A 57035-nucleotide genomic window follows, 5' to 3' on the forward strand; every position below is an offset into this window, starting at 1 on the left:
AGGTTATGTCCCAATTACGTGTTGCATGGGGCGCCCCAGCGCCTCATGCAAACATGTTTTGATATTTACGCCTTTTCCGTAACGCTCCAGCATCCGGCGCCAACCCAAGTAGTTCTTCAGGTAGTGCGTCGCCACGCCATGGAACCGCTCCATCCACTCTTTCAACCGATGGTGATATCCGTTCACATGCTGGATGTGATACGCACCGACTACCCGTTCGCCTTGACGATTGCGCACCACCTGATGGGTTATACCCTGTTCCTTGCTGAAACAGGCATACACACCCGCCCCATCGCTACACAGCACCGCATCCGGTGACACCAACGGCTTCAACACTGCGATGACCGTATCGGCATTTATTTTCTCCAACTGGAAATCCGCATGGTGGCCTGCACGGTCTTGTACCACCATCACCGGGATGTAATCTGGCCCGGTTCCACGAGTTCGACCTTTACCACCGCGATGACGTGGTGGACGCGGCAGTCCCCGCTGCCCCTTGAACGATTCAAGGAAGAAGGTCTCATCCACCTCAACAATGCCCTCTTCCCGGGTGGCCTGATGGGTTGCCATCGCGCGCAAGAATCGGTGACGCCAGAGGAACGCGGTGTTTTTGCTGACCCCACAGCGCCGCGCGGCCTGGCGGACAGTCAGTCCTTCGATGAGAGCTTGCGCGTAGTCTTCCCAGCACTGTGCTTTACGCAATCTGGCCAAGGGCGTCTTGGTCAGAACGGTGCTGGTGCGCAGACACAGTTTGCAACGGTAGCGGCGCAGTCCCCGACTCCATCCCCAAGGCGCCAGCTGGGTAACATCGGCCTGACAATGGGGGCAGCCACTGCATGCCGGTAACTGAGTATTGAGCGAGGTAATGGTGTGGGGTGCAGTAAGCTCCTGCTGAGCAACACGGCGCTGGCGCAGGGTTAACTGGGGAAAAAGGGACAACAGGTGTTGAAAGGCTGGGGTATCCATGATGGTAGACCTCAAGGTGATGGCCTACTTCAAGATTAGCCTTTCAACACGTAATTGGGACAGAGCCATAAAAACCCCGCCGAAGCGGGGTTTTTGATTAGTTGCGGTTGCCGCCAAGCAGGCTCAGCAAGCTCAGGAAGATGTTGTAGATGGAGACATACAGGGTGACGGTGGCGGAGATGTAGTTGGTCTCGCCGCCGCGCACGATCTGCTGGGTAGTCAGCAGGATGGCCCCGGAGGAGAAGAGCATGAACATGGCGGACAGAGCCAGGCTCAGGGCGCTCATCTGCAGGAAGATGTTGGCAATCATGGCTACCAGCAGTACCCAGAAACCGACGAACAGCATGCCGCCGATGAAAGAGAGGTCACGCTTGGTAGTCAGGGCATAGGCCGACAGACCGAAGAAGGTGAGCGCGGTGCCGCCAAGGGCGGTCATTACGATCTCGCCACCACCATTATTCATGTACATGTTGATGATGGGGCCCAGGCTATAGCCCAGCAGACCGGTCAGGGCGAAGGTGAATACCAAGCCCATGCTGTTGTTGCGGTTCTTCTCGGTCAGGAACATCAGACCGTATACGCCGATGAGGAAGATGGCCCAGTGCAGCGGCGGCATGTTCATTACGGTCGCGATGCCCGCCACCACGGCAGAGAAGCCGAGGGTGAGGGAGAGCAGCATATAGGTATTACGCAGCACCTTGTTGGTATCGCGTGCGGCACTCTGGGTGCCGGTGTAGATAGAACGGGTATCCATCTTGGGTGTCCTCTTGGTGTCCTGTTGAGGCGGCGAGCGGCCGTCTCGTCATCACTTAAAGCCTAAGCATTCTATGAAGAACAAATAGGGATGACGAGGAACAATTTCAAGCCACCTGCCATTTTGCTCCCGCACACTATCCCACAGGAAATATGTATTGCATATGAACAAGGGCTTAGCGTAGTATGCACGCCGTTCGGAGGGGTGGCAGAGCGGCTGAATGCACCGGTCTTGAAAACCGGCGATGGGCGACCATCCGTGGGTTCAAATCCCACCTCCTCCGCCATATTCAAAGAGAAAGCCCAAGCGGTCACCCGCTTGGGCTTTTTTTGTATCTGCGGTATCTGGTATTTCAACTGACACGTCACATGGACGATAAAAATGGCTCGGGTTGTCCCTGAGCCATTTTCACCTTGAATGATGGCTTAGATCCGCCCCTGATAGCGCAGGGGGAAGCGGCCCTGACTGTCGGGCTGGCCGAGGAAGGGGAGCCCCTGTTGCATCTGCGGTGGCAGTGCCGGGCCCGGCTTCAGGGTGCCCTGGAACAGGTATTGGCCATTGGGTTGCAGCTCGAGGCGACCGCTGGTCTGCACCGCATCGGAGCCCTGCTTGAGTTCGGCCACCAGTTTGGAGTCGAGGCAGGTGAGTTTCACCTCGGGGTCGGCCAGATCCAGCTTGCCGGCCGGGGTATCGGCGCTGGCGTTGTACCAGTCGAGGTTGCCGTAGAGGTTGTCACACCAGGGGTTGCCCTGGACAAATTGCTCCACTTTGAGCTGCAGCTGGCCGCTGACGGTGATCGGGATCGGCAGGCGCATCGGCACCCGGCTTAGCAACCAGGGGGCGGGGGCGTTAAGGGTCAGGTCACGGCCGAAGGCGGCGCCATTCCAGCCGACAACGCCCTGACCATTGAGTCCGTTGCGATCGCCAAAGCGAATGGCCACTTCGGGTGCGAAGCGCAGCAGCGACCAGCCGTTGAGATCCCAGCGCAGCTGGTTCACCGATTCGCTGGCATATTGCAGTCGGGCAATCTGGCCACTCCAGAGGGTGCCGCTCACCCCTTCCAGTTTCAGCAGGTTGGCAACGTTGGCAGGCAGCGGCAGATGGCGAGCCACCAGTGCCGCGGGCAGGGTGGCCAGCAGGAAGAGCAGATAGGCGGCCAGAAACAGGCTGGCAATCAGGATGCGTTTTTTCATTGTGGACGACTCAACTGCAAACGTCTGACCTTGACCAGACCCGGGGCCAGATCCTCGCGGGCGATCTCGATGATTTGAACCTGAATGCCGTGCTGCTCCACCAGAGTGGAGAGCCAGAGCAGCAAGTCATCGAACTGGACCGTGTCGATCCACACTTGCAGCTCCTGTGCCTGGGGTTGCAGCCGGGCAATCTTGATCTTGTGGTTGAAGGCGGTGCGGTTGACCACCCCTTCCAGGGTGCCGCTGGTATCGATCTGGCGACCCGAGCCCCCCTGCATGGCCAGCACCTCTTCACCCTTCTCCTTGAGCCAGGCGAGCGTCTGCTGCTGGTTTTGCACCTGCCGCTCCCGCTCCGCGATGCGGTTGGCGATGGGCTGCCAGACGCTCCAGTAGAAGAGACCGACCAGCAACAGGGCGCCACCCGTGACCACCAGCCGCTGTTCCCGTGCGGTGATGCCGTGCCACCAGCTCTGCAATTTTTCCATCATGATGATTTACCCTTGAGCACCAGTGTGCCCTCTACCTTGCCCTCGGTGCTGCGCACCTCGCCTTGCTGTACCTCGAATTGTTTGCCGGCCAGCTCGCGGAACCGCTCGATCTCGGCAAAACCGGGGGCGGTCACCTGCAGCCGCAGCTCGCGGCGACTGGCATCAAAGCGCATCACCTGCGGCTTGAGGCCGGGGACTTCGGCAAAGGTGGGGGCCAGCTCGGTGAGCATCAGCAGCACGCCGTTTTGCGGGGCTTGTCCCATCTGTTGCAGATGCTGGTTCATCTGGCTGCGCACGTTCACGATGCGGCTCTCACCCGGGAAGATGCGGGTATAGACGGCGCGGATCTCCGCTTTCAGCGCCTTGTCCTGCTCGGTGAGCTGATAGAGCTGCACCCCGCGCTGGCCGAGGGCCGCCAGCAGCAACAAGCCTGCGGTGATGGCCACCTTGCGCCACTGCAACCAGTAGCGGGCATATTCGGTCTGGGGTCGATAGGGGCCGGTCAGCAGGTTGGCCCGGCAGGTGAGTGCCCCTTTGGCCAGCAGCAGCATGGGCAGCTCGGGCTCCGCCGCCTGCCAGTTGGCGGCGGCAATGGCGGGCACCGGGGTGTGGCTGTGGATGGTGACCGGCTCCGCTTCGGTTGCCAGCAAGATGGCCAGCAGCGGCTCGTCGGCGACGATCCCCTGACAGGGGCCCTGGCGTACCAGCCACTCATTGCCGAGTTGCAGGGCAGACCAGCCATCAGCGGCCTGTGGCAGCGCCAGTACATCGGGCAGTAGTTGCAGGCTCTTGAGGCCAGCGGCATCGAGCCAGCCGAGCCACTCGGCCATCTTCTGCCGATCCACCGCCATCAGGTCGACCTGTTGCCCTTCGTGGGCCAGCACCACCAGATGGAGCTCGTCCACGTCGGAGGCGATCTGCTCCTCCAGCAGGTAGGGGAGGGCCGCTGCCGACTGGCGGTTGTAGCGACCCGGCAGGGTGACGCGCCGGAAGATCAGATCGCTGCCCGGCACTAGGGTGACCACGGGGCGGCCACCGGCCCGCTCCTGCAGCTCGCTCAGGGCATCGGCCGAAGGTAGGGTGCCGGAGGCGATGATCTCCTGCTCCTGACCGGACCAGACCAGCCAGGCCACGGGTTGTTGTTTATTGGTCCCCAGTCGGATGACCAGACTTTCGCTCACGCATCTCTCTCCTGCGATACCGGTTTGCAAAGGGCGTTGTGCGCCCTGGCAACCGGTGCGCAGCCCGCAGGCTGCATCCAACATCTCTCGTACCCGCGGGCGATGGCCTGCAGGTGCGCTGTTTATTCGGCGCCGCTACTGAGGCGGCGCAGCATCACCAGTTTATTGTCCTTGCCCCGCTGGAACAGGGTTTCGAGCCAGGCCCGGTTGTCGCCGACCTCGGCCACGACTCGGGCTTCGAAGAAGTCGCTCTTGACCACCAGCGCCTCTTTCAGTCCTTTCACCGAGTCGACCGGAGCGAGCATGTCTGTCATCAGCTTGCTCTCTTTCCACCCCTTCTGTGGCCGCTCGTTCAGCACTCGCTTGGCGTCATCCAGCCCGATAGTACCCAGATAGAGGGCAACCAGCAGCTCGGGGTGCTGGGGGGCAAGGGTATTGATATTGATCTTCAACTTGTCGCTGGGCAGGGTGCAGACATAGGGGGCCAGTCTGGCATAGACCCTGGCTGTTACGCCGCGCACCGCCCGCAGCTCATCTTTGCCCAGCATCCACTGGTTGGCGGTCAGATAGGGTGGCTTGAGCCCCTCGTAATAGGCGTCCTCTGCGCCAAGGCTGGAGACCAGCACCGTATCCTTGTCGGTCCAGTCACGGATGGCATCGGTGAGCTGGGCTGCCTCGTAATCATCCATCGCCAGCTGTTTGAGCAGTTCGCGAAACACTTGCACCGGATAGGGCTGCTGCGCCAGCTCCTCGCCGCTCCCCGCCTTGGAGGCCACGCTCAGGCTGTTGAGGTTGAAGCAGGATTGCAGGTCGGTCACCTCGCCCTTGAGCTGGCCATCGTCCACCGGAAATACAGTGTTCTTGCGGGCCCAGTTCTGGCTGAGGTTGACCACCTCGGGGTTGTCCTTGAAATCCTGCGTCAGCACCTTGCTCACCAGCGCTTCCGCCGAGAGGGCATACCACCACGCCTGTTTGCCTGTGGTGATGTTGGCGGTGCGGCGCAGCTCAAGCTGCAGGCGGCCGCTCATATTGCTGGCGATGATCACCATTACCGAGAGGATCAGCAGCACCACCAGCAGCGCCATGCCGCGCTGGCGATCGGGTGCGGCGAGATTAGCCCGCATTGGCGCCCCCTCCGTTCTGGCTGTCACCATTACCGCCATTGGTATTGCCGTTGCCGCCGTTGTTCCCGTTATTGCTGTTGTTGCCGCCCCCCTGGTCGGGATTGCTGCTCTGGCTGCTCTCTTCGGCGCGCTGGCCACCGGCACCAATCAGGAACTGGCGGCGAATGGTGCCGTAATCTTCCAGATCCAGCTCCACTGCCAGCCCGTGGGGCAGCACGCTTCGCTGGGTCCACTCCTCTTTCCAGTTGCCCTTGTCGAAGAAGTAGAGGCGAAACGCCGTGACTCCCGCCAGCACCGGCTGGATGCGCGGTTCGGTGCCGATCACCGGATCCGGATAGAGGTAGCTCAGGCGCTCCAGCTTCTGATCCTTGAGGCGCCAGCCGACCCGTTGCAGATGGGAGCGGGGCAGCATGCCGTCCGGGTTGAGCCAGCCGCTGCGCATAAAGGCCATGCCCCAGTCATCGCTCTGCTGGCCGAAGCGGGAAGCCGCCAGCAGCACCTTGTTGTTCTCCCCCTCGATGCGGCCGCTGCGCGGCACCATCTGGGTGATGTCTCGCTCCAGCAAGGTGAAAGCGAGTTGCAGTTCGTTGAGGCGAGCCTCCTTGCGTTTTGCCACCTCGTCGCTGGTGAGTACCCCTTGCAGCACCTGATAGGCGCCCATGCTGAGGCTGGCGAAGATGGCGATCGCCACCAGCATTTCGAGCAGGGTGAAACCGGCATGGCGGACGGGGCGAGGCGTGCGGGCAACGTGCTGGGTCATCGGCTGATATAGGTCCGCATCATGGCGACCGGGTTCTCGGCCTTGGCCTCGGTGCGCACTTCCATATCGAGCGCCCGGAAGTTGTTGTCGGCAGTGGCGACGCCGCGATAGCGCCAGTACCAGGTGCTGCCCGCCATCTGCTCATCCCCTTCCACCCAGCTGTCGCCGGGCCACTTGTTCTCGAGCTTCTGTTGCACCAGCTGGTTCTCTACCACCCAGGTGGCGAGTGTCTTCTGCTCCAGATAGTTGAGGGCAGAGAGGTGTTCGCTGGCGGTTTTCATTACAGCGAGACCCGCGATGGCAAAGACGGCCAGTGCGACCATGACTTCAAGTAGTGTCATGCCGCGGGCGTTCATTCGCTCACCTCTTCATCTTCATCGCCGGTGAGCAGGGTGAGGCGGCCGAACTCGTCCCCCTTGACGATGCGGGTGTAGCGGGCATCGTCATCCTGCTGGGTGAAGGTGAGCACGAACGGGCTCAGCTCGCCGCCCGGGAAAATAAGCAGCTGTGGCGTGCGCTCCTTCTCGTCGCGCTTCTGTTCGATTTTCTCGTCGGAGTCCGGCTGCCAGCCAAAGCCTTCCAGCTCCAGCGCCAGCGTCATGTTCTCGGCCAGTTGTACCGGCCCCAGCTGCTTGTCGCCAGTCAGGGCCAGCCACTTGCGATCCTTGGCCTGACGCTGCATAAACTGCCAGCCGTTATCCTCGATGCGAATACCCACCAGCCGACCATCCATCACCGCATACTCCTGCGCCAGCTGCAGGGTCGCCATCAGGCGGCGCGCCTGCTTGTCCAGCTCCCTATCCCCTCTGGCGCCTCCCATGCTGAGGGTGACGGCGGTGGCCACCAGTCCCATCAGCATGGCGACCAGCAACACTTCCAGCAGGGTAAAGCCGGATTGGCGATGAAAGGAGAGAGAGCGCTTCATGCAGTCAGCTCACAAGGAGTGCGGTGGCGACATATCACTTATTGGAAATCCTTCAGGTTCCAGTTGCCGATGTCGTCATCGGTACCGGCTTCGCCATCCAGACCCATGGAGAAGATGTCGATCTTGCCGAACTGGCCCGGGCTCAGCAGCTGGTACGGGTTGCCCCAGGGATCTTGCGGCAGGCGTTTAATGTAGCCGCCATCGCGGTAGCTGCGCGGCGCCGGATCGATGGAAGGCTTGGTCACCAGCGCGTCCAGCCCCTGTTCTGTGGTCGGGTAGCGGTTGTTGTCCAGCTTGTACATGTCGAGTGCGTTTTCCAGCGCCACGATATCGGAGACCGCTTTCTGCTGGTCAGCTTTCTCCTTGTTGCCCATCAGGTTGGGCACCACCAGACTGGCCAGAATGCCGAGGATCACGATGACCACCATGACTTCCAGCAGGGTAAAACCGGATTGACGACGTTTGTTCATGAGTTGCTCCGTAACGAATGAGATGGGATAGCCCATCAGAGAGTGATCACTGGGTGGGTTCGACGGGCCGCCAGCGGCGTCACCGAACACCGGAAACTTACATATTCACCATATTGTTGAGCTCGAGGATCGGCTGCAGGATCGACATCACGATAAACAGCACCACCCCGGCCATGGAGACCACCAGCATGGGTTCGAACACCCCGAGGGCGATATTGACCTGGGATTCAAACTCCCGATCCTGGTTGTCTGCCGCCCGCTCCAGCATGCTGTCGAGTTCGCCGCTCTGCTCGCCGGAGGCGATCATGTGCAGCATCATGGGCGGGAAAATCTTGGTCTCGGTCAGCGACTTGCGCAGACTGGTCCCCTCGCGCACCCGTTCGGCAGCCTCGAGAATGCGCATTCTGGCAAAGTCGTTGGAGAGCACTTCGCCGGAGATTTTCATCCCCTCCAGCAGCGGCACCGCACTGGCGTTTAGGATGCTTAAAGTGCGGGCGAAGCGGGCGGTGTTGAGACCACGACTGACCCGGCCAATCACCGGCAGGCCGAGCAGCACCTGATGCCAGCGTCTTCGGCGCTTTTCATCGGTGAGCCACCAGCGCCAGACAAAGCTGCCAAGGAAGATCAGCAGCAGGAACCAGAGGCCGTAGGCCTGCATCAGTTCGCTGGTACCGATGAGAAAGCGGGTGGTGCCCGGCAGTTGCTGACCCATGTGTTCAAACTGGGCCACCACCTTGGGCACCACGGCGGTGAGTAGGATCGAGATAACCCCGATGGCGACACAGGTGAGCACGATGGGGTAGATCATCGCCTGCAGCAGCTTGGTGCGCATATGCTGGCGCTGCTCGGTGTAGTCAGCGAGGCGGTTGAGCACCTTCTCCAGATGGCCCGATTTTTCACCGGCCGCCACCATGGAGCGAAACAGCTGGTCGAACACATGGGGAAAGGCCCCCAGCGAGTCGGCCAGCGAATAGCCTTCCACCACCTTGCTGCGCACGGTCGCCACCAGAGAGCGCAAGTGGGCTTTTTCGCACTGCTCGGCCACCGCCTTGAGCGCCTCTTCGATGGTGAGACCGGCCCCAACCAGGGTCGCCAGTTGGCGAGTGATCAGGGCCAGCTCGGCAGTGCTGGCACCACGCCGAAACAGGGCGAAGCGGGTCGCTTCCCGTTTCGCCTTCTCGGTGGTCTCGTTCACCTCGAGGGGAGTGAGCCCCTGTTCGCGCAGCAGCTGGCGCACCTGACGGGCCGAGTCGCCCTCCATTACGCCGCTCTTGCTGCGTCCCTTGTTGTCGAGGGCCTTGTATTCGAATGCCGCCATCTCAATCTTCCCGGGTCACGCGCAGTACCTCTTCGAGGCTGGTCTGCCCCTTGAGGACCTTGTCGATGCCGTCACGGCGGATGCTGGGGGTGTGGCCGCGGATCAGCCGCTCGATGGCGAGCTCGCCGCTGGCACTGTGAATGGCTTCACGCACCGCTTCATCGATCACCACCAGCTCGTGGATGCCGGTCCGGCCACGGTAGCCGGTGTGGTTGCACAGCTCGCACCCGACCGGACGCCACACCTGCTGATCGGGGGCCAGCTCGATGCCCATGGCGAGGCGCTCCTGCTCGGTGATGGGGCGCGGGGCACGGCAATCGGGGCAGAGGGTGCGCACCAGCCGCTGGGCCAGCACCGCCAGCAGGGACGATGAGAGCAGGAAGGGTTCGATCCCCATGTCCCGCATCCGGGTGATAGCGCCGATGGCTGTGTTGGTGTGCAGGGTCGACATCACCAGGTGACCGGTCAGCGACGCCTGCACCGCAATCTGGGCGGTCTCGAGGTCACGAATTTCCCCCACCATCACCACATCCGGATCCTGACGCAAGATGGCGCGCAGGCCGCGGGCGAAGGTCATGTCCACCTTGGTGTTGACCTGGGTCTGGCCCACCCCTTCGAGGTCATATTCGATGGGGTCTTCCACCGTCAGGATGTTGCGATCTCGCGAGTTGATTTCAGACAGCGCCGCATAGAGGGTGGTGGATTTACCGGAACCGGTCGGGCCGGTAACCAGAATAATGCCGTGGGGCTTGCGAATAAGCTCGCTGATGATGGTGCGGTTGGCCGCGGTCATCCCCAGCTGCTTGAGCTCGAGGCGCACGTTGTTCTTGTCGAGCAGACGCAATACCACCCGCTCGCCGTAGCTGGACGGCATGGTGGAGACCCGCACGTCGACGGCGCGACCGCCGATACGCAACGAGATTCGGCCATCCTGTGGTACCCGCTTCTCGGCGATATCCATGCGCGACATCACCTTGATCCGCGAGACTAGTAGTGATGCCAGCTTGCGATGGGGGCGCAGGATCTCCCGCAGCACCCCGTCGATGCGAAAACGAATGACCAGTGCCCGCTCGAAGGTCTCGATATGGATATCGGAAGCTTCCTCCTTGATCGCCTCGCTCAACATGGCGTTGATGAGGCGAATGATGGGGGCATCGTCATCGGCGTCCAGCAGATCTTCGCTTTGCGGCAGCTCTTCGGCCAGGGCGAAGAAGTCCATCTCGTTGCCGAGATCTTCCATCAGCTGGCGCGCCTCGGAGGAGTCGCGCTGATAGTGGGCCATCAGCAGCTCTTCGAAGGCCTCGTTGTCGAGCTGCTCCACCCCGAAGCTGCACCCCGCGACCCGCCGCACCTCCAGCAGGGCCTGCGGGGTGACGCCGGGGCGGCACTGCAGCACGGGGGCGCCGTCCCGCTCAATCAGGATCACCCCGAAGTTGCGGGCAAAGACAAAGGGGAGCTCGGGCAGTGGCGCATGCCCGACGCTTCCATCCAGATGGTAGGCACTCATCAGGGCTTACTCTGCACAAACGGGGTGGTGGTCTCGACAGTGCTTTGCTGTCTGCTCCGCATCTCGTTGATCTGCTTCTGGATCTCTTTTTGCAGCTCGGGCGACACCATCACATCCTGGCCATAGGCAGGCAATACCTGACGGGCGGGGGAGGTGAGATACCCCTCCTGCGAGGCGGCATTGAGCTGCTCGGCGCGGAACAGGGAGTACTTGTTGCTGGAGACACCGGTATAGACATCCGCATCACGCAAGATGGTCGGCCGGATAAAGACCATCAGGTTGCGCTTGGAGGTAGTGTTGGAGGTGGAGCGGAACAGATAGCCCAGCACCGGGATATCGCCCAGCAAGGGCACCTTGGAGACCTGCTCCTTGGTCTGTTCGTCCATCAAACCGCCGAGCACCACAGTTTCGCCGCTTTTGACCAGCACCGCGTTCTTGACGGTACGGGTATCGAAAGTGGGGCCAAGGTTGGCAGTACCGGTCGCCTGGGTCTGGGCGACGCTGGAGACCTCCTGCTCGATATTGAGCAGCACAGAATCCCCTTCGTTGATCTGCGGGGTCACCACCAGCTTGGTTCCCACCGTCTTGCGCTCGATGGTGTTGAACACCTGATCGCTGGTGGTGGAGCTTTGCGAACCGCTCTGGACCGGGACCTCCTGACCGACGTTGAAGGAGGCCTCCTTGTTATCCATGGTGACGATACTCGGGGTGGAGAGAATATCGTTCTTGGTATTGGAGGCCAGCGCCGTGGCCAGCATGGCCCAGTCGCCGTGATAGAAACCGGCGGCCATGCCGTTGAACTCTTTCAGCAGACCTGCAGCGGTGTCGGTCTTGCCATTCTGGTAATCCTTGCCCGCCGCAATGGCGCTGCCGAGGGGCAGACCGGAGTTGGTGAACTGGGTACCACCGCCGTTGGCATTGCCCCACTGGACGCCAAGGCTGAGGCCGTCGCCATCCTGCATCTCAACGATGATCGCCTCCACCAGCACCTGGGCGCGGCGGATATCGAGCTTGGCCACCACCTGCTCCAGTTCGGACATCACGTCCGGCTGGGCGGTGATGACCAGCGCATTGGTGGTCTCGTCGGCTGAGATGGCCAGCTTGCCACCGCCGATGCTGGCGCCACCTGTGGTTGCGCCGCCGCCCTTCTTGTCGGCCTCGATGCTGGAGCTGACGCCCTTGAGCACCTCGACCATGTCTTTGGCCTTGCCATATTTGAGGTAGAAGACCCGGGTGTTGCCCTGGCTCTGCAGGTCGCGGTCGAGCTGGCGCACCATCTGGATGATGCGGGCGCGCGCTTTCGGTTCACCACTCACCACCACAGAGTTGGTGCGCTCGTCGGCCACCACCTTGGGGGAGAGCAGCAGGGAGGCGGTGCCGCCCTGGGGGTTGCCATCCTTGTTGAGGTTGGTCACCAGCCGTACCATTTCCCCCGCCGAGGCAAACTTGAGCTTGATGATGTCCACATCCTGATCGCCTGCGCGGTCGACCCGGTTCACCACTTCCACCAAGCGGTTGACCACGGCGGCGCGGCCGGTGATCAGCAGCACGTTGGAGGGCTCGTAGTGCACCACGTTGCCACCACCGGCGTTGTCGTTGAGTTGGCGCAGCAGTGGCGCCAGTTCACGGACCGAGACGTTGCGCACCGGCACTACTCTAGTCACCATCTCGTCGCCGGAGCCCGGGTTGCTGCCATCCACCACAGGAATGGCGGAGGTCTTGGCATCCCGCGAGCGCAGCACCTTGAGCACTCCGTTGTCCATCGGCACCACGGCAAAGCCGTAGACGTCGAGCACGCTCAGGAAGAACTGGTAGTACTGTTCCTCATTGAGCAGGTCGTAGCTGCGCACGTTGATCTTGCCGCGCACCGATGGCTCTATGATGATGGTTTTATTGAGGTTCTTGCCCACCGTATTGATGAACTCTTCAATGTCGGCGTTCTTGAAACTGGCAGAGTATTCGGTGGCCCAGGCTGAGCCCGCCATCATCAGTGCCGCTGCGATAGTGGCCAGACGCCAGCTTTTCCCTTTAGTGGTCATTATTGGTACGACTCCAAATCATTATTCTGACAAGCGCACATAAATGTCGAACTGTTCGCCCTGTCGCTCGACGGTCACTGTCATTTCCGTTGCGCCAGCCATCTGCTGCATCGCCTGCATGGCTTGCATGTTGTCCCGTAAATCCAGCCCGTTGATGCTGATGGCCAGGTCATTGGCCTGCAGCCCGCTCTGGTTGAAAAACTCAGGATTGCTGCCCGGGTTGAGGCGATAGCCGGTCATGCGGCCATCCACCTGAACCGGTGAAATATTGAGGTAATCGGTGATCTTGCCCGGATCGGCCATCAGCTCGCTGCGCAGGGAGCCAAGGGGGGCGGCATTGGTCTGCGGCAGCGGCTTGCCATACTCCTCGCCATCCAGCATCAGGGTCTCGTCGCGGCCATCCCGCTCGATGATCACCCGATCCGGATAGACCTGCCGGATCCGCGCCTGGGTGCCGTCAATCATGTCACCGACCCCGTAGGAGTTCTGGATACCGGACATGGCGATGATGGCGATGGATTTGGCCGGATCAGAGCTGGCCAACACCCCGTTGAGCTGGGCATTGAGCTGGGTACGCGGCGCATTGGCGGCCACGGCGGCTTTGGCTTGTGCCTTGGGAATCGCCTTGCCAAACAGTGCCAGTCGGCTCACCTCGCCCAGTTCAAGGCGCGGGTTGCTCTGGCCGCTGACCGCCACGGCGGAGGGTTGCCACGGTTGGCTGGTTTGCGGGCTTGCCAGGGTGAGCAGACGCCAGGTGAGGGCGGCGCTCTGCTGGGCCAGCATGATCAACAGCGCCAGAAAGGCCACCTGGGGGACTCTGGTCATGGGAAGCCGCCGGCACTGGGCCAGCAGCATGGTCAAGATGTCATCCCTGAATCGTAGCGTCATATTAATCAACAAATTCCAGGCTCTGGGGCGGCTGCGTATTGTGTACGGCGGAGTGCTGTGACACAACGGGTCCGGGCGCGCCAAACCATAAAAATGGATATTTCATCACACCGTAAACCTTTGAATGCTCACAAAAGTGGCACTCAGGTGAGGTGCATCCTGCTTGCCAGCGAACATCAGGGTACGGTGCGTACTCATCCTCGCCAATCCTGCAGCGCCTTGAGGGTCACGCTCTGTCCGGCGACCTGCAGCACTATGTATTGCTGGTCGATGGTCGCGAGCACGACTCCCGGGGCGATTTCGCTCCCCTCCCGGTATTCCCGGCCATTGAGCACCACGGCCCGCTTGGCGGGGTTGGAGGAGAATACATGAGAGCCATAGCTAAATTGCGGTACCTGCTGGCGCACCGACTGGGGTGCCGAGCCCAGCGCCATCAACTGGGCCGGTTGCACGTTGTTCTGGCCGGTGGCGTGTGGCGTCTCCTGCAATGGGGTTTCATTGAGGGCTATCATCAGTTGCTCGGCCAGACTCAGCGCGGGGGTATTTCCCTGACTGGTCCCCTCGTTTTTGGCCACTGCTCTGGGTTGGACCACCGGCTCCGGCAGGGGCGGGGGCAGCGGACGGGTCACCATTGCCTTGGGTTCAACCCGCACGAAGGGCGGGGTGATCACCTCTTTCACCTCCACCTTCTCCTCGATGGGGCGCAGGTGGAGCAGATGCCAGCCATAGTTGGCGCCCGCCCCCAGCAACAGGGCCAGGGGAGCCAGCAGCCAGCCGATGCGGCGTGGGCTGCGCTCCTCTTCCCGGGGCATGGGCAAGCCCATGGCCGGAATATGGGCGGAGAGTTGCGGTTGCTGCGCACGGCGCAGCGCCTTGAGCAGGGTAGACATCAGGAGGCCTCCTCCAGTCTGGGCATGGGTTCACCGGAGAGGGCGTTGAGGCGCAGCAGGGTATTGCTGCCGGCGATGCCGTCAGGGTTGAGCCCCTGATCCCGCTGGAACTGCTGCAGCTTGTTCTTGAGCTCGCCATCGAAGCGGCGCACCTTGCGCTCGGGCTGTTGCAGCGCGCGGCTGAGGGCATTGTCGAGCCACTGGATCTGGGTCTGACCGGCATTGCTGGCGATCAGGCTCACACCCCCTTTCGGCATACGCCAGAGCAGGGTGTAGCTGCCGCCCCAGTTGTCGCTGAGCCACAGGCGATCCACCTGCCAGCTTTGGTCACCGATCATCAGGCTGGCCTTGTTCGGTCCCAGATTGACCAGGGTCGCGTAGTAGAGGCCGCCAGTCTGGTCAGTGAGCGTGATCATGGCGGGATACTGCAGGGCGCGCAGCTCGTCAAGGCTTGCCTCTCCCTCCTGACAGCGCAGACCGGCACGGGGGGCGTTGTCACAGGTTGCCTCGAACGGTTCCGGTTCATAACCCCAGACCCGATAGAGATTCTGCATGGCGCTCTCGGGGTCGATGGCCTGATTGATCGCCTCGGTCAGCTGCTCCTGCTGCTCGGCGGTCTCGTCGATGGTGACCGGCACCTCGACCTTGACTACCGGACGGGTGGGGAACACGCCGAAAAATTGCCAACCCCACCAGCCTGCGGTCACCAGCAGGGCGCCTGCCAGCATCACCATCAGACCGGAGGCCCAGCTTCCTTCGTCCCGAACGCCATTGACCTCGAAGGCGGCCTGGCTGATATCGCTGTGGACAATCTTGTAGCTGCCACGGGCGAAGGCGGCGATCAGGGCGCGGTCGCAGATGAGATTGATGAAACGGGGGATGCCGCCACTCAGGCGATGGAGCGCCTTGATGGCGCGCGGGGTAAAAATGGGTTGCACACACCCCGCCACTTGCAGCCGGAAGCGGACGTAGGCATCCACATCGCTGTGGGAGAGCGGCAGCAGGTGATAGCGGGCGGTAATGCGCTGGGCCAGCTGGCGCAGCAGGGGTTGACGCAGTATCTCTTGCAGCTCGGGCTGACCGATCAGCACCACCTGCAGCAGTTTCCGTTCGTCGGTTTCGAGGTTGGTGAGCAGACGCAGCTGCTCCAGTACACCGGGCAGCAGGTGCTGCGCCTCATCCACCAGTACCACGCTGCGCTTGCCTGCCGCCAGGTTGGCCAGCAGGTGATCGCGAATAAGGTCGAACAGCCGCTTGATCCCGGCATCTTCGGGATAGGGGAGTTGAAACTCGTCACAGATGGCGGCCAGCAGATCCCGTTCGGTCAGGGAGGGGTTGAGGATATAGGCGATCTCGGTCTCGGCGGGCAGCTGTTGCAGCAGGCAGCGGGAGACGGTGGTCTTGCCGGTGCCCACTTCGCCGGTCAGCAGCACAAAGCCGCCGCCATCCTGCAATCCATAGTTGAGATGAGCAAGGGCTTCGCCGTGGCGCTCGCTCATATAGAGGTACTTGGGATTGGGCGAGATGGAAAACGGGTGTTCCGAAAGGCCGAAGAACTGTGTGTACATGAGGGTATTCTTTTGTAGCCGACGACAGATGAAAAATGTCTCCGGATGATAGCAAACCTCGCTTTCATTGGAAGCCATCATTGGCGCCGGAGGGCAAATTGCGGTCTTTTCCTGCCATCTTGTGATCCCGGTTGCGTCATTGGCACGAACCCGGATCACAAAATGACAAAAAACAGCTGTAAATAAAGGGAAATATCAATATGGGCGCGGCTTGGCAAATACCGCCAGCATGGCGCTGAATCGGCGATGGCCAGACCTGTTTGTGTACAATTTATGACGCCAGTTGCCCTGTCAGCCATCAGGGCAAGCTGGTCGGGATGTACTTGCTCAGTGGTGATCTTGAAACTGTGCGGCAATCTCCCTGAACTGCGCCTCACAGGCGAGAAACGCCGCGACAATGCCGGGATCAAAATGGCTGCCGCTCCCCTTCACGATGATCTCCTTCGCTTCCTCATGGCTGAAGGCGGGTTTGTAGACCCGTTTCGAGATGAGGGCATCGTAGACATCTGCCACCGCCATCAGCCGCCCCGAGAGAGGAATATTCTCACCCGCCAGCCCAGCCGGATAGCCGCTGCCATCCCACTTTTCGTGGTGGGTGAGGGAGATCTCCCGGGCCAGCCGCAAGAAGGAGTTGGAGCCCAGCTGCGCCTCGGCACTCGCCAGCGCATCGGCGCCGATCTGCGGGTGGCGCTTCATGATGGCGAACTCCTCGTCGGTCAGCTTGCCCGGTTTGAGCAGGATGGCATCGGGAATGCCCACCTTGCCCACATCGTGCAGCGGGGCCGACTTGAACAGCAGGTCGATGGTGGCGTCATCGAGCGGATAGCGATCCCAATCGCTGCGACTGAGGTATTGCGCCAGCGCCTTCACATAGTGCTGGGTGCGGATGATATGGGCGCCGGTCTCGTTGTCACGGGTCTCTGCCAGCGAGGCGAGGCCGAGGATGGCCACGTCGCGGGTCAGGTTGAGCTCGTCACTGCGGGATTTCAGCTCGCCGATCATCTGATTGGTGCTGGCGGCGATAAGGCCAAACTCGTCATCCCGGGTGACCGGCACCCGGGCGTCGAAGTCACCACACTGTACTCTGGCCATTGTGCTGGTCTGCTGGCGCAGGGATAGGCCGAGATTGCGACCATAACCGTGAATAATGAGGGCGAGATAACAAAAGGTCACCGTCATTACGAAGGCGATCTCCCACAGGATGTAGTGCTGGGCATCGACCCTCGGCAGGCTGCGCTCCACCGTCACCAGCCACTCCAGATCCTTGTTGAACAGCAAGAAGAAGACACCTCCCAGCAGGGTGAGGGTCGCCAGAGTAAAGAGGGTGAACTTGCGTGGCAGCGGCATGGCCAGCGGGTGGCTTAGTGCCAGGCTCTGCTCGGCTTGCCGTGCTCTGGCCCGATGCAAGTCTCGCTCCAGAGTCAGGTCGGCCGCTACCAGAAAGCCGAGGGTGGTCATCCCCAGCAGCACCTTGAGGTGACTCTCCAGCGGGAAGTTGTGGGCCAGGGCGTTGTAGCTCGAGAGCAGCAGTGCCCCCAGCAGGTAGAAACCCACCTCCAGTCCAAACCCATCCAGCCCGTTGCGCGGCAGGGGCCGCCTTGAGAGCAGCCAATTGCGTACGGCGAACATGATGGCGAACGTCACCAGGGTCGGCCCCAGCAACTGGGGCAGGGTGAGACTCTCGAGAAACGGGCAAACCTGCCAGCCATAGAGACAAAATAGTGACAGGGTTACCCCGTAGTGCAGGGCGCAGCGCCCCGTGATCCTCTGCATATTCCCACCCATGTTGCTGGTTATTGTTATGTCGGCGGGAGGCCCGCCATTACAGGCGCCGCAGCAGCAGGCTACCGATGGAGTAACCTGCGCCAAAGGAGCACAGTACGCCGCGAGCCCCCGCAGGAAGGTCGCGATTGTACAGATGAAACGCGATGATGGAACCCGCCGAGCTGGTATTACCATAGCTATCAAGAATGACCGGCGCCTCCTGCTGGCTGGCATCGTGGCCCAGCAGCTTGCGACCGATGAACTGGTTCATGGTGAGGTTGGCCTGATGGAGCCAGAGCCGGTTCAGGCTCTCGGCGGGCCAGCCCTGCTCATCGAGCTGGTTGGCAATCTGATCGCACACCAGCGGCAATACCTCCTTGAACACCTTGCGTCCCTGCTGGCGAAACAGCTTGTCGTCGCCGTAGCGGGTGCGCGGGCTCAGCCGGTTCAGAAAGCCGAAGTTGTTGCGGATGTTGTTGGAGTATTGGGTCACCAGCTTGCTGGCTACCAGTTGCCACGGATTGGCCACCTTGCAATCGGCCTCCCGCTCCAGCAGCACCGCGGTGCAGGCATCGCCGAAGATAAAGTGACTATCACGATCGCGAAAATTGAGATGCCCCGAGCAGATCTCCGGATTAACCACCAGCGCCACTCGGGCGGTGCCTGCCGCCAGCATGTCAGCGGCTGTCTTGATGCCGAAGGTGGCAGACGAGCAGGCCACATTCATATCAAAGGCCATGCCGCTCGCCCCCAGATAGTGTTGCAGCTCGATGGCCAGCGCCGGGTAGGGGCGCGGCATGTTGGAGGCGGCGACGATCACCAGATCGATCTCGCCGGGCTCGCGACCGGCGGCGATCAGCGCCTGCTCGGCGGCGGCCACCGCCATCTCCACCATGATGGAGGGCATCTCATCGGGCCGCTCCGCCAGCAGCGGCTGCATGATGTCGGGGTTGAGCACCCCCTCGCGGCTCACCAGATAACGGCTCTTGATGCCGGAGGCCTTCTCGATGAACTCGCAACTGGAATGCTGCTTGGCGGGGAGCTGGCCAGCGTCGATGGCGGAGGCGTTCTCCTCGTTGTAGAGATCCACATACTGGTTGAAGGCGGCCACCAGCTCTTCATTGCTGACGGCAAAAGGTGGGGTATAGAGGCCTGAGCCACTGATCACGATAGAGGTCATCTTTGCTCCTCGCCGGGTGCGTTCCCGGCTTGTCGGTTTATAGGGTAGAGAGGGTTACAGCTGGTCGATCGCCGCAGCGAGACCCGCCAGGGTCAGCGGATGCATCCGTCCGCCAACCACGTCATTCATCAGTTTGATGGAGGGATGCCAGAGCCACTCCCGCCGCGGGGTGGGATTGATCCACACCAGTTTGGGGAAGTGCTGCTGCAATCGGGTGAGCCATACCTGACCCGACTCCTCGTTCCACTGCTCGACACTGCCGCCCGGCCAAGTGATCTCGTAGGGGCCCATGGTGGCATCCCCCACCAGGATCACCCGGTAGTCGCTGCCATAGGTGCGCAGCAGCCGCAGGGTATCGAACCTCTCCTCAAAGCGGCGGGCGTTATCCTTCCAGACGAAGTCGTAGAGACAGTTGTGAAAATAGAAGTACTCCAGATGCTTGAACTCGTGGCGCAGGGCGGAGAAGAGGCGCTGCACCTCGGCCACGTGGGCATCCATGGAGCCCCCCACATCGAAGAAAACCAACAGCTTGACCCCGTTGTGGCGCTCGGGCCGCAGCTTCACATCGAGCCAGCCCTGGCGGGCAGAACTTTTTATGGTGTCGTCGAGATCCAGCTCGTCGGGATTGCCTCTGCGCACCCAACGCCTGAGTTTGCGCAGCGCCAGCTGGATGGCGCGCTGGCCAAGCGGTGAGTCGTCGCTGAAGTTGCGATAGTGACGGGCCTCCCACACCTTGGCCGCCTTGCCGTGCCGCCCCTCTCCACCCATGCGGATCCCTTCTGGGTGAAAACCGCCATGGCCAAACGGGCTGCTGCCACCAGTCCCCACCCATTTGCTGCCGCCGGCGTGGCGCTCTTTCTGTTCGCGTAATCGCTGGTTAAGGGTTTCAATCAGCTTGTCGAGTCCGCCGAGGGATTTGAGCAGCGCCTTCTCCTCTGGGCTCAACAGTCGCTCGAACTCCTTGCGCAGCCACTCCTCGGGCAGGCTCTCCGGCAGCAGGGGGATGGCGTCCAGCCCCTCATAGTATTCGGCGAAGGCGCGATCGAAGCGATCGTAGTGGGCCTCGTCTTTTACCAGCAGGCAGCGGGAGAGCTGGTAGAACTCGTCCATATCGACAGCGACCAGCCGGGCTGCCAGTGCGGCGTGCAAGTCCAGCAACTCGCGCAGGCTGCACGGGAGTTTGTGGCGGCGCAGGTGGGTAAAAAAGTCGATCAGCATGGGTCAGCTGCCGCGCCGGGCCAAAAAGGCGAGCTTCTCGAATAGATGCAGATCCTGCTCGGTCTTGAGCAGGGCGCCATATAGCGCGGGCACCAGCTTGCCGGGCTCGCGGACACGCATCGCCTCGGGGGCGATATCGTCGGCCAGCAGCAGGCGGATCCAGTCCAGCAGCTCTGAGGTGGAGGATTTCTTGCGCAGTCCCTCTACCTCGCGCAGTTCGAAGAAGAGATCCATTGCCTCGCCAAGCAGGCTCTCTTTGAGGTCGGGGTAGTGGAGTTTGACGATGGCCTGCATCTCGGCCTTGTCGGGGAAGCGGATGTAGTGGAAGAAACAGCGGCGCAGGAAGGCATCCGGCAGCTCTTTTTCGTTGTTGGAGGTGATGATGACCACCGGCCGCTGGCGCGCCTTGACTCGCTCACCGGTCTCGTAGACATCGAACTCCATCCGGTCCAGCTCCAGCAGCAGATCGTTGGGGAATTCGATGTCGGCCTTGTCGATCTCGTCGATCAGCAGCACAGGTCGCTGCTCGGCGCTGAAGGCCTGCCACAACTTGCCTTTACGAATGTAGTGACTGATATCGGCCACTCTGGGGTCGCCGAGCTGGGAGTCCCGCAGCCGGGCCACCGCATCATATTCGTAGAGTCCCTGCTGGGCCTTGGTGGTGGACTTGATATGCCAAGCAATGAGGTCGGTGCCGAGATGGTCGGCGACCGCTTCCGCCAGCACCGTCTTGCCGGTGCCCGGCTCCCCCTTGATCAGCAGCGGTTTCTCGAGGGTGATGGCGGCATTGACCGCCATCTTCAATGCATCGGAGGCGAGATACTGGCTGCTTCCTGAAAATCCCATAACGTCGGTTCCTTTGACGATTGGCGCCCGGAGTCAGGGGCCAGAGAGAATAAGCTCTATATGTTGTAATACCATATGGTTATAACGAATAGTCACTTCTCATTCAGAAACCACAGGGTAATCTTGTTTCATCGTCGTAACAAACACAGGGATAGCGCCATGAGCAAAATTTTTGAGGACAACAGCCAGACTATCGGTCACACCCCGCTGGTTCGTCTCAACCGTGTTACCAAAGGTCGCGTGCTGGCCAAGATCGAGAGCCGCAACCCCAGCTTCAGCGTCAAGTGCCGTATCGGTGCCAACCTGATCTGGGATGCCGAGAAGCGCGGCATCCTGACCAAGGGTAAGGAGATCATCGAGCCCACCAGCGGCAACACGGGTATAGCTCTGGCCTTTGTCGCGGCGGCTCGCGGCTATCCCATCACCCTGACCATGCCGGCCACTATGAGCCTGGAGCGCCGCAAGCTGCTCAAGGCGCTCGGTGCCAATCTCGTGCTGACCGAAGGGCCCCTCGGCATGAAGGGGGCCATTGCCAAGGCCAACGAAATCCTCGAGTCCGAGCCGGGCAAGTATGTGTTGCTGCAACAGTTTGAAAACCCGGCCAACCCGGAGATCCACGAAAAGACCACAGGCCCCGAGATTTGGGATGCCACTGACGGTGAGGTGGATGTGTTCGTGGCTGGGGTCGGTACCGGTGGCACCATTACCGGTGTCTCCCGCTATCTGAAGAAGACCCAGTGCAAGGCGGTGGTCTCTGTTGCGGTCGAACCGGCCGAGTCGCCGGTCATCAGTCAGAAGTTGGCCGGTGAAGAGATCAAACCGGGCCCCCACAAGATCCAGGGGATCGGCGCCGGCTTTATCCCGGGCAACCTGGACCTCTCCCTCATCGATCGGGTGGAGAAGGTGACCAGCGATGAAGCCATCGAGATGGCTCGCCGTCTGATGGAGGAGGAGGGGATCCTGGCCGGTATCAGCTCCGGTGCTGCGGTGGTGGCTGCCAGCCGTCTGGCCGAGCTGCCGGAATTTGCGGGCAAAACCATAGTGGTCATCCTGCCGAGCGCGGCGGAACGTTACCTCTCCAGCGCCCTGTTTGCCGGGGTGTTCAGCGAGCAGGAACTGCAGCAGTAACTGATCGGAATCTTTCAAAACAGCGGCGCTCCCAGGAGCGCCGCTTCTTTATGGGCTAGACTCAACCCCTGTTAGTGTCACTTGATCCTTATTTTTTGGGGTAAAATAACAAGTTCCGGAGTGAGAAAAAAAGCAGACATTCCGCTCTAAATCTCATATCCTGTGCGGCGTCACGCGGTGTTTGCTGGCTCGGTATCACAAAGTAACAAAGTGTTATTTTTCGTTATAAAATAATTTCAGGCCAGTCCTGATGCGGCTTGTAGCCCAATAACTGAAAATTGCCAACCAGCGCGCCGATTACTGCACAGAAACTTGACCTGGATTAAACCATTGCGGGTCTGCTTTCGTTACTTTACAACATATCCATACTGACACGGTGGGTCAGGTTGCTTCAAAAACGACCAATCCACCAAAAATATCAATAATATGGGGTGAAACCATGTACGAGAAGTCTGTTGTTATTACTGCTGAAAACGGCCTGCACACCCGTCCGGCAGCTCAGTTCGTGAAAGAAGCCAAAGAATTCCAAAGCGAGATCACTGTGGTCTCCGGTGGCAAGTCCGCCAGCGCCAAGAGCCTGTTCAAGCTGCAGACCCTGGGCCTGACCAAGGGTACCAACGTAACTATCCAGGCTGATGGCCCGGATGCTCAGCAAGCTGTTGAGAAGCTGGTTGCCCTGATGGACGAGCTGGAGTAATCCAGCTTTAGATTCCTCCCCCACAGTCGTTTTAATAGGAAGGATTATGATATCTGGCATTCTTGCGTCCCCCGGTATCGCATTCGGTAAGGCGCTTCTTCTTAAAGAAGATGAAATCGTTATCAATCAGGGCAAAATCTCTGCTGACCAGATTGATGCCGAGATCAACCGTTTCCTCGAAGCTCGTACCAAGTCAGCTACCCAGCTGGAAGCCATCAAAGAGATGGCCGGTCGCACCTTCGGTGAGGAAAAAGAGGCCATCTTCGAAGGCCACATCATGCTGCTCGAAGATGAGGAGCTGGAAGGGGATATCAAATCCTTCATCAAAGAGAACAAGGCTTCCGCTGACAAAGCCATCTATGAGGTGATCGAACAGTACGCCAAGATGATGGCCGAGCTGGATGACCCTTATCTGCGCGAACGCGCTACCGACTTCCGTGACATCGGTACCCGTCTGGTCAAGAACGTACTGGGCATCGCCGTTGTCAACCTGAGCACCATCGACGAAGAGGTGATCCTGGTCGCCAAAGACCTGACCCCGTCTGAAACCGCTCAGATCAACCTGAAATATGTGCTGGGTTTCGTCACCGACATCGGTGGCCGTACCTCTCACACCTCCATCATGGCCCGCTCCCTGGAGCTGCCGGCCGTAGTAGGCACCAACGACATCACCGAGCGCGTCAAGAACGGTGACATGCTGGTGCTGGATGCGATCAACAACCAGATCATCATCAATCCGACCGCTGAACAACTGACCGAAGCCAAGAAGTTCCAGGCTCAGTTCCAGGCCGAGAAAGATGAGCTGGCCAAGCTGAAAGATCTGCCTGCCATCACGCTGGATGGTCACCAGGTCGAAGTGTGCGCCAACATCGGTACCGTCAAGGATACCGAAGGTGCCATCCGCAATGGCGCCGAAGGCGTGGGTCTGTACCGTACCGAGTTCCTGTTCATGGACCGTGACGCGCTGCCGACCGAAGACGAGCAGTTCAAAGCCTACAAAGAAGTGGCCGAAGCGATGCCGGATCAGCCGATCATCGTGCGTACCATGGACATTGGCGGCGACAAAGAGCTGCCCTACATGAATTTCCCGAAAGAGATGAACCCCTTCCTGGGCTGGCGTGCAGTGCGTATTTTCTTCGACCGCGAAGACATCATGCACGCTCAGCTGCGGGCCATTCTGCGCGCCTCTGCCTTCGGCAAACTGCGCATCATGTTCCCGATGATCATCTCTGTCGAAGAGTTCCGTAGCCTGAAAGCCACCGTAGAGACGCTGAAAGCCGAACTGCGTGCCGAAGGCAAAGCCTTTGATGAATCCATCGAAGTGGGTATCATGATCGAGACCCCGGCCGCTGCCGTGATGGCTCATCATCTGGCCAAGGAAGTGGATTTCTTCAGTATCGGTACCAACGACCTGACCCAGTACACTCTGGCTGTCGATCGTGGTAACGAGATGATCTCCGCCATGTACAACCCGCTGTCACCCTCCGTCCTGACCCTGATCAAGATGGTTATCGATGCGTCCCACGCCGAAGGCAAGTGGACCGGTATGTGTGGTGAACTGGCTGGTGACGAGCGCGCTACCCTGCTGCTGCTGGGTATGGGTCTGGATGAGTTCTCCATGAGCGCCATCTCTGTACCGCGTATCAAGAAGCTTATCCGCAACACCAACTTCGAAGATGTGAAGGCAATGGCTGATCAAGCACTGAGCTTTGCCACCGCCGCTGAAATCGAAGCATGCGTAGATAACTTTATTAAGCAGAAAGCAGTCTGCTAAGATCGGCTGCAAACAGCGACAAATCATCTCTAGGAGCTTTATATGGGTCTGTTTGATAAACTGAAGAAACTGGTTTCCGACGATAGCTCTGACACCGGCGGCATCGAAATCTTTGCTCCGCTGTCTGGCGAAATCGTGCCGATCGAAGATGTGCCTGACGTTGTCTTCGCCGAGAAGATCGTTGGTGACGGTATCGCCATCAAGCCGGCTGGCAACAAGATGGTTGCGCCGTGCGATGGTACCATCGGCAAGATTTTCGAGACCAACCACGCGTTCTCTCTGGAATCCGACTCCGGTATCGAGCTGTTCGTTCACTTCGGTATCGACACCGTTGAACTGAAAGGCGAAGGCTTCAAACGTATCGCTCAGGAAGGCCAGCAGGTCAAGCGCGGCGACACCATCATCGAGTTCGATCTGGCCGTTCTGGAAGCGAAAGCCAAGTCTACCCTGACTCCGGTTGTCATCTCCAACATGGACGAGATCAAAGAGCTGATCAAAATGACTGGTGCCGTGACTGTGGGCGAGACCCCGGTTATCCGTATCAAGAAGTAATGCCCGGCTGGCTCACGCCAGTTGCGCAGTAAAAAACCGAAGCCTTGTGCTTCGGTTTTTTTATGGCCGCGAGTCGGCTTCCCTTTCTGGTGATCACTCTATTCCGTCGAGATGACAACCCGGTTACGGCCCTGATCCTTGGCCTGATAAAGGGCCCGGTCGGCCATCATCAGCAGATAGTCGATGCTCTCCTGTCCCTTCATGCTGGCACACCCCAGACTGATGGTGAGGGATAGCTGCTTCCCCTGCCATGGCAAGCGGGTGGTACTGACATGCTGGCGCAGCTGTTCGGCGCGCCGTGCCGCCTGTTCAATATCGCAGCCAGGCAGGATCAGCAGGAACTCCTCTCCGCCCCAACGGGCCAGACTCTCCCCCGGCAACAGCTGGCCAGCCATGGCGTGGGCGACGGCGCAGAGCGCGGCATCGCCCGCAGGGTGGCCGTAGCGGTCATTGACTTGCTTGAAATGGTCGATATCTCCCAACACCACCGAGAGGGGCTCACCCTGCAACCAAAGGGCCTGCAACTGTTGCTGGGCGCCACGCCGGTTGGTCAGTTCGGTGAGCGGATCGGTGCAGGAGAGGCGGCTCACCTCTTCCACCATACACTGCAGATCGTGGATATCGCGAAAGGTGACGATATGGCCATCCGGGATGGCATCGGCTCCCAGCTGGGCAGTGACGATAAACCAGCGCGACTGACCGCTCTTGCAGCGGATCAGCGCAGGCATTTCGGCGACCTCCAGCCCTTGCGACAAGCTCTGTTCCACCTGGGAGTGCCAGGAGTCGATGATGGTGCGGCGATACCCTTCATCCGGGTAGGCGACCTGAAACCAGGAAGCCATGTCCGGAAGATCGTCAAGGTTGTAGCCCAGTTGCTCAATGAAGGCTTTATTCAGGAAGCGGTGGCGCCGCTGCGGGATCATGTCGGGTGAGCAGCCATCGTGACGGGCAATGGATTCGGACACCAGAATAGGCAGCGGGATCACATCGAAGGAGCGAAACAGGATCTGTTGCAGTTCTCGGTCATTCATAGGAAAAGCGGCTCCACGATGCATCTTTTACATGCTTTACCATAGGTCAGACCTGTTTGGTGGTAAACCGATTTATAGCGGTTCCGCCGCCGGTTTTTCAGCCAATGGCAAAGGCGAGAAAATGGCAGAGTTGTGTGCCGTGACCGTATCAGGTGAAAGCAGGGCAGGCTGAGGAGAAGCGGCGGGGCAAAAGGGTCAAAAAAACCCACATGGTCAGGCACATGTGGGTCGGGAAAAACCAGACAGGGTAAAACAGACACTCCCTGTGTCGGTCATCTTCAGCTCAGGTGGAGGTGGTCCATCTGCTGGAGCTTTTCGGGCCAGGGCCCCTGCTGGTGGTCACCAAATCTTCACACGCTCGGAAGGTGGCAGATAGAGCTTGTATCCCGGCTTGATGGCAAAGGCGCGATAGAAGGCCGGCATATTAGCGACGACGCCGTTGACCCGGTACTCCAGCGGCGAGTGGGGATCTGTCTTGAGCAGAACGGCAGCGAGCTCGGGCCGGTACTTTCCTTTCCACACCTGCGCCCAGCCGATAAAGAAACGCTGCTCGCCGGTGAAGCCATCGAGCACCGCTGGCAGGCGGTTGCCCAGGGCGAGCTGGTACGCCTTGTGGGCGATGGTCAGGCCACCGAGATCGCCGATGTTCTCGCCAAGGGTCAGCTGGCCATTGACATGCTCCCCCTTGATGGGCTCGAAACGGTCGTACTGTTTTGCCAGTTTTTGCGCTCTGGCGGTGAACTCCTTGAGATCGGCCGGAGCCCACCAGTTGTGCAAGGCACCGTTGCCATCGAATTTGGCCCCCTGATCATCGAAACCATGGCTCAACTCGTGACCGATGACCGCGCCGATAGCGCCATAGTTGACCGCATCATCCGCCTTCAGATCGAAGTAGGGCGGTTGCAGTATGGCTGCCGGGAAGACGATCTCGTTGTTGTTCGGGTTGTAGTAGGCGTTCACTGTCTGCGGATTGTCGAACCACTCCTCCCGATCCACCGGTTGATGGAGGCGGGCAAGGTGCTTGTTGTAACGTACCGTGGCCGCGCGCTGGGCATTGCCGACCAGATCATCGGGACGGATCTCGATTGCGCTGTAATCCTGCCACTGGTCGGGATAGCCGATCTTGACCCGTACCTTCTCCAGTTTCGCCAGCGCCTGCTGTTTGGTCGGGGCAGACATCCAGTCGAGCCCACCGATCTCCTGGCGATAGGCGGCGATCAGATTGCGTACCATGGTCGCCATCTGTGCCTTGGCTTCGGCCGGGAAGTAGCGCTCCACGTAGAGTTTGCCCACCGCCTGACCCAGATAGTCGTCCAGCACCTCCATGGCCTGCTTCCAGGGCTCCCTCTGCCGTGGGATGCCGCTCAGGGTCGTACCGTAGAAAGCGAAGTGCAGGGCATTGCTCTGGCTGTCGAGATAGGGCGCATAAGTGCGTAGCAGATGGAACAGGCAGTAGGATTGCCACTGCGCGATGCTGGTCTCCTGCATCACGGCGGTCAGCTTCTCCAGATAGTCCGGCTCACTAACGATGATCTCCGTTTCCCCGGCGATACCGGCCTCTGCCAGGTAGCGTTGCCAATCCAGGGTGGGCAGCAACTGACTGAGGCGGGCGATGGGCAGTTTGTTGTAGGTGAGGTTGTCATCCCGCCGCTTGACTCTGTCCCACTGCAGGCTGGCGAGGCGGGTCTCCAGCGCCAGAATGCGATGGGCCTGCTCGCTCGCCCCCTCGACGCCGGCATGGTTGAGCAGGGTGGTAATGAACTGCTCGTAGCTGGCCCGCAGTGTCTTGCTGGCGGCATCTGCATTCAGGTAGTAGTCCCGATCCGGCAGACCGAGGCCGGATTGCTGCAGGTAGATCCCGTAGCTGTCAGGCTGCTTCTTGTCGGCCATGATCCCGATACCAAAGGGAGCGCCGCCGCCCAGCTTGCTGACCCGGGCAAAGTAGGTGGCTAGCGAGGCGCCATCATGGATGGCCATGATCTCGTCGCGCAGTGGTTGAATGGGGGTCAGCCCTTTGGCATCCCGCCCGGCCTGATCCAGATAGCTGGCGTAGAGATCGGCGATCTGCTGGCGAGGGGTTCCGGACTGTTGCGGGCGCTTGAGCAGCGCCTCCAGCAACACCTTGCGATCCTCCAGCGACTTGTCCGCCAACAGATTGCCGATGGTCTGCCCCGGCATGTCATCCGGTATCCGGGTCTGGGCCAGCCAGTTGCCGTTGACGTGGCGAAACAGATCGTCCGCCGCGCGCACACTGTTATCCATGCTGGCCAGATCCACCCCGGAGTGGCCGCTGGTGGCACCGGCGTATGGAGCGAGGCCAAGCAGGGCCAGCGTAATGAGGCTGGCGATCATGCTGCGTTGCTGTTTCATCGTGAGTGTCCTGTATGGGGAGCCTGTGGTGATTGGCTGTAACCGCTGGCCAATCAGCTGCGAACGACCGAGAGGAAACGACCGTCGTGATTGAAGGTGCAGGTAAAATCGACTGCATCATCATCGGTCTCGTACTGGCCATAGACCTTGTATCTGTGGCCACTCTCTTCTGCCGACTCGGTGGTGATATCGCGCGGGGAGACATGGAATTTGCTGGCCGCTTCCCCCGAGCAGTAACGGGGCATCTTGCTGGTGGCCATATGCTGGTCATCGCTATCGTCATGCTGGCCATCATGCTCGTGTTTGTTATCGCTGTGCTTTTTCCCGGCGTAATAGCCAGCAGCGCCGATGGCCCCCAGCGCAGCTGCACCTATCAGGACTTTCTTGGTGTCCATATTCTGGCAGCCGCTTAATGCCAGACAGGCGGCCAACCCCATTACCATCAAGGAGTGTTTCATCTCTCGGATCCTTTCAATTATCAAATGAGCAAGTCGGTGTCAGCCGGACGGTGGTCACAGGGCCCGGCGCGGGAATGGCGCCACTTTGCAATGGTCAGGATGAAGAGGACACTCAAATAAAATTAAAAAAAGTTATAAAAATCCGGGAGCCGGAGCGAGCGCGGTATGGGGTAAGCAGTGAGGGGAGAAGGGCGCAGGTTTCATCCATGCGGTAAGTAGTGGTGTGGGGCAAGTGTCTGTTTTTAGACTTTTATTTCTCTTTATATTTTATCAAGTGCGATGGCCGCACTGTTGCGTGGCTTTCACTGATGCTGGCAATGGATAACTGTCTCTATCGCCATAGACAGGGCATAAAAAAGCCGCTCACCTAGGTGAGCGGCTGTTGCCATCAGATTCATGTAGTTCGCTATCAGGCTGGCTGTTTGCCATCTTCTGCGGGCGGCGGCAGGGCGGCGGAGTTGGACTCCACCTTCTGCTCTTCGCCCTGCATGTTCTTGATGTAGACATCCATCTGGTTGAAGGCGATCTCGATGCCGTTCTCGCGGAACAGCTGGTCGATCTTGCGGTTCAACTCGTCCACCGCCGGGTTGCGATCCCCCAGTTCGCTCACGAAGAAGCGCAGCTCGTGATCAAGCGTGCTGGCGCCAAAGGTGAGGAAGTAGACGATGGGGGCCGGATCTTTCAGCACGCGGCTGTTTTCGTCGGCCGCCTGTTTGAGCAGGGTGCGGGTCAGCTCGAGATCCGAGCCGTACGCCACGCCCACCCGTACGATCACCCGGGTGACGGTGTCACTCAGCGACCAGTTGATGAGCCGTTCTGTCATCAGCTGCTGGTTGGGGATGATCACCTCTTTGCGGTCGAAGTCGGTCAGGGTGGTGGCGCGAATGCGGATCCGCGAGACGGTACCGGAGAAGGAGCCGATGGTGACGGTGTCACCGATCCGCACCGGACGTTCGAACAGGATGATGATGCCGGAGACGAAGTTGGAGAGGATCTCCTTCATGCCGAAACCGATACCGACTGACAGACCACCCGCTACCCACTGCAGCTTGTCCCACTGCACGCCCATCATCGAGAGAGCGGTGAGGGAGCCAAAGCCGATCAGTACGTAGTTAAGCATGGTGGTGATGGCGTAGGCGGTCCCCTGAGCCAGGTTGAGCTTGGAGAGCACCAGCACCTCCAGCAAGCCCGGCAGGTTGCGCGCCAGTGACCAGGCACCGCCGAGCAGCAGGAAGCCGATCAGCACGTCACTCAGGCTGATGGGGAACAGCACGGCGTTGGCGCCGGTGCCTTCACTGCGGTGCCACAGCACCATGCTGTCGAGGTAGGAGAAGACCGCGACCAGATCGGACCAGAGCCAGTAGAAGGCGACGCCGAAGATCAGCATCAGCACGGTACGGGTCAGACGCAGGGACTGCTGGCTGACATCCTCCAGATCCATGGGCTGCTCTTCGATGGACTCGCCACCTTCCGCATCTTCCGAAGATTTGTGCTCACGCTTGGCCACCGCACGGCGGTAGGCCAGACGACGGGCTGCCAGCTCCAGACCACGCAGGGCTGTGCGGTAGACCAGGCTCCAGATGATGATGAGGTAGAAGGATTCGATCAGGCGACCGGTTAGCTTCAGCGCGGTGTAGTAGTAACCGAGCACCGCCAGCACGATCAGCGCCACCGGTGCCAGCGCCAGGGCGATGGCGATCAGCGACTTCTGCATGCTCGCCTCGCCCTTGATGCGGGCGCGGGAGATGGGGAACACCAGATAGGCGGCCAGCCCCAGCAGGGTCAGGGTCATGGCCTGGCCGATCACGTCGTTGCCCAGGGTGGAGGGTTCAACCACCGCCTTGGTTGCGAGCATGATGAGCGGCAGCAGTGGCAACCAGATGTAGCGCATGCTGTTGCGCTTGGCCTGCAGCTCCGCTTTCGGGATCCGGAAGTGGGTCTCGGCGATGCCGCCCGGGCGCATCACCGCCAGATAGACGCTGAACACCAGATAACCGAGGGCGAGGTTCAGGGTGATCTGGAACATCAGCTTGGGACTGAGCAGACCGCAGTAGGTGAGCAGCAGACCGCCAGCCAGAATGAACATGCTGCCCGGCAGGCGTTGCAGCACGGTATAGAGCAGGGCGCGCGGGGTGTGCCACTGGCTGTCCTGACGGAAACGGCCAAGGTCCTTGGTGATCTTCTTCTCGCGCTCAACCAGCGCCGGACGTTTCCAGACCAGCAGGCCGCCGATCAGCAGCAGCGGGAAGGCGAGCAGGGAGATCCCCAGCAGCTCTTCGCGCCAGCGTTTCCAGTCCGGTTTCAATACCCAGTCGGAGGCTTGTTTGTAGGCCTGGGCGGGCCAGCTGATAAACCACTTGCTGTCGATGGGCTTGTTGCTGCTTACCCAGAAGATGTGTTGCTGCAGGGTAAATTCAATAGAGGCATAGACCCGAGCCAGCTGCTGCTGGGTCAGCTGCAGGCTGATGGCGTTGGTGAGCTGGCTGTCGAGTTGGCGGTTGAGCTGATCGAGCAGATTGATGCGGGTGTCGAGCAGCTTGGCAAGGCTCTCCTTGTCCTCCTCGCTCACCGGATCCTTGCTGCCGGCGATCAGATTGTCCAGATAGAGGTTCTTCTGGAACAGCTGGTCACGCTGCTGGCTCAGTTCAAACTGGGCCAGATGGAGATCGGCGATCTGCTCTTCAAGGTTTTTGACGGCGATGGTGGGGGCCGCCTCCAGCTGCTGATAGAGCTGATAGAGGATGCGTGATAGCAGCAGATTGCCCTTGAGCATCTGCACCTGTTCATTGAGGTTGCGCTCGGTCTGGATGCCGCGCTCCAGCCAGCTCTTGGCTTGCAGGTTTTTCTGGACCAGCGAGTTGAGGCTGGTGGTGGCACCGATCAGCTGCTGGCTGAGCTGGTGGTTGAGCTCCTGCTCTTTTTGCACCAGCGGGCTGTCTTCGGTCGCCACCAGTTCACCGGTCTGCTCGGCGGTTTTTTCGGTGTCGCCGAGGCGCTTGGCGCTGCTTTGATCCTGCAACAGCTGCAGTTTCTGCTCTTCGCTGGCGAGACGGGCACTCTGGTAGTCGCGCTGCTTGATCGCCAGATCCTGCATGCTGGTACGGTTATCCAGCTCCTTTTGCAGGTGGGCCAGTTGCAGGTCGAGCAGGGCCAGCTCGGCACCGAGCTTCATCTTCTCGGCGCTGGAGACGCTTTCACCGGCGTTGAGGCGGGTACGGATCTCCTGACTGCGCTGGTAGGCACGGCTCATGCTGGCCTGGGCCCGCTCCGGCAGGGTCTGCAAGCTGGTGAGCTGGCTGCCGATGGCGCCGAGGGCCTCCTGGGCCGCCTGCATGTTGGCCAGCACTTCCGGCTGACGGCTGTCGAGCTCTGCCAGACTCATGCTGGCGTATTCGCTCTTGATCTGCTCGGCACTCTTGCCCTTGGTCAGGGCATCGAGTTTGGCGCTGATCTCTCTGAGTTCGGTGGGCAGGTTGCGGATCCGCTGGGCCTGGGTCTTGGCCTTCGCCTCTTCCTTGTCGATGCTGTCGAGCAGGCCGAGGGTTTCGGTCAGCAACTTCTGATCCGCTTGCTGACTGACGGTCAGGGTTTCTGATTTACCCAGACCATCCAGCGCTCGCTGAACTGCGTTGCGAGAGGGGACATCTTGCGCCATGGCTTGCGGCACGCAGAGGCTGGCGAGGAGACAGAGCAGCGGCAACAGGGTGGCCGAGGCTCTTTTAAAACGTATTGAGGGCATATAACTTCCGGGTTATTACGCGATATTCGGGAGATTTCCCGCATAGATTAAATTCGCGTGGATTCTAACACCGGGCTTGTCAGGTAAGCAGGGGGGAGGGACAAAAAAAACGGCGCCCGCAGGCGCCGTTTTCAACTCGTTCAGCTCTGATTAAAGAACGTGAACAGAAGCGGTGTTGGTTGTGCCGCTCGGTACCAGAGCACCGGAGACCATCACAACCACGTCACCTTTCAGACCCATGCCGATTTCCAGCGCGGCTTCTTTACCGATGCGATAGAAATCGTCGGTAGAGGCGATGCTGTCAACCACGTGAGCAACCACACCCTTGGTCAGAACCAGCTGGGCAGCAGTTTTCTTGTTGGTGGTGATAGCCAGGATCCAGGCTTTCGGGAAGTACTTGCGAATGGCCTTGGCAGACTTGCCGCCTTCGGTAGCGACCACGATCAGCGGGGCGTCCAGCTTCTCGGAGGTCTCTACGGCGCCTTTACATACGGCTTCGGTGATGCGCAGCTTGTTGCTGTCGTTGGCAGCAGACAGGTTGGACGGCATCACGGCATCAGTACGCTCGCAGATGGTGGCCATGATGGTCACGGCTTCCAGCGGGTACTTACCCTTGGCGGATTCACCGGACAGCATGACTGCGTCGGTACCGTCCAGGATGGCGTTGGCCACGTCACCAGCTTCGGCGCGGGTCGGACGCGGGTTCTTGATCATGGAGTCCAGCATCTGGGTGGCGGTGATAACCACTTTGCGGGCCTTGTTGCACTTGGCGATGATCATCTTCTGGGCGAAGATTACCTCTTCAACCGGGATCTCGACACCCATGTCGCCACGAGCAACCATGATGCCGTCGGACACAGCCAGGATCTCGTCGAAGTTGTCCAGACCTTCCTGGTTTTCGATCTTGGAGATGATCTGGATGTTCTCGCCACCGTGGGCTTTCAGGTGCTCACGGATTTCCAGTACGTCTTCTTTCTTGCGGATGAAGGAAGCAGCAACGAAATCAACGCTCTGCTCGCAACCGAAGATCAGGTCGCGCTTGTCTTTCTCGGCCAGGGCCGGCAGCTTGATGGAGACGCCCGGCAGGTTGACGCCCTTGTTCTCGCCCAGATCGCCGTTGTTCAGTACTTTACAAACAACTTCGCGCTCGGTGATTTCGATGACGTCCAGACCGATCAGGCCGTCGTCAACCAGGATGCGGTTGCCGACGCGCAGGTCGTTGGCGAAACCAGCATAGGTCACGGCCACTTTGTCTTTGTTGCCAACCACGGTCTGGTCGGTGGTGAAGGTGAAGGTCTGGCCAGCAACCAGTGCTACGTCATTGCCACCTTCCAGCTTCATGGTACGGATTTCCGGACCCTTGGTATCCAGCAGGATAGCTGCGCGCTTGCCGGTCTCGGCCATCACTTCGCGCAGGTTGCGGATACGGGTGCCGTGCTCTTCGTAATCACCGTGAGAGAAGTTCAGGCGCATGACGTTCATGCCGGCGTCCAGCATTTTTGCCAGCATTTCTTTGGATTCGGTCTTGGGACCGATGGTGCAGACGATTTTGGTCTTTTTCATGTCAGTCTTCATGGTTAAGGAGTTTCCGCCGAGCAATATACACCAGTTTTTGGATTCTTTTTATGATCCAGAAACAACGTTTTGACCAGATAACGTTTTCTTTTCAGGGATAACGTTTTCCTGTTGGTCACTTTTTAGAGCATGCATCCACTGGTCTGAGCTGATTGACGACAAATGTTGCCATCTGTGTCTTATTGGCGGAGAGAAGGTTCAGATGTTGTAAAATGACCACCTGCTCACTGTCACCGTCTTGTCACCAGCTTGCGCAAAGATGTTAGCCCATTGGCGCGCTTGTGAAGGGGAAACAGATGGAAAACAGCCCATGGGGTGGCCCGGTACTGCTTTTGCTGGCGGGGGCACTGCTGCTGGCCCATGCCATGCCTGACGCCAGCTGGCCGGGCAATCACCACTGGCGCTCAGCCTTTACCGGCAACCACTCTGCCGAAGGAGCGGCACCGGTCTCGGCAGAGGTGGCCGCAGAGCGATTGCTGTTGCAGGAGTGGCAGGCTCAGGGGGCGGCGACCCGCGTGGCCCTTTCCGGCGAGAGGCATTGAACGGTCATCAGGTTGCGGGGGTAACCGCAAAACGGGTTAACCAGCCGGGTTGCCCTCTTTTGACAATTGTTGAGCTGGGTGTCTGATTATCAATAATGGGTTGATAGTGATTATCCATTTAGCCTGATTGTTAACCTTTTTAGGCGGACTGATAATGAATTCAGCGGCGTTGCCTTGTGGCAAAAATCGCCATCCAAACCCTTGCTGGAGTCACTGTTATGTCCCTCGCCCCTGTCTGGTTTATCTCTCACGGCGCACCGGATCTGGTGTTGCGTGATCAACCTGCCACCCGTTTTCTGAGCACCCTGCGGCTGGGGGATCTCAAGGGATTGGTGGTCATCTCCGCTCACTGGTTCAGTCGCGAGCTGCAGATCAACGTCGAGCCCAAACCGGCGCTGATGTACGACTTCTATGGTTTCCCCGAGCCGCTCTACCGGATGCGCTGGCCAGCCAGCAGCCCCGAATGGTTACAGCAGGCGGTGGGTGATCAGCTGACGCAGGCGGGGCTGGCAGCCACCCCGGTGCGGCGCGAGCTGGATCACGGAGTCTGGTCACCGCTCTCCCTGATCGACCCGGACAGCGAGATCCCGCTGGTGCAGATCTCCATCCCTGCCAGCTTCACCCCGAACCAGCTCTGGCAACTGGGAGAGGCACTTGCCGAATTGCGCCGTCAGGGGATTGGTATCCTCGCCTCCGGCGCCATCACCCATAACCTGCGGGCGTTGGGGCCCGAGGGGTCGCCGGTGCCGCGCTGGGCGAGCCAGTTTGTCGACTGGCTGGAAGGGGCGATGGCGGCAGGGGAGCGAGAGGCGCTGCTCGACTACCGTCGACTGGCCCCCGGAGCGGTGGAGTCCCATCCCCATGACGATCACCTGCGCCCGCTTTTTGTGGCGCTGGGGGCCGCACAAGGCAAGGCACCGACCCTGCTGCACGAGAGCTGGGATGGCGGCAGCCTCTACATGGGGGCTTACCGCTTCGATTAACGAGCGCCGTGCAAGCAAGAGCCCGCCAATTGGCGGGCTCTTGTCGTTGTGGGGATTGGCTACGGTCAGGGGACGATAACCCGGCTTTCGCCGCCACCGAGGGCTTCAACCCTGACTTGTACGCCAATCCGCTCCACCAGGGTCTGGACGTGGGAGATAACCCCGATCTGGCGGCCGGCGGCCTGCAGGGAGTCAAGGCTGGCGAGCGCCAGATCCAGACTGTCCGGATCCAGGGTGCCGAACCCTTCGTCGATAAAGAGCGATTCGACCTGGGTCTGCCGTGACGAGAGGCTGGAGAGGGCCAGTGCCAGCGCCAGCGACACCAGAAAGCTCTCGCCGCCGGAGAGGGAGTCCACCGAGCGAACCTCGTCCCCCATATCGAGATCCACCACCTGCAGCGCCAGATCGGTGCCGGGCACCCGCTCCAGCCGGTAGCGGGGCGAGAGCTCGGCGAGCTGGGCGTTAGCCTCCAGCAGCAGGCGCTCGAGGGTGAGGCTCTGGGCAAAGGTGCGGAACTTGGCGCCGTTGGCCTGCCCGATCAGATCGCACAGCTGCTGCCAGTGATCTGCGACTGCCTGCTGGCTGGCCAGCTCCTGCTGCAGGCTGCCCGCCTTGAGGGCGGCCGCTTCGGCCTGCGCCAGCGTGCTCTTGCACTCGAACAGTTGCTCGTCGAGCTCGCGGCAGTGGGCTTCCAGCGCCGTGAGCCGCAGTACCAGCTCCTCCTGCGGCAGGGCGGCCAGCTCGGGGTGATGCTCGCGATAGCGCTCCCGCTTGCTCTCCTCCAGCGCCAGCGCCCGTTGCCGCTCGGCAAGACGGGTACGCGTCTCGCCAAGCGCATCTTCCAGCCCTTGCAGGGCAGTGCGGCGCGCCTTGAGTTCATCGGGGCTGATGGCCAGCAGGCGGCGCAGGTCATATTCGGCGATGCCGAGGGTGCTGGCGTGGGCAGCCCAGCGACCCAGCACCTCCCGTTTGCGGCGGCTGCTTGTCTGCTTTTCCTGCTCCACATGGCTGAGGCGGACCTTGAGCTCGGTCTGCCGCTCGCGCAGGGTGCGGGCGCTCTGTTGCATCGCCTCCAGTTCGTTGGCGAGCTGCTGCAGCCGCTGTTGCCAGCGATTCTCTACCAGTGCTATCTCCTCGCCACCCAGACAGGCAGCGCGGCTGGTCAGCAGGCCCTGCCGCTGCTGCTCGTGTTCCTTGTAGTCCCGCTCCAGCTTGTGCAGCAGTTCGCGTTGGGTCTGCAGACGCGCTTCCTGCGCGCTCAGGGCCGGGGTGAGGCTGGCGATCTCGCTGGCCAGCCGCTCCCACTCGCTCTGGCCGTGCAGCCAGGCCTCGCAGGCCCGCTGCCACTCGCGCCACTGCTGGCTGCCGAGCCACTGGCGCCAGGGTTGGCCAGCCATCTGTTCATCGAGACGGTTGCCCCCCTGTTCGAGGCGCTGGCGCAGGGTCGCGTCCTGCTCGCCCATTGCTTTCACTTCCCCTTCCAGCGCGATGCGATGACGGTCGGCCTCCTGCCACTGCTGCTCGAACTGCTGGTGCTGGGCGCTCAGCTGGCTCAGCTGCTGACGCACTCCCTGCAACTGCTGCTGGCCTAGCTGGGCCTGACGCAGCAGCTGCTGGCTCTGGGCCAGCCCCTGCTCCAGCGCCTGGCCACGGCCGAGCAGGGTGCTCATCAGCTCGTTCCACTCGATGGGGCTCTGGCGCAGCGGCAGCGGATGGCCCAGCAGGGTATCGCCTCCCAGCTGCAGCCAGCGCTGGGTCAGCTGTTCGGCGCGCGCCTCCAGCTCCGGCAGGTGCTGCTGGCGCACTGCCAGCTGGCGAGCCAGCTCCTGACGCTCGCTCTCGCACTGAATGTATTGATGGTTGAGCCGCTCCCACTCCAGTTCGAGGCTGCGGGCCCGCTCCGCCAGTTGGCCGAGAATACCGGCCACCTGCGGCTGGCTCTGGCTGTAGGGGTGCTCCTCGGCGCCACAGAGCGGGCAGGGGGTGCCATCGTTCAGGATATGGCGATACTGCTCGAACGTGGCCACCGCCCGGGACTGCTCCAGCGCGTGACGCGCCTCGTCCCGCTGCAGGGCGAGCCGCTCGCGGGCTGGCGCCAGCTCGTCGCCAAGGGTGGCGAGTTTGCCGAGGGCCTGCTCCAGCTGGGCAATCTCCTGCTGCAAGCGGGTATGCTGCTCGCCGTGGTTGCGGCCATAGTCGGCCAGCTCCAGCAGCTGGCGTAGCTGGCCCAGCTGTTCGGTCTGCTGCTGCCACTGCTCCTGCGCCTTGGCGAGGCGGCTCTCCCACTGCTGCTCCTGCAGCTCGTTCTGTTGCTGCTGCAGCCGCTCCTGCTCGCGCTGCCAGTAGTCGCGCTCCTGCTGGCCCTGTTCCAGCTGGCGTTGCAGCTGCTGCAGGGCGCGCAGCTTGTGATCGCGCAGGGTGAGCAGTTGCTGCAGCTTGTCGGCATCCTCGGCCCAATCCTGCATGGCGGTGAGCAGGGGCTGCCACTGGCGGGCGACCGGTGCCAGCTCCTTGTTCTCTTCCAGCCAGAGGCTCCACTGCTGGTGCTGGCGCCTGAGCTGTTCCACCTGCTGACTCTGTTCGCGCCACCCCTGCTCGAGGGTGAGCTGCACTTCCCGCTCCTGAGTCCCCTCCTGCTGGATCTTCTGCAACTGCTGCTGCTTTTCCCGAATGCGGGTGTCCAGCTCCTGCGCCCGCTTGAGTTCGGGTTGCAGGGCGCCCCACTCCCGCTCGGCGGCGATCTTCTCTGCCAGCAGCTGCTGTTCGGTAAGGGCGCTCTGCTGGGTCTGCTCCTCGAGTTTGGTAAGTTCCGGCCCCAGCTCGGCGATCACCTTCTCCTGCTGCTGCACCTCAAGAGTGAGGCGGGCCAGCTCGTCGTGATCGGCGCGGGCCACCTGTGCCTGCTCGGCGCGGGCGAACTCCTCGCGCTCGGGCGCGGCGGCGCCGTGGGCCTGCATGGCGGCTTCCAGCGCGGCTTCCCCCTCACTGCAACCTTGCTGCTGGGTGGCGATGCGACCGTTGAGGTCACGCAGATCCTGCATCAGCTGCTGCTGTTGCTGCTCATGCTTGAGAGTGGTGGCGAGGCTTACCTGCCGGCTTACCCACTGCTCGCGGGTCGCCTCGTCCATCAGCGCTACGTCGCCGAGGCGTTGAGTGATGGCGGCCAGCTTCTGCTGCTCTTCCCGTGCCCGCTCATAGGTCTGGATGGAGATGGCGGAGTAGAGCTCGGTGCCGGTCATTCGTTCGAGCAGGGCGGAGCGCTCGTTGGCGTCCGATTTGAGGAAGGCGGCAAACTCCCCCTGCGGCAGGATCACCGCGCGGCGGAACTGCTCCCAGGAGAGACCCACCAGCTCGTCGATGCGATCCTGCAGCTCCCGCTTGCTGCCGGAGAAAACCTGACCCGACTCGACATCGGTCAGGGTGCGCTCCTGCGCCTGAAAGCGCCCCTCGGCGCGGTTGCGGGCGCGGCGCACCGCCCAGCGGGCCAGCCAGATGCGGCCATCGCAGCCGCGAAACTGCACCTCGGCAAAGCCGCTGGCATGGCCGCGACTGAGGATGCCGCGCACGTCGTTGGCCTTGAGCTTCTCTTCGTCATCCATGCGGCCCACTTCGGCCACGTTCTTGCGATTGGCGATAAAGCGCGGCATCTCGTCGTAGAGGGCGAGACAAATGGCGTCGAGCAAGGTGCTCTTGCCGGCGCCGGTATTGCCGGTGATGGCAAACAGCCCGGCGGCGCCGAGTGCCCCGCGGGTAAAGTCGATGGTGAAGGCGCCGGTCAGACTGGCCAGATTCTCACCAGACAGAGACAAGATTTTCATTGGTTGGACTCCTTCACCTGCTCAAGGATCTCTTCAAACGAGGCGACCAGTTGTGCCTCGGGTTCCCCCTCGAACTGGCGCTGATAGCAGAGGCGAAACACCTCGGTGGGGGAGAGCTCATCGAGCCTGCGCCGCTCGCAGCCATCGGCCAGCCCTTCGCCAGAGCCCTGATACTGGGTGCTGATACGGGCCAGCCGCACCGGTTTGTCGGCGATGGCAGCGAGAATCCGCTCGCGAATGCGGGCTTCGGGCTTGGGCAGCAGCAGCCTAACTTCGAGGAAGGGCTGTGCTTCTTGTGGACAAGGGGGGAGCGTCAGTGCCTCGATGGCTTCGAGTGCCTCGTCGAGAGGGCTCTGGGGCAGACGGATCATCTCCACTGCGCGGGGCACCGGGATCCGCTCCAGCCCGGCCAGTTTCCCCTCTGCAAAGGTCACTTCCAGCACCTGATGGTTGTAGTTGGCTTCGGCGAGCGAAAGCGGCAGCGGCGAGCCGCTGTAGTGCACCCCCTCGGCCGGGCTCTGGGCCAGATGGAGGTGACCGAGCGCCGTGTAGTCGGCACCGGCAAAGAGTTCGGCAGGCAGGGCGTGCTGGTTGCCGCCGAGCACCCGCCGCTCTGAAAGCTCGGAGAGCTGGCCCGCCGCCAGATAGGCGTGGCCCATGGCGATAAGTGGCAGATCCTCCCCGCAGCGAGCGCGCCCTTCGGCCAGCACTTCGGCATAGACCTGGCGTACCCCTTCGATCAGCCTGTCCTGCCCCTCAGCCAGCTGTTCCACCCGCAGATCGCTGCTGCGCAGGAACGGCACGGCGGCGCACCAGGCGGCAATGTTGCCCTCCCGGTCTTGCAGCGGTACCAGCAGGCGGTCGGTGTCGAGCTTGCCCTCACTGTCGCGGCTGATGCTGCCAACCAGATGAAGATCAAAGGCGCGCAGCAGCTCGTGGGGGGCATCGAGCTTGGAGGGGGAGTCGTGGTTGCCGCCGATCAGCACCATGTTGAGGTGGGGCATCTCGGCGCGCAGCCGCGCCAAAAAACGGTAGAGTTGCTGCCAGGCGCTGGCGGGCGGATTGGCGGTATCAAACAGATCGCCCGCCACCAGCAGGGCGTCGATCTCGCGCGCCTTGAGGGTGTCGCTCAGCCAGTCGAGAAAGGCATCGTGTTCAAAACGGCGGTCATGACCATGGAGTTGATGGCCAAGGTGCCAGTCGGCGGTATGGAGGATTTTCATTGGAAAGCAGCCCGGTTGCAGGGACGGTGCCGGTGGCACCCGATGGTGACAAGATGAGGATGCCCCGTGTTTTTTTCAAGTAAAACAGGGGGCTGCCGTCAGTTCATGCGGGTTCGCAGCACATCTTGTACTGGGGGTGGCCGGTGAGGGGATCGGACTCCTCGGCCTCGATGACAAAGCCGTGGCGGCGGTAGAAGCGCACCGCCTGGTCGTTCTCGACAAAGACCCGGGCGTGGAGCGACGCCCCCTGACGCTTGGCCTCCTGCAGTAGGGCGTGGCCGACGCCGCGTCCCTGTCGGTCGGGGCGCACAAAGAGGGCGGCGAGGTAGTTGTCCACCAGCGCCATAAAACCGAGCAGATCGCCGCGCTCCTCAAAGACCCAGATCTGGGCGTGATCGAGGTAGCGGGTGCGCAGCTCCTCCTGAGCCTGCCACCAGCAGGAGGCATCGACAAAATCGTGGGCCTGCAGGGAGGCCAGCAACCAGATTTCGACGATCTCGTCCATGTCTTCGGGGCGACTGGGCCGCAACATATCTTCATCCTTGTTAACAACTTCATCTTCGCAGTCTAGGGTAACTTGATGACTCTTCCGGTAACCGAGATGGCACCATGTGAAGTCGATCGACCTTTATTTAGCGAGAATGATTGGCTGATCACAAAGCGCCTCTCTAGTACAATGCCCGCCGGACAATCTAGAGACCGAGGACGCCATGTGGTTTAAAAACCTGCAGATTTATCGCTTTACCCGCCCCTTTGACCTGACCGTGGATCAGCTGGAAACCCAGCTGGAAGCCTGTGCCTTCACCCCTTGCGGCAGTCAGGACATCTCCCGTTTCGGGTGGGTCAAGCCCCTTGGCAAATTCGGCTCAACCCTGACCCACTCAGCCTCCGGCCACATCCTCATCTGCGCCCGCAAAGAGGAGAAGATGCTGCCCGGTACCGTGGTCAAGGAGATGCTGGCCGAGAAGGTAGAGGCGATCGAGTTCGAACAGGGACGCGCCCTCAAGAAGAAAGAGAAGGAAGCGCTGAAAGAGGAGATCCTCCACACCCTGTTGCCCCGTGCCTTCAGTCGTACCAGCCAGACCTTCGCCTGGATCAATCCGGCCGACAATTTGATGGTGGTGGATGCGGGCTCTGCCAAGAAGGCGGACGACCTGCTGGCTCTGTTGCGCAAATCCATCGGCTCCCTGCCGGTGGTGCCGGTGGCCCTCAAGAACCCGCCCGAAATCACCATGACCGAGTGGCTGAACGAGGGCAACCTGCCTGCTTCGTTCGCCCTTGAAGATGAAGCCGAGCTGCGCAGTGCCATGGAGCACGGTGGCATCATCCGCTGCAAGCAGCAGGATCTGATGACGGACGAGATCAAGAACCACCTGGCCAACGACAAGCTGGTGACCAAGCTGGCCCTCAACTGGGGCGAGACCGTCAGCTTCGTGCTGGGGGATGATCTCTCCATCAAGCGCCTGAAGTTCAGTGAAGAGCTGCGCGAGCAGAACGACGACGTGACCAGCGAAGATCCGGCCGCCCGTCTGGATGCCGACTTCGCGCTGGTGACCGCCGAGCTTTCCCAGTTTATTCCGGCGCTGTTTGCCGCCCTGGGTGGCGAAGAACAGTCCATCTAGGCGAACTGCTCTGCCTGATTGCCAAAAACCGCCCGAGGGCGGTTTTTTTTATGTCTATTGCGCATAACCATTATTGATAAATGAGTAAGATATTGATCTTGTTCAATAACTTGAGCTGTCAGTGCCAATCGTGACATAGTCCACCCTCGTGGTCATAAAACAGACAAGGAGAGTGTCATGTTGCGCAAATCTCTGGGGCTGGCTGTCGCCCTTGCCCTGCTGGCCGGTTGTGCCAGTGACAACGGCTTTCACTACAGCCCGCCACCCCAGACCCTGATCGCGCCGGAGGCGGCCAGTGGCTGGACCGACAAACAGGGCTGGCATGGCCATGACTTCATGGTGGCGGCCGCCAACCCGCTGGCGGTGGATGCGGGTTACCAGATCATCAAGGCGGGTGGCAGTGCCGTCGACGCTGCTATTGCGGTGCAACTGGTGTTGACGCTGGTAGAGCCGCAATCCTCCGGTATCGGTGGCGGGACGCTGCTGCTGGTATGGGATGGCCGCAAGGTGAGCGCGGTGGATGGCCGCGAGACGGCGCCGGCCGCCGCCACCGACCAGCTGTTTATGCAAGATGGCAAGCCGCTGGCATTTTATGACGGGGTGGTAGGGGGCCGCTCGGTTGGCGTTCCCGGCACCCTGCGCGCCCTGGCGCTGGCCCATCAGCGTTATGGCAAGTTGCCCTGGGCCGAGTTGTTTGAGCCTGCCATCAGGCTGGCAGAACAAGGATTTGTGATAAGTCCACGGCTGGCCACATTGCTGGCCAAGGATCCCTATCTGGCACGGGATCCGCAGGCGCGAGCCTACTTCTATCAGGCGGATGGCAGCCCCAAAACGGCGGGTACCAAGCTGACCAACCCGGCGCTGGCCATGGTGCTGCGCACTCTGGCCACAGAGGGGGCGGATGCCTTCTATCGGGGGGCGCTGGCAGATGCCATGGTGGCCAAGGTACGCCAACATCCCACCAATCCCGGAGTACTGGCGGCCACCGATCTGGCCAGCTATCAGGCCAAAGTGCGTGATGGCCTCTGCTTTGACTATCGCCAGAGCAAGATCTGCGGCTTTCCCACTCCCTCGTCCGGCACCCTGGCGCTCGGCCAGATCTTCGGCATGCTGGAGAACCGCGATATGGCGGCCCTCAAGCCGATCACCACGAAGGAGGTGGGACTGGCTGCTTCCAGCGAGGCTATCCACCTCTACAGTGAAGCGGCGCGTCTCGCCTTCGCCGATCGCAACCAGTACGTCGCCGACAGCGATTTTGTCAGCGTGCCGGTGCAGGGGCTGCTGGACAAGGGCTATCTGGCCGAGCGGGGCAAGCTTGTCGGTCAGCACTCCATGGGGATTGCCAAGCCCGGTACGCCGCCACTGGCGCTGGCGCGGGGCCAGGATGCGACTCCGGAACTCCCCTCTACCAGCCATGTCTCGATCGTCGACAAGGCGGGGATGGCTATCTCCATGACCAGCTCCATCGAGGATGGTTTCGGATCGCGTCAGATGGTCAACGGCTACCTGCTCAACAATCAGCTCACCGATTTCTCCTTCACCTCGGTAGATGCTGCCGGTCTGCCGGTGGCAAACCGGGTGGAGCCGGGCAAGCGGCCCCGCTCCTCCATGTCACCCCTGCTGGTGTTTGACAAACCAAGCGGCGAGCTGACCATGACGCTGGGCTCTCCGGGGGGCTCCGCCATCATCAACTACGTGGGCAAGACCCTGCTCGGCACCCAGGATTGGGGTCTGAACCTGCAACAGGCCATCAACCTACCCAACTTTGGCAGCCGCAACGGCCCCACCGAGCTGGAAGCCGGGCGCACCCCCATGTCGGTGGTCGAGGGATTGAAGGCGAGGGGACACGAAGTGGTATTGAACGAGCAGACCTCCGGCCTGCAGGGGGTTGAGCGCAACACTGGCGGCTGGTTTGGCGCAGCGGATCCGCGCCGGGAAGGGATCGCCAAGGGGGAGTGACGCTCCCATAGCAACAAGGCCAGCATGATGCTGGCCTTGTTGCTGATGGTGCGCTTACTGGATACCCAGCAGCTCCACGTCGAAGATCAGGACTGATCCCGGCGGGATTTTGCCTGCGGCACGGTCGCCGTAGGCGAGGTTGGCGGGGATGTAGAAACGGGTCTTCTCACCTTCCACCATCAGCTGTACCCCTTCGGTCCAGCCAGAGATAACCTGATTAAGGCCAAATTCAATGGGCTCGCCACGGGCGACCGAGCTGTCAAAGACGGTGCCGTCCAGCAGCTTGCCCTCGTAGTGCACCTTCACCTTGCTGGTGGCGGTGGGGTGAACGGTGCCGGTGCCCGGGGTCAGCACTTCGTACTGCAGGCCGGAGGCGGTGGTGGTCACCAGCGGCTTCTCCTTGTTGCTGGCGAGGAACTCGGCGCCAATCCGTACGTTGTCGGCAGCCAGCTTCTTGTTGTTGCTGCTGGAGTAGAAGTAGTAGGCCACACCGGCGATGAGCAGTGCGATCAGTATGAATTTCATCGGTTTTTCCTGTTCCATGAAATGTAAAAAGTGCAATGAGGGTGCCATCTTATCGCGCACCGCCCCTGATGGCGAGCCACAGGGCGGGAGGATGTGAGCAGGCAGGCAAAGCCCGTCGAACTGGACGCAAAAAGGGGCGAGTCGGTGACTCGCCCCTTGTCATGGCAGCTGCGCTTACTTGGCGGCCACCATCATCAGGGCGGGCAGGGCGAAGAAGAGACCCGTCACATAACCCAGAGCCAGCAGCTTGTTCTCGCTGCCTACCCGGGCCAGCCCCTCGGCGGCGCGCACCGGCAGGTCGCGCAGGAAGGGGATGCCATAGATGATGACCACGGCAAAGAGGTTGAACAGCACGTGGACCAGCGCGATGGTCAGGGCCAGCTGGGCACCGGCTCCGCTGATGGCGGTGGCAGCCAGCAGGGCGGTGATGGTGGTCCCGATATTGGCCCCCAGGGTGAAGGGGTAGAGCTGACGGGTGCTGAACACGCCGCCGCCGGCCAGCGGGATCATCAGGCTGGTGGTGGTGGAGGAGGACTGCACCATGATGGTCACCAGCGCACCGGAGGTAATGCCAGTCAGCGGGCCACGGCCCAGCGCCTTGTGCAGCACCTCTTTGGCGCGGCCAACCAGTACCTGTTGCAGCACTTTGCCGAGATACGTGACGCAGGCAAGGATCAGCAGGATACCGATGATGATGGTCGCGATGGCGGCACCCTTGCCCGGCAGGAAGGCCACGGCGCTGTCAATCAGCTGCTGGGCCGGTGCGGTCAGCGGCTTCATGAAGTCCATGCCCTTCATCGACATGTTGGCGGAGCCTACCAGCAGGTTGGCCAGCCACTCGGCGCTATGTTGCAGCAGACCGAACATCAGTTCCAGCGGCAGGAAGATGAACACTGCCAGCAGGTTGAAAAAGTCGTGCACGGTGGCGGCGGCGAAGGCGCGGCGGAACTCGGCGCGATCCCGCACATGGCCCATGGAGACAATGGTGTTGGTGATGGTGGTGCCGAGGTTGGCACCCATGACCATGGGGATGGCCATGCTGATGGGCAGGCCGCCAGCCACCAGACCAACGATCACCGAGGTGACGGTGCTGGAGGATTGCACCAGCGCGGTAGCGAGAATACCCAGCAGCAGGGCGACAAAGGGGTTGTTGGCAAAGGCGAAGATCTGGGCTGCGCCCTCGGCGCCGCCGGAGAAATCTTTGAAGCCGTGGGAGATGGCGCCCACGGCAACCAGGATCAGGTAGACCAGTACGATGACACTCATCCAGTTGAACAGGGCGCGGGTCGCGGGCGGCTGTGACAAGGAGTGATGGTGTTGCATAAAGCCTCTTGAGACGGTCGTTCCGTCTTGGGTTGTTGATGACCCGCGCATTTAATCAATGGTTAATGACAGAAATATGACAACGTGACATTTCGATGATGTTTTTATGACGACGAACTGCGGCGACAGGCGCTGACCGAGCAGGTTGGCTCTGGGGTGATAAAAGGGGGGCGAAGGCACTGCCGCCTTGCCAGTCGGGACGTGATCGCTACACTGCGCCCCTTTATTGGCAAGCAGGAGTAAACAAGATGATGCGTGCATGGATCCTCTCTCTGTCGCTGGGGCTGCTCTCGGCAGGGGCACAGGCCAGCCTGTTGAAAACCGACTGCAACCTCGACAAGGCCCTCAAAAACGAATCGGTGAATGCCACTCTGGGGGTCAAGGGCAACTGTGATACCAGCAAGCTGGTGAAGCAGGAGAAAGAGAAGGTGAAAGCCGAGGTGCAAAAAGGCCGCACCGACCTGCTGGGCGAGAAGCGTGCCGACCTCAAGGAGAGCGGCAACGGTATGCAGCAGAAGATGGACAAGGCAAACCAGCAGCTGCACAAGGCGGAGCAGGATGCCAAGACCATCGCTCGCGATCCGCTCAAGGCTGCGGCGACCGCCGTACTGGACAAGCAGTAAGCAGGTCGGGCCCAAGCCCGTGTGACCGGCCACAGACCGGCAGCAAAAAGGGGAGCCATGGCTCCCCTTCTGTCTATCCGTTATCCGCAAAGGATCAGGCGTCAGCCGCCTCTTCGTACTGACGGAACGGGATGCGGAACACCGCCAGACGCAGGAACAGATAGGTTGCGCCTAGGCCAGCCCAGATCAGGCCCAGCTCCAGCGAGCTCTGCTCCAGGTTGATCCACAGCGCACCGATGGTGGCGGCGCCGAGCAGCGGCATCAACAGGTAGATGACGTGATCCTTGAGGGTCTTGTTGCGTTTCTCGCGCACCCAGAACTGACCGATCACCGACAGGTTGACGAAGCTGAACGCCACCAGTGCGCCGAAGTTGACCAGCGCCAGTGCGGTATCCAGATCAAACGACACGGCGGAGAGGGCCAGACCGCCTACCATCAGCACGTTGATGGCCGGAGTACGGTATTTCGGGTGGATGTAGCCAAACACCCGCTCCGGGATCATGCGGTCACGCCCCATCACGTAGAGGATGCGCGACACACCGGCGTGAGCCGCCATGCCGGAAGCCAGTACCGCGACCGTGGTGCAGACCAGCACCACGGACTGGAAGAAGGTGCCGCCAACGTAGAGGGCGATCTCCGGCAGTACCGCATCCGGATGCTGGAAGCGGGCAAGGCTCGGGAAGTAGAGCTGCAGGCAGTAGGAGACCACCACGAAGATGATGCCGCCGATAAGGGCCGTCAGCACGATCGCCTTGGGGATCACCTTGCCAGCGTTCGGCGTCTCTTCGGAGAGGGAGCTCAGACCGTCAAAGCCCAGGAACGAGAAGCAGAGAATGGTCGCACCGGTAAAGAGCGGTACCAGCTGTGCTGACTCGAAGTGGAACGGACGGCTGCTCATCAGGGTGCCAGCCCCTTCGCCGTGGTAGATGCCCCACGCCATCAGGCCGATAAAGAGGGTGATGATGGCCAGCTGGATCACCACGATCAGACCATTGAAGTTGGCCACCAGATTGATGCCGCGCAGGTTCAGGAAGGTCATTACGGTCACCAGACCGAAGATGAACACCCAGGGCTCGACGCCCGGGAACATGGCGGTCAGGTAGATCTTGGCCAGCAGGATGTTGATCATCGGCATGAACATGTAGTCGAGCAGGGATGACCAGCCGACCATGAAACCGACGTAGGGGTTGAACACCTTCTGGGCATAGGTATAGGCAGAGCCCGCAGAGGGGAACTTGCGTACCAGATGTCCGTAGCTGAGAGCGGTGAGCAGGATGCCACCCAGAGCCAGCAGATAGGCGGTGGCGACCCGGCCATCGGTGATGTCACCGACGATGGCGAAGGTGTCGAAGACAGCCATGGGGGTCAGATAGGCCAGACCCATCACAATCACTTGTGTCAGGGTAAGGGTCTTGAGCAGCTTGGCGTTTTGCGATGCCATTACGCTTTCTCCTCAATCAGTGCCGCAGCACGTGCTTGCAACGAGCGCAGGGATACGATGGATTCGCAAGCCTGTACATCAAGGGCGCCGGGGAGGCGCATACCGGGCTGTACCGGCAGGAAAGCATTAAAACGCCCCATTGTTATCCTCTCAACGTCGGGAGATTGTTTGGCAATCTCGAATATCACTTCCGGAAACGTTCCGGCCTCTTGTGGTGGGTTTGTACTGCACTTCAAAAATACAAAAACCGATGTCGCAGTGAACATCGGTCCTTTATTGGCGGCGTATTGTGCATTCGGTCAGCCCCCTTGACAAGCAAAAAAGGGCGGATTAACGCATTTTTTTGCATACGCACGGAGCAGGTAAGTGGTCACTCGCACCCTGCAGCCGTCCCCGAGCCGCTCCCCCTTTTTTGGGGGGGAAGAGAACCCTGTCATAGCGTATGAAAAATCGGCAAATCGGGGCTGCAGGGTGCATAGCGCCTCAACATTGATCCTGATCATATTTGGCGGCGTTCCCCCGGGCTCGAGTCCTGCGAGCTTATCGGCTGGTGGGGGATGGGAGGGGTTGAAGTGGAAAAATAGTGGTTGCATATCCATTCACATTAATGACTGAGAATAGGGGGCAACACGGCTCGGGTCATGGCACGGCGAGCAGTCCGGCTGGGTAGTTATTTGAAATCAGTCACACTTCCTGCAGAAACCGCATTTCTGGCGACCCGTGCAGCTGGCAACCAGAACACCGCAAAAACAACAAGGAGCCCGCAGGCTCCTTGTTCTCTATCGGGGGGAGGGGCGCCAGCGGTTACTGGGCGATCTCCACCTTGTCGGCGGTATGCAGCGGGATGCGGAACACAGTCAGGCGCAGGAACAGGTAGATGGCCCCCAGCGCCGCCCAGATCAGCCCCAGCTCGAAGGAGGAGGGCTCGAGGTTGAGCCACAGTACCCCGATGCAGGCGGCGCCACAGAGCGGCAGCAGCAGGTACATCAGGTGGTCCTTGAGACACTTGTTGCGGCCCAGCTTCACATAGAAGTGGGCAATCACCGCCAGATTGACGAAGGTGAAGGCCACCAGGGCGCCAAAGTTGATCAGCGCCAGCGCCATCTCCAGATCCAGCGACACCGCAGAGAGGGCCAGCAGGCCGACCAGCAGCACGTTGAACGCCGGGGTCTGCCACTTCGGATGGATGTAGCCGAAGAAGCGAGCGGGCAGGGCACGATCACGACCCATCACGTAGAGCAGGCGCGATACACCGGCGTGGGAGGCGAGCCCCGAGGCCAGCACCGCTACTGTGGTGCAGACCAGCACCACCGCCTGAAACAGCTTACCGCCGACATAGAGGGCGATCTCCGGCAGTACCGCATCCGGATGCTGGAAGCGGGAGATGTCCGGGAAGTAGAGCTGCAGGAAGTAGGAGGTGGTGACGAACAGCACACCGCCGATCAGCGCCGTCAACACGATGGCGCGGGGGATCACCCGATCCGCGTCCGGGGTCTCTTCCGACAGGGTACTGATGGCGTCAAAACCGAGGAACGACAGGCAGAGGATGGAGGCCCCCATCAGCAGCGGTGACACCTGGATCTGTTCGGAGAAGAAGGGACGGCTGCTGGCCACGGTCCCCAACCCTTCACCGTTGTGAACGCCCCAAGCGATCAGTCCGATGAAGATGGCGATGATGCTGAACTGCATTACCACGATCAGGCTGTTGAAGTTGGCCACCAGCTTGATGCCGCGCAGGTTGAGGGCGGTCATCACCGCCGCCAGACCGAAGATATAGGTCCAGGGCTCCACGTTCGGGAAGAGGGCTTCCAGATAGATCTTGGCCAGCAGCATGTTGATCATCGGCATGAACATGTAGTCGAGCAGGGAGGTCCAGCCCACCATAAAGCCGACATAGGGGTGAAACACCTTCTGGGCATAGGTATAGGCAGAGCCGGCTGACGGGAACTTGCGCACCAGATGGCCGTAGCTCAGGGCAGTGAACAGCATACCGATGAGGGCAAACAGGTAGGCGGTCGGCACATGGCCTTCGGTGATCTCGGTAACGATGCCGAAGGTGTCGAACACCGCCATGGGGGTGAGGTACGCCAGTCCCATAACCACGACCTGCCACAGTTTGAGGGTCTTTTTCAGACCAACCTGCTGGGCCGCCATTATGCATGTTCCTCATGCAGTGCCAGAGTGGCACGGTCCATCAACGAAACCGGGAGAGAGGCCCGGGAATCAAGGGCGCCAGGGCGGCGCACACCGGCCATGGCCGGTTGGAAAGCATTGAGATGCCCCATGTTGTTCCTCACTAGACTTGGTGTCGGGAGACTGCTGCCAATCTCGCTATCTTTTCCGGGGGTGATCCGGCCTCGTTTATGGGTGTGTTCACTGTTTAAAAAAGAACCGATGCCATTGTTTTACATCGGTTCTTTCAGTGGCGGCGCATTGTGCATTTGCAGGGCCCCCTTGACAAGAAAAAAAGGGGGCAAAATTGCATTTATTTGCACAGGTAAGTGGTCACTTTCCTGCTGGTCAGGCCAGCACGGCCTCCAGTGATTTTTCAAGGAGTTGCAGCCCCTCGTCAATCACTGCCGCAGGGGCTGTCAGGGGGGCGAGAAAACGGATGACATTTGCGCGCACCCCGCATGAGAGCAGGACCAGACCCCGTTTGCCCGCCTCGGCCACCAGACGTTTGGTGAGGTCGGGATCGGGCTGGCTGGCATCACGGCGTTTCACCAGCTCCATGGCCACCATGGCACCGGGGCCGCGAATTTGACCTATGCAGTCAAAACGCTCGGCTATGCGTTCCAGCCCCGCCTTGATCTGCTCCCCCTGATCCAGTGCTTTCTGGTTGAGCTGCTCCTCTTCGATCACCTGCAATACCGCCAGCGCGGCGGCGCAGGCGATGGGGGATCCCGCATAGGTGCCACCGAGGCCCCCCGGCTTGGCCGAGTTCATGATCTCCGCCTTGCCCACCACCGCTGACAGGGGAAACCCCCCCGCCAGACTCTTGGCCAAGGTCATGATGTCCGGCTCAATGCCGGCATACTCGGTGGCGAAGGTCTTGCCGGTGCGGCAGAAACCGCTCTGGATCTCGTCGCAGATCAGCAGAATGCCGTGCTGGTCGCAGACGCTGCGCAGCTTCTGCATAAAGCTCGGGGAGGCGGGATAGAAGCCCCCTTCGCCCTGTACCGGCTCGATAATGATGGCGGCAACCCGGCTCGGCTCGATGTCGGCGCTGAAGCAGAGCTCGAGGGCGTGCAGGGCATCCTCTTCACTTACCCCGAGATAATCGGCGGGGAAGGGGATGTGGTAGACCTCCCCCGGGAAGGGGCCAAAGCCGGTCTTGTAGGGCACTACCTTGCCGGTGAGCGCCATCCCCATCATGGTGCGACCGTGAAAGCCCCCCTTGAAGGCGATGGTGCCGCTGCGACCGGTGTGGGCGCGGGCAATCTTGATGGCGTTCTCGACCGCCTCGGCGCCGGTGGAGAGAAACAGGGTGCGTTTCGGGGTCGGGCCGGGCACCAGGGCGTTGAGCTTTTCGGCAAGCTCGATATAGCCCGGGTACGGGGTGACCTGAAAGCAGGTGTGACTAAACTTTTCAAGCTGATCGCGCACCGCCGCCACCACTTTCGGATGGTTGTGGCCGGTGTTGAGCACGGCGATGCCGGAGGCAAAGTCGATGTATCGGTTGCCCTCCACATCCCACAGCTCGGCATTTTGCGCACGGTCGATAAAGACCGGCAGCAGGGTACCGACGCCATTGACCACGGCCGCTTCGCGGCGCGCTTGCCACGCCTTGTTTGATTCTGACTGACTCATCTTTCCTCCCTGAGGGGCCGCAGCCCCCGATATTCCCTGAAAATGTGGCAGGCGTTTTGGCGCCTATTACCGCCGATCAGCCCATCGGGCCAGATCGGCGGCGCCTTGTCTCTCTGTTGCTGCCCTAGCGAATGGCGCCAAAGCAGAGGTATTTGGTCTCCAGATACTCCTCCAGCCCCTCGGCAGCGCCTTCGCGGCCCAGACCCGACTCCTTGATGCCGCCAAAGGGGGCCAGCTCGGTTGAGATGATCCCCTCGTTGATGCCGACCATGCCGTACTCCAACTGTTCGGCGACGCGCCACACACGGGCGATATCGCGGCCATAGAAGTAGGCGGCCAGTCCATAAGGGGTGTCGTTGGCAATGGCGATGGCCTCGGCTTCGCTCTCGAAACGCACCAGCGGGGCGACCGGGCCGAAGATCTCCTCCTGCAGGATGGGATTGGTTTTATCCACCTTGCCCAAAATGGTGGGGCGGTAAAAAAGGGGACCGGCGGGGTGAGCTTCGCCCCCCAGCAGCACTTCGGCACCGGCGGCGACCGATTGCTGCACCAGCTCGGCCACCTTGCTGGCGGCAGCCGGGTTGATGAGCGGGCCGATCTGGGTGCCCTCCGCCATGCCATCTCCCACCCTGAAGGCCTTGACGGCGGCAGTCAGCTTCTCGGCGAAGGCGTCATAGACACTGGCCTGCACCAGAATCCGGTTGGCGCAGACGCAGGTCTGCCCGGCGTTGCGGTATTTGGAGGCGAGCGCCCCGGCCACCGCGGCATCGAGGTCGGCGTCGTCAAAGACGATAAAGGGGGCGTTGCCACCCAGCTCCAGCGATAGCTTCTTCATGGTGTCGGCGCACTGGCGCATCAGCAGCTTGCCGATGCGGGTGGAGCCGGTGAAGGAGAGCTTGCGCACCACCGGATTGCTGCACAGCTCGTTGCCCACCGCGCTCGCCTGATGGCTGGTGACGATATTGATGACCCCGGCGGGGATCCCCGCCTGCTCGGCCAGGGCGGCTAGTGCCAGCGCGCAGAGCGGGGTCTCGGCGGCGGGCTTGATGACGATGGTGCAACCGGCGGCCAGCGCTGGGCCCGCCTTGCGGGTGATCATGGCAATCGGGAAGTTCCACGGAGTGATGGCGGCGACCACGCCCACCGGCTGCTTGATGGTGGCCAACCGGCGATCGCCGCTAAAGCCCGGGATGGTGCGGCCATAGGCGCGCTTGCCCTCCTCGGCGAACCACTGGATAAAGCTGGCGCCATAGGCCACCTCGCCCTTTGCTTCCGCCAGCGGCTTGCCCTGCTCGCAGGTCATGATGCGGGCCAGCTCGTCGCTGTGGGCGGTGATGGCGGCAAACCAGGCGTAGAGCTTGTTGCTGCGCTCCTTGGCGGTCAGCGCAGCCCAGGCGGGTTGCGCCGCGTGGGCGGCCGCGATGGCGCGGCGGGTATCCTCGGCATCCATGTCGGGCACCTGGGTAATCACGGCCCCGCTGGCGGGGTTGGTGACCTCGAAGGTGCGGCCGCTGGCGGCCTCGCACCACTGTCCATCTATATAGGCGCGGGATGTGATCAAGCTGGAGTGGGATGTTGTTCCTGACATGAGAAGCCTCGAGTGTGGGTCAGAGCAGCTGGTTGCCGGAGTGAGCCGACCCTTCCTGCGCCGCTGCCGTATAAAATAATAAGCACAGGAAGACCATAATTTGAGCTGAAATGTTTTTCAAGTGTTAAATATATTTGAATTGCTGGGGGGCGCCATGCTAGAAAATGGGCTGTGTAGCGCGCTTTCTCCAGTTCGCTTGCAGGCTGTAAGTGGGCAAACGACCGGGAGATGGTAAATCAGGTGTGCAAAATAATGAACGGTTTCGCTGTGTAACATAGTGAACGGCAAGGGAAAGCTGGTCGGCTATTTTAACCAGCAGGGTAAACAGGCAGCGCCTGATCCGATGCGATCACGCGCAAGCAGGAGAGGCTGATGATGCAAGGATGCAGACATGGCGCAGCAGGGGGCTTGTCATGAGCGGGCCGCAGAGCCGGGAGGGCGTGGCTCGACCGTTGGGTGCGGCTGACGCCGGGGCGCGCACCATGGGGGAACGGCTGGCGGCGGTGCGCCATCAGCTGGGGCTCTCCCAGCGGCGGGCGGCCGAGCTGAGCGGCCTGACCCACGGCGCCATCTGCATGATCGAGCAGGACAAGGTGAGCCCCTCCGTCGCCTCCCTGCAAAAGCTGCTCACCATCTACGGCCTGCCGCTGTCGCGCTTTTTCGCCGAGGAGGAGAGCCGCACTCCGGAGGTGGTGATCAAGGCTGATCAGCTTATCGAGCTGGGCAGTCAGGGGGTCTCCCTCAAGCTGGTGCACAACGGCAACAACCGCCGCCAGCTCGGCTTTATGCTGGAGACCTATCCCCCCGGCACCGACACCGGCGGTCAGGTAACCCATCAGGGGGAGGAGGTCGGCACCGTGCTGGAGGGGTCGGTGATCCTGACGGTGGCGGGCCAGAATTATCAGCTGGAGGCGGGCGACAGCTATGTGATCGACACCGGCGAGCCCCACAGCTTCAGCAATCCGTCGGGGGAGACCTGTCGCATCGTCAGCGCCCACACCCCGGCGAGCTTTTAATCCTGACAGTAGTTTGGCAACCGAACCGGTAAGGAAACAGGGATCATGACCGAACATGTAAACAGTTACTACGCAGCCAGCGCCAATAAACACGCGCCCTATCCGACATTGACCGAGCAGCTGGAGTGCGATGTCTGCGTCATCGGGGCGGGCTATACCGGCCTCTCCAGCACGCTGCATCTGGTAGAAAAGGGCTACAAGGTGGTGGTGCTGGAGGCCGCACGAGTCGGCTTTGGCGCCAGCGGCCGCAATGGCGGCCAGATCGTCAACTCCTACAGCCGCGACATCGACACCATAGAAGCGAACTGCCCGCCGGATCAGGCCAGGCTGCTCGGTTCCATGTTGTTTGAGGGGGGCCAGATCATCCGCGAGCGGATCAAGCGCTACAACATCCAGTGCGATCTGCAGGAGGGGGGCGTCTTTGCCGCCGAGACCGAGAAGCAGCTGCACGAGCTCAAATCCCAATACGCCCGCTGGCAGAAGTGGGGCAACGACCAGCTGGAGCTGCTCGATGCCAAGGGGGTGCGCGAGGTGGTCGCGAGCGATCGCTACGTCGGCGCCCTGCTCGACAAGAGCGGCGGCCATATTCACCCGCTCAATCTGGCGTTGGGGGAGGCGGAAGCCATCCGCATCCAGGGCGGGCAGATCTTCGAACAATCCGCCGTCACCAGTATCACCCCGGGGCAGCCAGCCTTGGTCAAGACCGCCAAGGGGGCGGTGAAGGCGCGCTTTGTGGTGGTGGCGGGCAATGCCTACCTCGGCAATCTGGTGCCGGAACTGGCCAGCAAGAGCATGCCCTGTGGCACCCAGGTGATCGCCACCGAGGTGCTGGGAGAGGAGCGGGCCCGGTCACTCTTGCCGCAGAACTACTGTCTGGAGGATTGCAACTACCTGCTCGACTACTACCGTACCTCCGGCGATCACCGGCTGCTCTATGGCGGCGGCGTTGTCTATGGCGCGCGGGATCCGGCGGATATCGAGCGGCTGATCATCCCCAAGATGCTGAAAACCTTCCCGCAACTGGCCGACGTCAAGGTGGAGTACACCTGGACCGGCAACTTCCTGCTCACCCTGTCGCGGCTGCCACAGTTTGGTCGCATCGGCCCCAACATCTACTACATGCAGGGCTACAGCGGCCACGGCGTCACCTGTACCCATCTGGCGGGCAAGCTGCTCTCCGAGGTGCTGAGCGGTCAGGCGGAGCGCTTCGATGCATTCGCCAAACTGCCGCACTACCCCTTCCCGGGTGGCCGCCTGTTCCGCATCCCCTTTACCGCCGCGGGCGCTGCCTGGTACACCCTGCGCGATCGGTTGGGGGTATAAGAGCCGCTCTGCGAGAAATGTGGGCTGGTGGCTGCCGCTTAGATAACGCTGACGCCAGCACCAATACCGGAAACAACAAGGCCACCGCGAGGGTGGCCTTGTTTATCACGCTGCAGCGCGCTGATTAGCTGTAGAAGGCTTCAACGGTGCCCTTGAGCTTGATCAGGATGGGCTGACCACGGCGATCCAGCGCCTTGGGGGAGGGGATCTTCACCCAACCTTCGCTGATGCAGTACTCCTCGACATCGGTGCGCTCTTTGCCGTTCAGGCGAATACCGATCGGGTGCTCGAAGCAGGCGGCCACATAGTGAGGGCTGCGGGGATTGCAGGAGAGGTGATCCGGCAGAGCCGGTTTGGTGCTGGTATCGCTCATCGATATAACCCGAAATGAATAAAAAGTGGGTCATTGTAGAGAATGCCGCCATGGCATTCAAGGCGGCCACAAAACAGGCAAAGCGTGCTCGCCATCGCTATGGGCGACCCGCTTATCCTCGTTGCCAATGCATCACCAGCTCGGGGCGACCGCTATGCTCGCACAACTGCTGCTCACCCTCTTTGAAACCGTTGCGGGAATAGAAGCGCCGCGCCTGCTCATTTTCGGCGTAGACCGTCAACTCGAGCCGGTCATATTGGGCTTTGAGGTGTTCGAGCAGTTGGCGACCCAACCCGTGTGATTGGTGATCAGGGGAAATAAACAGCGCGGCAACAGACCCCTGATACCAGGAGATAAAGCCCAGTAGCTGTCCATCCTCCTCATAGACCCAGCTCTGGCTGGCGGGCAGATAACTATCGCGCATCGCCGCCCGTTGCTCGTGCCAAAAGGCGGTGGGAATAAA

47 protein-coding genes, 1 tRNA gene and 1 pseudogene (1 of these 49 running past the window's edge) are annotated in these 57035 nt (G+C 61.0%); 12 read left to right on the forward strand and 37 right to left on the reverse strand.

Features of this window, described 5'->3' with window-relative positions:
* Positions 1-3: 3 nt before the first annotated feature.
* Both AB5Y73_RS05075 and AB5Y73_RS05080 read right to left on the reverse strand, forming a co-directional pair.
* Entirely contained in the window at positions 4-966 is a 963-nt protein-coding gene (locus AB5Y73_RS05075; RefSeq protein WP_279499216.1) for an IS1595 family transposase, read from the reverse strand.
* 97 nt (positions 967-1063) lie between these two features.
* Positions 1064-1720 (reverse strand): Bax inhibitor-1/YccA family protein, encoded by a 657-nt coding sequence (locus AB5Y73_RS05080; RefSeq protein ID WP_033113039.1) that lies wholly within the window; start codon positions 1718-1720, stop codon positions 1064-1066.
* Positions 1721-1918: 198 nt separating this feature from the next.
* Between AB5Y73_RS05080 and AB5Y73_RS05085 the strand changes: the two genes are divergently transcribed.
* Positions 1919-2006, forward strand: a tRNA-Ser gene (locus AB5Y73_RS05085).
* Positions 2007-2145: 139 nt separating this feature from the next.
* Here the strand turns inward: AB5Y73_RS05085 and exeN are convergent.
* From exeN to AB5Y73_RS05175, 18 genes and pseudogenes are all read right to left on the reverse strand, one after another.
* On the reverse strand, positions 2146-2913 hold the full coding sequence (gene exeN / locus AB5Y73_RS05090) for a GspN family type II secretion system protein ExeN (protein WP_107684226.1): 768 nt from the start codon (positions 2911-2913) through the stop codon (positions 2146-2148).
* On the reverse strand, positions 2910-3401 hold the full coding sequence (gene exeM / locus AB5Y73_RS05095) for a GspM family type II secretion system protein ExeM (protein WP_103251302.1): 492 nt from the start codon (positions 3399-3401) through the stop codon (positions 2910-2912). The genes exeN and exeM overlap by 4 nt, the downstream gene beginning before the upstream one ends.
* On the reverse strand, positions 3398-4582 hold the full coding sequence (gene exeL, locus AB5Y73_RS05100; RefSeq protein ID WP_107684225.1) for a GspL family type II secretion system protein ExeL: 1185 nt from the start codon (positions 4580-4582) through the stop codon (positions 3398-3400). The genes exeM and exeL overlap by 4 nt, the downstream gene beginning before the upstream one ends.
* Before the next feature lie 122 nt (positions 4583-4704).
* Complete coding sequence (exeK, locus tag AB5Y73_RS05105; protein WP_107684224.1) at positions 4705-5706, reverse strand: GspK family T2SS minor pseudopilin variant ExeK; 1002 nt, start codon at positions 5704-5706, stop codon at positions 4705-4707.
* Positions 5707-5818: 112 nt separating this feature from the next.
* A pseudogene (gene gspJ / locus AB5Y73_RS05110) lies at positions 5819-6466 on the reverse strand (type II secretion system minor pseudopilin GspJ); the annotation flags it as partial.
* Positions 6463-6822: a GspI family T2SS minor pseudopilin variant ExeI gene (gene exeI / locus AB5Y73_RS05115; protein WP_005338301.1), complete on the reverse strand. Its 360-nt coding sequence runs from the start codon at positions 6820-6822 to the stop codon at positions 6463-6465. The gene exeI and the pseudogene gspJ, both read right to left, overlap by 4 nt.
* Positions 6819-7391, reverse strand: a complete 573-nt coding sequence (exeH, locus tag AB5Y73_RS05120; protein WP_107684222.1) for a GspH family T2SS minor pseudopilin variant ExeH — start codon at positions 7389-7391, stop codon at positions 6819-6821. The genes exeI and exeH overlap by 4 nt, the downstream gene beginning before the upstream one ends.
* A 38-nt stretch (positions 7392-7429) precedes the next feature.
* Positions 7430-7861: a GspG family T2SS major pseudopilin variant ExeG gene (gene exeG / locus AB5Y73_RS05125; RefSeq protein ID WP_005338297.1), complete on the reverse strand. Its 432-nt coding sequence runs from the start codon at positions 7859-7861 to the stop codon at positions 7430-7432.
* Positions 7862-7958: 97 nt separating this feature from the next.
* Positions 7959-9179 (reverse strand): GspF family T2SS innner membrane protein variant ExeF, encoded by a 1221-nt coding sequence (gene exeF / locus AB5Y73_RS05130; protein WP_005338296.1) that lies wholly within the window; start codon positions 9177-9179, stop codon positions 7959-7961.
* Position 9180: 1 nt separating this feature from the next.
* Positions 9181-10686: a GspE family T2SS ATPase variant ExeE gene (gene exeE / locus AB5Y73_RS05135; RefSeq protein WP_107684221.1), complete on the reverse strand. Its 1506-nt coding sequence runs from the start codon at positions 10684-10686 to the stop codon at positions 9181-9183.
* Positions 10686-12725, reverse strand: a complete 2040-nt coding sequence (gene exeD / locus AB5Y73_RS05140; protein WP_005359020.1) for a GspD family T2SS secretin variant ExeD — start codon at positions 12723-12725, stop codon at positions 10686-10688. Before exeD ends, exeE begins: the two co-directional genes overlap by 1 nt.
* A gap of 21 nt (positions 12726-12746) precedes the next feature.
* Positions 12747-13580, reverse strand: a complete 834-nt coding sequence (gene exeC / locus AB5Y73_RS05145; RefSeq protein ID WP_107684263.1) for a GspC family type II secretion system variant ExeC — start codon at positions 13578-13580, stop codon at positions 12747-12749.
* Between the two features lie 227 nt (positions 13581-13807).
* Positions 13808-14503 carry a GspB family T2SS assembly factor variant ExeB gene (gene exeB, locus AB5Y73_RS05150; protein ID WP_064336997.1) on the reverse strand — a complete coding sequence of 232 codons (696 nt, stop codon included), beginning with the start codon at positions 14501-14503 and terminating at the stop codon, positions 13808-13810.
* Positions 14503-16071: an ExeA family protein gene (locus AB5Y73_RS05155; protein ID WP_118854152.1), complete on the reverse strand. Its 1569-nt coding sequence runs from the start codon at positions 16069-16071 to the stop codon at positions 14503-14505. The genes exeB and AB5Y73_RS05155 overlap by 1 nt, the downstream gene beginning before the upstream one ends.
* A 327-nt stretch (positions 16072-16398) precedes the next feature.
* Entirely contained in the window at positions 16399-17844 is a 1446-nt protein-coding gene (locus tag AB5Y73_RS05160; protein ID WP_181497515.1) for an HD domain-containing phosphohydrolase, read from the reverse strand.
* Between the two features lie 49 nt (positions 17845-17893).
* Positions 17894-19015, reverse strand: a complete 1122-nt coding sequence (locus tag AB5Y73_RS05165; protein ID WP_181497514.1) for a beta-ketoacyl-ACP synthase III — start codon at positions 19013-19015, stop codon at positions 17894-17896.
* Between the two features lie 54 nt (positions 19016-19069).
* On the reverse strand, positions 19070-20233 hold the full coding sequence (locus tag AB5Y73_RS05170) for a VWA domain-containing protein (RefSeq protein WP_118854149.1): 1164 nt from the start codon (positions 20231-20233) through the stop codon (positions 19070-19072).
* A gap of 3 nt (positions 20234-20236) precedes the next feature.
* On the reverse strand, positions 20237-21079 hold the full coding sequence (locus AB5Y73_RS05175) for a MoxR family ATPase (protein WP_118854148.1): 843 nt from the start codon (positions 21077-21079) through the stop codon (positions 20237-20239).
* A 159-nt stretch (positions 21080-21238) separates the two neighbouring features.
* Between AB5Y73_RS05175 and cysK the strand changes: the two genes are divergently transcribed.
* The 4 genes from cysK to crr all read left to right on the forward strand — a co-directional run bounded on the left by cysK (position 21239) and on the right by crr (position 25230).
* Positions 21239-22207 (forward strand): cysteine synthase A, encoded by a 969-nt coding sequence (gene cysK / locus AB5Y73_RS05180; RefSeq protein WP_118854147.1) that lies wholly within the window; start codon positions 21239-21241, stop codon positions 22205-22207.
* A gap of 439 nt (positions 22208-22646) precedes the next feature.
* Positions 22647-22904, forward strand: a complete 258-nt coding sequence (locus AB5Y73_RS05185; RefSeq protein ID WP_005338266.1) for an HPr family phosphocarrier protein — start codon at positions 22647-22649, stop codon at positions 22902-22904.
* 46 nt (positions 22905-22950) lie between these two features.
* Complete coding sequence (ptsI, locus tag AB5Y73_RS05190) at positions 22951-24678, forward strand: phosphoenolpyruvate-protein phosphotransferase PtsI (RefSeq protein ID WP_021229076.1); 1728 nt, start codon at positions 22951-22953, stop codon at positions 24676-24678.
* Positions 24679-24720: 42 nt separating this feature from the next.
* The gene (crr, locus tag AB5Y73_RS05195) at positions 24721-25230 is read left to right on the forward strand and encodes a PTS glucose transporter subunit IIA (RefSeq protein WP_005338264.1); all 510 of its coding nucleotides are present in this window, start codon (positions 24721-24723) and stop codon (positions 25228-25230) included.
* 98 nt (positions 25231-25328) lie between these two features.
* Here crr and AB5Y73_RS05200 read toward each other — a convergent pair whose 3' ends face one another.
* The 5 genes from AB5Y73_RS05200 to pykF all read right to left on the reverse strand — a co-directional run bounded on the left by AB5Y73_RS05200 (position 25329) and on the right by pykF (position 34391).
* Positions 25329-26261, reverse strand: a complete 933-nt coding sequence (locus AB5Y73_RS05200; RefSeq protein WP_103251314.1) for a GGDEF domain-containing protein — start codon at positions 26259-26261, stop codon at positions 25329-25331.
* A gap of 339 nt (positions 26262-26600) precedes the next feature.
* Positions 26601-28631 (reverse strand): M13 family metallopeptidase, encoded by a 2031-nt coding sequence (locus AB5Y73_RS05205; protein WP_118854146.1) that lies wholly within the window; start codon positions 28629-28631, stop codon positions 26601-26603.
* A gap of 53 nt (positions 28632-28684) precedes the next feature.
* Positions 28685-29089 carry a hypothetical protein gene (locus AB5Y73_RS05210; RefSeq protein ID WP_042052664.1) on the reverse strand — a complete coding sequence of 135 codons (405 nt, stop codon included), beginning with the start codon at positions 29087-29089 and terminating at the stop codon, positions 28685-28687.
* 409 nt (positions 29090-29498) lie between these two features.
* On the reverse strand, positions 29499-32828 hold the full coding sequence (mscK, locus tag AB5Y73_RS05215; RefSeq protein WP_181497512.1) for a mechanosensitive channel MscK: 3330 nt from the start codon (positions 32826-32828) through the stop codon (positions 29499-29501).
* 150 nt (positions 32829-32978) lie between these two features.
* Positions 32979-34391: a pyruvate kinase PykF gene (pykF, locus tag AB5Y73_RS05220; protein WP_279499291.1), complete on the reverse strand. Its 1413-nt coding sequence runs from the start codon at positions 34389-34391 to the stop codon at positions 32979-32981.
* 308 nt (positions 34392-34699) lie between these two features.
* Between pykF and AB5Y73_RS05225 the strand changes: the two genes are divergently transcribed.
* Together AB5Y73_RS05225 and AB5Y73_RS05230 are read left to right on the forward strand one after the other, a co-directional pair.
* The gene (locus AB5Y73_RS05225; RefSeq protein WP_203131030.1) at positions 34700-34945 is read left to right on the forward strand and encodes a hypothetical protein; all 246 of its coding nucleotides are present in this window, start codon (positions 34700-34702) and stop codon (positions 34943-34945) included.
* A gap of 218 nt (positions 34946-35163) precedes the next feature.
* Positions 35164-35928, forward strand: a complete 765-nt coding sequence (locus AB5Y73_RS05230) for a class III extradiol ring-cleavage dioxygenase (RefSeq protein WP_368147346.1) — start codon at positions 35164-35166, stop codon at positions 35926-35928.
* A gap of 65 nt (positions 35929-35993) precedes the next feature.
* Here the strand turns inward: AB5Y73_RS05230 and AB5Y73_RS05235 are convergent, their stop codons facing one another.
* The 3 genes from AB5Y73_RS05235 to AB5Y73_RS05245 all read right to left on the reverse strand — a co-directional run bounded on the left by AB5Y73_RS05235 (position 35994) and on the right by AB5Y73_RS05245 (position 41501).
* On the reverse strand, positions 35994-39746 hold the full coding sequence (locus tag AB5Y73_RS05235; RefSeq protein WP_279499289.1) for an AAA family ATPase: 3753 nt from the start codon (positions 39744-39746) through the stop codon (positions 35994-35996).
* A complete protein-coding gene (locus tag AB5Y73_RS05240; protein WP_279499287.1) occupies positions 39743-40969 on the reverse strand; it encodes an exonuclease SbcCD subunit D C-terminal domain-containing protein in 1227 nt (408 codons plus the stop codon). Before AB5Y73_RS05240 ends, AB5Y73_RS05235 begins: the two co-directional genes overlap by 4 nt.
* Before the next feature lie 103 nt (positions 40970-41072).
* Positions 41073-41501: a GNAT family N-acetyltransferase gene (locus AB5Y73_RS05245; protein ID WP_368147348.1), complete on the reverse strand. Its 429-nt coding sequence runs from the start codon at positions 41499-41501 to the stop codon at positions 41073-41075.
* Positions 41502-41679: 178 nt separating this feature from the next.
* On the opposite strand from AB5Y73_RS05245, the gene rdgC reads away from it, so the two are divergent.
* The gene (rdgC, locus tag AB5Y73_RS05250; protein ID WP_279499286.1) at positions 41680-42591 is read left to right on the forward strand and encodes a recombination-associated protein RdgC; all 912 of its coding nucleotides are present in this window, start codon (positions 41680-41682) and stop codon (positions 42589-42591) included.
* A gap of 177 nt (positions 42592-42768) precedes the next feature.
* Positions 42769-44550, forward strand: a complete 1782-nt coding sequence (ggt, locus tag AB5Y73_RS05255) for a gamma-glutamyltransferase (RefSeq protein WP_279499285.1) — start codon at positions 42769-42771, stop codon at positions 44548-44550.
* 54 nt (positions 44551-44604) lie between these two features.
* On the opposite strand, the gene AB5Y73_RS05260 is transcribed toward ggt, so the two are convergent.
* Entirely contained in the window at positions 44605-45075 is a 471-nt protein-coding gene (locus AB5Y73_RS05260) for an FKBP-type peptidyl-prolyl cis-trans isomerase (RefSeq protein ID WP_118854131.1), read from the reverse strand.
* A gap of 174 nt (positions 45076-45249) precedes the next feature.
* The gene (locus AB5Y73_RS05265) at positions 45250-46398 is read right to left on the reverse strand and encodes a sodium:phosphate symporter (RefSeq protein ID WP_005338243.1); all 1149 of its coding nucleotides are present in this window, start codon (positions 46396-46398) and stop codon (positions 45250-45252) included.
* A gap of 248 nt (positions 46399-46646) precedes the next feature.
* Here AB5Y73_RS05265 and AB5Y73_RS05270 point away from each other — a divergent pair, with 248 nt between their 5' ends.
* On the forward strand, positions 46647-47021 hold the full coding sequence (locus tag AB5Y73_RS05270; protein ID WP_118854130.1) for a hypothetical protein: 375 nt from the start codon (positions 46647-46649) through the stop codon (positions 47019-47021).
* Between the two features lie 94 nt (positions 47022-47115).
* Here the strand turns inward: AB5Y73_RS05270 and AB5Y73_RS05275 are convergent, their stop codons facing one another.
* From AB5Y73_RS05275 to AB5Y73_RS05295, 5 genes are all read right to left on the reverse strand, one after another.
* Positions 47116-48462: an APC family permease gene (locus AB5Y73_RS05275; protein ID WP_058057766.1), complete on the reverse strand. Its 1347-nt coding sequence runs from the start codon at positions 48460-48462 to the stop codon at positions 47116-47118.
* Positions 48462-48728 (reverse strand): hypothetical protein, encoded by a 267-nt coding sequence (locus AB5Y73_RS05280; protein ID WP_021230505.1) that lies wholly within the window; start codon positions 48726-48728, stop codon positions 48462-48464. Before AB5Y73_RS05280 ends, AB5Y73_RS05275 begins: the two co-directional genes overlap by 1 nt.
* Before the next feature lie 538 nt (positions 48729-49266).
* Positions 49267-50616 (reverse strand): APC family permease, encoded by a 1350-nt coding sequence (locus AB5Y73_RS05285; RefSeq protein WP_005359067.1) that lies wholly within the window; start codon positions 50614-50616, stop codon positions 49267-49269.
* A gap of 366 nt (positions 50617-50982) precedes the next feature.
* The gene (gene gabT, locus AB5Y73_RS05290; protein WP_118854129.1) at positions 50983-52272 is read right to left on the reverse strand and encodes a 4-aminobutyrate--2-oxoglutarate transaminase; all 1290 of its coding nucleotides are present in this window, start codon (positions 52270-52272) and stop codon (positions 50983-50985) included.
* 124 nt (positions 52273-52396) lie between these two features.
* Entirely contained in the window at positions 52397-53860 is a 1464-nt protein-coding gene (locus AB5Y73_RS05295) for an NAD-dependent succinate-semialdehyde dehydrogenase (protein ID WP_118854128.1), read from the reverse strand.
* A 413-nt stretch (positions 53861-54273) separates the two neighbouring features.
* Between AB5Y73_RS05295 and puuR the strand changes: the two genes are divergently transcribed.
* A complete protein-coding gene (puuR, locus tag AB5Y73_RS05300; protein WP_118854127.1) occupies positions 54274-54876 on the forward strand; it encodes an HTH-type transcriptional regulator PuuR in 603 nt (200 codons plus the stop codon).
* 45 nt (positions 54877-54921) lie between these two features.
* The gene (locus AB5Y73_RS05305; protein ID WP_279499284.1) at positions 54922-56199 is read left to right on the forward strand and encodes an FAD-binding oxidoreductase; all 1278 of its coding nucleotides are present in this window, start codon (positions 54922-54924) and stop codon (positions 56197-56199) included.
* Positions 56200-56323: 124 nt separating this feature from the next.
* Here the strand turns inward: AB5Y73_RS05305 and AB5Y73_RS05310 are convergent, their stop codons facing one another.
* The gene (locus AB5Y73_RS05310; RefSeq protein WP_005338226.1) at positions 56324-56572 is read right to left on the reverse strand and encodes a DUF3297 family protein; all 249 of its coding nucleotides are present in this window, start codon (positions 56570-56572) and stop codon (positions 56324-56326) included.
* A 112-nt stretch (positions 56573-56684) separates the two neighbouring features.
* Positions 56685-57035, reverse strand: partial view of an N-acetyltransferase gene (locus tag AB5Y73_RS05315; RefSeq protein ID WP_118854788.1) — the 3' portion only. 78 nt of this gene lie beyond the right edge of the window; only the last 351 of its 429 coding nucleotides appear in the window; the start codon falls outside the window, past its right edge; the stop codon is at positions 56685-56687.

The organism is Aeromonas sp. s7(2024), assembly GCF_040907825.1.
Lineage (GTDB): Bacteria > Pseudomonadota > Gammaproteobacteria > Enterobacterales > Aeromonadaceae > Aeromonas > Aeromonas veronii.

Bases quoted from the DNA above. Each gene is read 5' to 3' on its own strand.
- AB5Y73_RS05075 (WP_279499216.1), bottom strand. From the start codon at position 966: ATGGATACCCCAGCCTTTCAACACCTGTTGTCCCTTTTTCCCCAGTTA.
- AB5Y73_RS05080 (WP_033113039.1), bottom strand. From the start codon at position 1,720: ATGGATACCCGTTCTATCTACACCGGCACCCAGAGTGCCGCACGCGAT.
- exeN (WP_107684226.1), bottom strand. From the start codon at position 2,913: ATGAAAAAACGCATCCTGATTGCCAGCCTGTTTCTGGCCGCCTATCTG.
- exeM (WP_103251302.1), bottom strand. From the start codon at position 3,401: ATGATGGAAAAATTGCAGAGCTGGTGGCACGGCATCACCGCACGGGAA.
- exeK (WP_107684224.1), bottom strand. From the start codon at position 5,706: ATGCGGGCTAATCTCGCCGCACCCGATCGCCAGCGCGGCATGGCGCTG.
- exeI (WP_005338301.1), bottom strand. From the start codon at position 6,822: ATGAACGCCCGCGGCATGACACTACTTGAAGTCATGGTCGCACTGGCC.
- exeH (WP_107684222.1), bottom strand. From the start codon at position 7,391: ATGAAGCGCTCTCTCTCCTTTCATCGCCAATCCGGCTTTACCCTGCTG.
- exeG (WP_005338297.1), bottom strand. From the start codon at position 7,861: ATGAACAAACGTCGTCAATCCGGTTTTACCCTGCTGGAAGTCATGGTG.
- exeF (WP_005338296.1), bottom strand. From the start codon at position 9,179: ATGGCGGCATTCGAATACAAGGCCCTCGACAACAAGGGACGCAGCAAG.
- exeE (WP_107684221.1), bottom strand. From the start codon at position 10,686: ATGAGTGCCTACCATCTGGATGGAAGCGTCGGGCATGCGCCACTGCCC.
- exeD (WP_005359020.1), bottom strand. From the start codon at position 12,725: ATGACCACTAAAGGGAAAAGCTGGCGTCTGGCCACTATCGCAGCGGCA.
- exeC (WP_107684263.1), bottom strand. From the start codon at position 13,580: ATGCTGCTGGCCCAGTGCCGGCGGCTTCCCATGACCAGAGTCCCCCAG.
- exeB (WP_064336997.1), bottom strand. From the start codon at position 14,503: ATGTCTACCCTGCTCAAGGCGCTGCGCCGTGCGCAGCAACCGCAACTC.
- AB5Y73_RS05155 (WP_118854152.1), bottom strand. From the start codon at position 16,071: ATGTACACACAGTTCTTCGGCCTTTCGGAACACCCGTTTTCCATCTCG.
- AB5Y73_RS05160 (WP_181497515.1), bottom strand. From the start codon at position 17,844: ATGCAGAGGATCACGGGGCGCTGCGCCCTGCACTACGGGGTAACCCTG.
- AB5Y73_RS05165 (WP_181497514.1), bottom strand. From the start codon at position 19,015: ATGACCTCTATCGTGATCAGTGGCTCAGGCCTCTATACCCCACCTTTT.
- AB5Y73_RS05170 (WP_118854149.1), bottom strand. From the start codon at position 20,233: ATGCTGATCGACTTTTTTACCCACCTGCGCCGCCACAAACTCCCGTGC.
- AB5Y73_RS05175 (WP_118854148.1), bottom strand. From the start codon at position 21,079: ATGGGATTTTCAGGAAGCAGCCAGTATCTCGCCTCCGATGCATTGAAG.
- cysK (WP_118854147.1), top strand. From the start codon at position 21,239: ATGAGCAAAATTTTTGAGGACAACAGCCAGACTATCGGTCACACCCCG.
- AB5Y73_RS05185 (WP_005338266.1), top strand. From the start codon at position 22,647: ATGTACGAGAAGTCTGTTGTTATTACTGCTGAAAACGGCCTGCACACC.
- ptsI (WP_021229076.1), top strand. From the start codon at position 22,951: ATGATATCTGGCATTCTTGCGTCCCCCGGTATCGCATTCGGTAAGGCG.
- crr (WP_005338264.1), top strand. From the start codon at position 24,721: ATGGGTCTGTTTGATAAACTGAAGAAACTGGTTTCCGACGATAGCTCT.
- AB5Y73_RS05200 (WP_103251314.1), bottom strand. From the start codon at position 26,261: ATGAATGACCGAGAACTGCAACAGATCCTGTTTCGCTCCTTCGATGTG.
- AB5Y73_RS05205 (WP_118854146.1), bottom strand. From the start codon at position 28,631: ATGAAACAGCAACGCAGCATGATCGCCAGCCTCATTACGCTGGCCCTG.
- AB5Y73_RS05210 (WP_042052664.1), bottom strand. From the start codon at position 29,089: ATGAAACACTCCTTGATGGTAATGGGGTTGGCCGCCTGTCTGGCATTA.
- mscK (WP_181497512.1), bottom strand. From the start codon at position 32,828: ATGCCCTCAATACGTTTTAAAAGAGCCTCGGCCACCCTGTTGCCGCTG.
- pykF (WP_279499291.1), bottom strand. From the start codon at position 34,391: ATGAAAAAGACCAAAATCGTCTGCACCATCGGTCCCAAGACCGAATCC.
- AB5Y73_RS05225 (WP_203131030.1), top strand. From the start codon at position 34,700: ATGGAAAACAGCCCATGGGGTGGCCCGGTACTGCTTTTGCTGGCGGGG.
- AB5Y73_RS05230 (WP_368147346.1), top strand. From the start codon at position 35,164: ATGTCCCTCGCCCCTGTCTGGTTTATCTCTCACGGCGCACCGGATCTG.
- AB5Y73_RS05235 (WP_279499289.1), bottom strand. From the start codon at position 39,746: ATGAAAATCTTGTCTCTGTCTGGTGAGAATCTGGCCAGTCTGACCGGC.
- AB5Y73_RS05240 (WP_279499287.1), bottom strand. From the start codon at position 40,969: ATGAAAATCCTCCATACCGCCGACTGGCACCTTGGCCATCAACTCCAT.
- AB5Y73_RS05245 (WP_368147348.1), bottom strand. From the start codon at position 41,501: ATGTTGCGGCCCAGTCGCCCCGAAGACATGGACGAGATCGTCGAAATC.
- rdgC (WP_279499286.1), top strand. From the start codon at position 41,680: ATGTGGTTTAAAAACCTGCAGATTTATCGCTTTACCCGCCCCTTTGAC.
- ggt (WP_279499285.1), top strand. From the start codon at position 42,769: ATGTTGCGCAAATCTCTGGGGCTGGCTGTCGCCCTTGCCCTGCTGGCC.
- AB5Y73_RS05260 (WP_118854131.1), bottom strand. From the start codon at position 45,075: ATGAAATTCATACTGATCGCACTGCTCATCGCCGGTGTGGCCTACTAC.
- AB5Y73_RS05265 (WP_005338243.1), bottom strand. From the start codon at position 46,398: ATGCAACACCATCACTCCTTGTCACAGCCGCCCGCGACCCGCGCCCTG.
- AB5Y73_RS05270 (WP_118854130.1), top strand. From the start codon at position 46,647: ATGATGCGTGCATGGATCCTCTCTCTGTCGCTGGGGCTGCTCTCGGCA.
- AB5Y73_RS05275 (WP_058057766.1), bottom strand. From the start codon at position 48,462: ATGGCATCGCAAAACGCCAAGCTGCTCAAGACCCTTACCCTGACACAA.
- AB5Y73_RS05280 (WP_021230505.1), bottom strand. From the start codon at position 48,728: ATGTTCACTGCGACATCGGTTTTTGTATTTTTGAAGTGCAGTACAAAC.
- AB5Y73_RS05285 (WP_005359067.1), bottom strand. From the start codon at position 50,616: ATGGCGGCCCAGCAGGTTGGTCTGAAAAAGACCCTCAAACTGTGGCAG.
- gabT (WP_118854129.1), bottom strand. From the start codon at position 52,272: ATGAGTCAGTCAGAATCAAACAAGGCGTGGCAAGCGCGCCGCGAAGCG.
- AB5Y73_RS05295 (WP_118854128.1), bottom strand. From the start codon at position 53,860: ATGTCAGGAACAACATCCCACTCCAGCTTGATCACATCCCGCGCCTAT.
- puuR (WP_118854127.1), top strand. From the start codon at position 54,274: ATGAGCGGGCCGCAGAGCCGGGAGGGCGTGGCTCGACCGTTGGGTGCG.
- AB5Y73_RS05305 (WP_279499284.1), top strand. From the start codon at position 54,922: ATGACCGAACATGTAAACAGTTACTACGCAGCCAGCGCCAATAAACAC.
- AB5Y73_RS05310 (WP_005338226.1), bottom strand. From the start codon at position 56,572: ATGAGCGATACCAGCACCAAACCGGCTCTGCCGGATCACCTCTCCTGC.